The 57,367-nt window shown below is 73.6% G+C and carries 49 protein-coding genes and 1 pseudogene (1 of these 50 cut by a window edge); 25 read left to right on the forward strand and 25 right to left on the reverse strand.

What is annotated here, in order from left to right:
- Window positions 1-161: Rrf2 family transcriptional regulator (locus tag H505_RS52805; RefSeq protein WP_211238583.1), on the reverse strand; the 161-nt coding region annotated here is incomplete at its 3' end.
- A 254-nt stretch (window positions 162-415) separates the two neighbouring features.
- Between H505_RS52805 and H505_RS0129810 the strand changes: the two genes are divergently transcribed.
- Entirely contained in the window at window positions 416-1,012 is a 597-nt protein-coding gene (locus H505_RS0129810) for a hypothetical protein (RefSeq protein WP_157433184.1), read from the forward strand.
- A 248-nt stretch (window positions 1,013-1,260) separates the two neighbouring features.
- Here H505_RS0129810 and H505_RS0129820 read toward each other — a convergent pair whose 3' ends face one another.
- The 5 genes from H505_RS0129820 to H505_RS45165 all read right to left on the reverse strand — a co-directional run bounded on the left by H505_RS0129820 (window position 1,261) and on the right by H505_RS45165 (window position 9,305).
- On the reverse strand, window positions 1,261-1,791 hold the full coding sequence (locus H505_RS0129820; RefSeq protein WP_034520550.1) for a hypothetical protein: 531 nt from the start codon (window positions 1,789-1,791) through the stop codon (window positions 1,261-1,263).
- A 67-nt stretch (window positions 1,792-1,858) separates the two neighbouring features.
- Window positions 1,859-4,000 carry a serine/threonine-protein kinase gene (locus tag H505_RS48195; RefSeq protein WP_051301315.1) on the reverse strand — a complete coding sequence of 714 codons (2,142 nt, stop codon included), beginning with the start codon at window positions 3,998-4,000 and terminating at the stop codon, window positions 1,859-1,861.
- Window positions 3,997-6,066 (reverse strand): protein kinase domain-containing protein, encoded by a 2,070-nt coding sequence (locus tag H505_RS48200; RefSeq protein WP_169528875.1) that lies wholly within the window; start codon window positions 6,064-6,066, stop codon window positions 3,997-3,999. Before H505_RS48200 ends, H505_RS48195 begins: the two co-directional genes overlap by 4 nt.
- Window positions 6,067-6,190: 124 nt before the next feature.
- Complete coding sequence (locus tag H505_RS0129835; RefSeq protein WP_026404899.1) at window positions 6,191-7,678, reverse strand: hypothetical protein; 1,488 nt, start codon at window positions 7,676-7,678, stop codon at window positions 6,191-6,193.
- A gap of 142 nt (window positions 7,679-7,820) precedes the next feature.
- Complete coding sequence (locus H505_RS45165; protein WP_245592660.1) at window positions 7,821-9,305, reverse strand: MFS transporter; 1,485 nt, start codon at window positions 9,303-9,305, stop codon at window positions 7,821-7,823.
- Window positions 9,306-9,406: 101 nt separating this feature from the next.
- Here H505_RS45165 and H505_RS45170 point away from each other — a divergent pair, with 101 nt between their 5' ends.
- On the forward strand, window positions 9,407-10,258 hold the full coding sequence (locus H505_RS45170) for a helix-turn-helix transcriptional regulator (protein ID WP_034520531.1): 852 nt from the start codon (window positions 9,407-9,409) through the stop codon (window positions 10,256-10,258).
- Between the two features lie 149 nt (window positions 10,259-10,407).
- Entirely contained in the window at window positions 10,408-12,540 is a 2,133-nt protein-coding gene (locus H505_RS51230) for a substrate-binding domain-containing protein (protein WP_211238582.1), read from the forward strand.
- Here the strand turns inward: H505_RS51230 and H505_RS0129855 are convergent.
- Entirely contained in the window at window positions 12,500-12,931 is a 432-nt protein-coding gene (locus tag H505_RS0129855; RefSeq protein ID WP_245592661.1) for a VOC family protein, read from the reverse strand. The two genes, H505_RS51230 and H505_RS0129855, sit on opposite strands and share 41 nt — an antisense overlap.
- 156 nt (window positions 12,932-13,087) lie before the next feature.
- Window positions 13,088-13,675, reverse strand: a complete 588-nt coding sequence (locus H505_RS45180; RefSeq protein WP_034520534.1) for an LppU/SCO3897 family protein — start codon at window positions 13,673-13,675, stop codon at window positions 13,088-13,090.
- Window positions 13,676-14,549: 874 nt separating this feature from the next.
- On the opposite strand from H505_RS45180, the gene H505_RS0129865 reads away from it, so the two are divergent.
- Window positions 14,550-15,512 (forward strand): alpha/beta hydrolase, encoded by a 963-nt coding sequence (locus H505_RS0129865; protein ID WP_026404901.1) that lies wholly within the window; start codon window positions 14,550-14,552, stop codon window positions 15,510-15,512.
- Window positions 15,513-15,682: 170 nt separating this feature from the next.
- A pseudogene (locus tag H505_RS52080) lies at window positions 15,683-15,998 on the forward strand (IS5/IS1182 family transposase); the annotation flags it as partial.
- An 80-nt stretch (window positions 15,999-16,078) separates the two neighbouring features.
- Here the strand turns inward: H505_RS52080 and H505_RS50185 are convergent.
- Complete coding sequence (locus H505_RS50185) at window positions 16,079-16,678, reverse strand: hypothetical protein (RefSeq protein WP_157433185.1); 600 nt, start codon at window positions 16,676-16,678, stop codon at window positions 16,079-16,081.
- A gap of 303 nt (window positions 16,679-16,981) precedes the next feature.
- Window positions 16,982-17,368 (reverse strand): ATP-binding protein, encoded by a 387-nt coding sequence (locus tag H505_RS50190; RefSeq protein ID WP_051301317.1) that lies wholly within the window; start codon window positions 17,366-17,368, stop codon window positions 16,982-16,984.
- 141 nt (window positions 17,369-17,509) lie between these two features.
- On the opposite strand from H505_RS50190, the gene H505_RS45195 reads away from it, so the two are divergent.
- The 5 genes from H505_RS45195 (at window position 17,510) to H505_RS0129905 (ending at window position 20,712) form a co-directional block, all read left to right on the forward strand.
- A complete protein-coding gene (locus tag H505_RS45195) occupies window positions 17,510-18,310 on the forward strand; it encodes a helix-turn-helix domain-containing protein (protein ID WP_245592664.1) in 801 nt (266 codons plus the stop codon).
- Window positions 18,301-18,489 carry a DUF397 domain-containing protein gene (locus tag H505_RS0129890; protein ID WP_026404903.1) on the forward strand — a complete coding sequence of 63 codons (189 nt, stop codon included), beginning with the start codon at window positions 18,301-18,303 and terminating at the stop codon, window positions 18,487-18,489. The genes H505_RS45195 and H505_RS0129890 overlap by 10 nt, the downstream gene beginning before the upstream one ends.
- A 34-nt stretch (window positions 18,490-18,523) precedes the next feature.
- Window positions 18,524-18,691: a hypothetical protein gene (locus H505_RS50195; protein WP_157433186.1), complete on the forward strand. Its 168-nt coding sequence runs from the start codon at window positions 18,524-18,526 to the stop codon at window positions 18,689-18,691.
- Window positions 18,692-18,748: 57 nt separating this feature from the next.
- Entirely contained in the window at window positions 18,749-20,065 is a 1,317-nt protein-coding gene (hisS, locus tag H505_RS0129900; protein WP_026404904.1) for a histidine--tRNA ligase, read from the forward strand.
- A gap of 68 nt (window positions 20,066-20,133) precedes the next feature.
- Entirely contained in the window at window positions 20,134-20,712 is a 579-nt protein-coding gene (locus H505_RS0129905; RefSeq protein ID WP_199748222.1) for a hypothetical protein, read from the forward strand.
- A 269-nt stretch (window positions 20,713-20,981) separates the two neighbouring features.
- On the opposite strand, the gene H505_RS48210 is transcribed toward H505_RS0129905, so the two are convergent.
- The gene (locus H505_RS48210; protein ID WP_051301319.1) at window positions 20,982-22,685 is read right to left on the reverse strand and encodes a sialidase family protein; all 1,704 of its coding nucleotides are present in this window, start codon (window positions 22,683-22,685) and stop codon (window positions 20,982-20,984) included.
- 244 nt (window positions 22,686-22,929) lie between these two features.
- Here H505_RS48210 and H505_RS45205 point away from each other — a divergent pair, with 244 nt between their 5' ends.
- A complete protein-coding gene (locus H505_RS45205; RefSeq protein WP_064743735.1) occupies window positions 22,930-23,829 on the forward strand; it encodes a Rieske (2Fe-2S) protein in 900 nt (299 codons plus the stop codon).
- A gap of 51 nt (window positions 23,830-23,880) precedes the next feature.
- Here H505_RS45205 and H505_RS45210 read toward each other — a convergent pair whose 3' ends face one another.
- Window positions 23,881-24,612 carry a FadR/GntR family transcriptional regulator gene (locus H505_RS45210; RefSeq protein WP_034520537.1) on the reverse strand — a complete coding sequence of 244 codons (732 nt, stop codon included), beginning with the start codon at window positions 24,610-24,612 and terminating at the stop codon, window positions 23,881-23,883.
- A gap of 172 nt (window positions 24,613-24,784) precedes the next feature.
- Between H505_RS45210 and H505_RS0129925 the strand changes: the two genes are divergently transcribed.
- From H505_RS0129925 to H505_RS0129955, 7 genes are read left to right on the forward strand one after another with little or no spacing between them, the layout of a single operon-like run.
- Entirely contained in the window at window positions 24,785-26,371 is a 1,587-nt protein-coding gene (locus tag H505_RS0129925; RefSeq protein WP_026404906.1) for an ABC transporter substrate-binding protein, read from the forward strand.
- Window positions 26,372-26,404: 33 nt separating this feature from the next.
- A complete protein-coding gene (locus tag H505_RS0129930; RefSeq protein WP_026404907.1) occupies window positions 26,405-27,364 on the forward strand; it encodes an ABC transporter permease in 960 nt (319 codons plus the stop codon).
- A complete protein-coding gene (locus H505_RS45215) occupies window positions 27,361-29,373 on the forward strand; it encodes a dipeptide/oligopeptide/nickel ABC transporter permease/ATP-binding protein (RefSeq protein WP_051301320.1) in 2,013 nt (670 codons plus the stop codon). Before H505_RS0129930 ends, H505_RS45215 begins: the two co-directional genes overlap by 4 nt.
- The gene (locus tag H505_RS0129940; protein ID WP_026404908.1) at window positions 29,370-30,386 is read left to right on the forward strand and encodes an oligopeptide/dipeptide ABC transporter ATP-binding protein; all 1,017 of its coding nucleotides are present in this window, start codon (window positions 29,370-29,372) and stop codon (window positions 30,384-30,386) included. The genes H505_RS45215 and H505_RS0129940 overlap by 4 nt, the downstream gene beginning before the upstream one ends.
- Window positions 30,383-31,324, forward strand: coding sequence for a dihydrodipicolinate synthase family protein (locus H505_RS0129945; protein WP_026404909.1), 942 nt, complete (start codon window positions 30,383-30,385; stop codon window positions 31,322-31,324). The genes H505_RS0129940 and H505_RS0129945 overlap by 4 nt, the downstream gene beginning before the upstream one ends.
- Window positions 31,321-32,220, forward strand: coding sequence for an ROK family protein (locus H505_RS0129950; RefSeq protein WP_026404910.1), 900 nt, complete (start codon window positions 31,321-31,323; stop codon window positions 32,218-32,220). The genes H505_RS0129945 and H505_RS0129950 overlap by 4 nt, the downstream gene beginning before the upstream one ends.
- Window positions 32,217-32,906 carry a putative N-acetylmannosamine-6-phosphate 2-epimerase gene (locus H505_RS0129955; protein ID WP_026404911.1) on the forward strand — a complete coding sequence of 230 codons (690 nt, stop codon included), beginning with the start codon at window positions 32,217-32,219 and terminating at the stop codon, window positions 32,904-32,906. Before H505_RS0129950 ends, H505_RS0129955 begins: the two co-directional genes overlap by 4 nt.
- A gap of 46 nt (window positions 32,907-32,952) precedes the next feature.
- On the opposite strand, the gene H505_RS45220 is transcribed toward H505_RS0129955, so the two are convergent.
- Complete coding sequence (locus H505_RS45220; protein ID WP_051301321.1) at window positions 32,953-33,891, reverse strand: alpha/beta hydrolase; 939 nt, start codon at window positions 33,889-33,891, stop codon at window positions 32,953-32,955.
- A gap of 156 nt (window positions 33,892-34,047) precedes the next feature.
- Between H505_RS45220 and H505_RS0129970 the strand changes: the two genes are divergently transcribed.
- Window positions 34,048-34,302: a Txe/YoeB family addiction module toxin gene (locus H505_RS0129970; RefSeq protein WP_026404912.1), complete on the forward strand. Its 255-nt coding sequence runs from the start codon at window positions 34,048-34,050 to the stop codon at window positions 34,300-34,302.
- A gap of 92 nt (window positions 34,303-34,394) precedes the next feature.
- Here H505_RS0129970 and H505_RS0129975 read toward each other — a convergent pair whose 3' ends face one another.
- From H505_RS0129975 to H505_RS0129990, 4 genes are all read right to left on the reverse strand, one after another.
- On the reverse strand, window positions 34,395-35,747 hold the full coding sequence (locus H505_RS0129975) for a flotillin family protein (protein ID WP_026404913.1): 1,353 nt from the start codon (window positions 35,745-35,747) through the stop codon (window positions 34,395-34,397).
- Between the two features lie 167 nt (window positions 35,748-35,914).
- Complete coding sequence (locus H505_RS0129980) at window positions 35,915-36,115, reverse strand: hypothetical protein (protein WP_026404914.1); 201 nt, start codon at window positions 36,113-36,115, stop codon at window positions 35,915-35,917.
- A gap of 65 nt (window positions 36,116-36,180) precedes the next feature.
- Window positions 36,181-36,885 carry a hypothetical protein gene (locus tag H505_RS45225; RefSeq protein ID WP_034520541.1) on the reverse strand — a complete coding sequence of 235 codons (705 nt, stop codon included), beginning with the start codon at window positions 36,883-36,885 and terminating at the stop codon, window positions 36,181-36,183.
- A 93-nt stretch (window positions 36,886-36,978) separates the two neighbouring features.
- Window positions 36,979-37,653, reverse strand: coding sequence for a lysophospholipid acyltransferase family protein (locus H505_RS0129990; protein ID WP_026404915.1), 675 nt, complete (start codon window positions 37,651-37,653; stop codon window positions 36,979-36,981).
- 414 nt (window positions 37,654-38,067) lie between these two features.
- Between H505_RS0129990 and H505_RS0129995 the strand changes: the two genes are divergently transcribed.
- A complete protein-coding gene (locus H505_RS0129995) occupies window positions 38,068-38,421 on the forward strand; it encodes an STAS domain-containing protein (RefSeq protein ID WP_026404916.1) in 354 nt (117 codons plus the stop codon).
- Window positions 38,422-38,460: 39 nt separating this feature from the next.
- Here H505_RS0129995 and H505_RS0130000 read toward each other — a convergent pair whose 3' ends face one another.
- From H505_RS0130000 to H505_RS0130025, 6 genes are all read right to left on the reverse strand, one after another.
- Entirely contained in the window at window positions 38,461-39,297 is an 837-nt protein-coding gene (locus tag H505_RS0130000; RefSeq protein ID WP_026404917.1) for a glutamate ABC transporter substrate-binding protein, read from the reverse strand.
- Between the two features lie 28 nt (window positions 39,298-39,325).
- A complete protein-coding gene (locus tag H505_RS0130005) occupies window positions 39,326-40,855 on the reverse strand; it encodes a hypothetical protein (RefSeq protein WP_084550979.1) in 1,530 nt (509 codons plus the stop codon).
- Entirely contained in the window at window positions 40,852-41,526 is a 675-nt protein-coding gene (locus tag H505_RS0130010) for an FHA domain-containing protein (protein WP_026404919.1), read from the reverse strand. Before H505_RS0130010 ends, H505_RS0130005 begins: the two co-directional genes overlap by 4 nt.
- A 4-nt stretch (window positions 41,527-41,530) precedes the next feature.
- Window positions 41,531-42,922: a VWA domain-containing protein gene (locus H505_RS45230; protein ID WP_064743736.1), complete on the reverse strand. Its 1,392-nt coding sequence runs from the start codon at window positions 42,920-42,922 to the stop codon at window positions 41,531-41,533.
- Between the two features lie 84 nt (window positions 42,923-43,006).
- Window positions 43,007-45,301: a serine/threonine-protein kinase gene (locus H505_RS0130020; protein ID WP_026404920.1), complete on the reverse strand. Its 2,295-nt coding sequence runs from the start codon at window positions 45,299-45,301 to the stop codon at window positions 43,007-43,009.
- Window positions 45,298-46,533 carry a hypothetical protein gene (locus tag H505_RS0130025; RefSeq protein ID WP_026404921.1) on the reverse strand — a complete coding sequence of 412 codons (1,236 nt, stop codon included), beginning with the start codon at window positions 46,531-46,533 and terminating at the stop codon, window positions 45,298-45,300. Before H505_RS0130025 ends, H505_RS0130020 begins: the two co-directional genes overlap by 4 nt.
- Before the next feature lie 306 nt (window positions 46,534-46,839).
- Between H505_RS0130025 and H505_RS45235 the strand changes: the two genes are divergently transcribed.
- The 3 genes from H505_RS45235 to H505_RS0130040 all read left to right on the forward strand — a co-directional run bounded on the left by H505_RS45235 (window position 46,840) and on the right by H505_RS0130040 (window position 53,689).
- The gene (locus H505_RS45235; protein ID WP_051301322.1) at window positions 46,840-48,261 is read left to right on the forward strand and encodes a hemolysin family protein; all 1,422 of its coding nucleotides are present in this window, start codon (window positions 46,840-46,842) and stop codon (window positions 48,259-48,261) included.
- On the forward strand, window positions 48,249-49,259 hold the full coding sequence (locus H505_RS0130035) for a hemolysin family protein (protein WP_026404922.1): 1,011 nt from the start codon (window positions 48,249-48,251) through the stop codon (window positions 49,257-49,259). Before H505_RS45235 ends, H505_RS0130035 begins: the two co-directional genes overlap by 13 nt.
- Before the next feature lie 116 nt (window positions 49,260-49,375).
- Entirely contained in the window at window positions 49,376-53,689 is a 4,314-nt protein-coding gene (locus tag H505_RS0130040) for a hypothetical protein (RefSeq protein WP_157433187.1), read from the forward strand.
- A gap of 134 nt (window positions 53,690-53,823) precedes the next feature.
- Here the strand turns inward: H505_RS0130040 and H505_RS0130045 are convergent, their stop codons facing one another.
- Both H505_RS0130045 and H505_RS45240 read right to left on the reverse strand, forming a co-directional pair.
- Window positions 53,824-54,213, reverse strand: coding sequence for a phage holin family protein (locus H505_RS0130045; RefSeq protein ID WP_026404924.1), 390 nt, complete (start codon window positions 54,211-54,213; stop codon window positions 53,824-53,826).
- Between the two features lie 92 nt (window positions 54,214-54,305).
- On the reverse strand, window positions 54,306-54,779 hold the full coding sequence (locus H505_RS45240) for a hypothetical protein (protein ID WP_064743738.1): 474 nt from the start codon (window positions 54,777-54,779) through the stop codon (window positions 54,306-54,308).
- 240 nt (window positions 54,780-55,019) lie between these two features.
- On the opposite strand from H505_RS45240, the gene H505_RS0130055 reads away from it, so the two are divergent.
- Both H505_RS0130055 and recQ read left to right on the forward strand, forming a co-directional pair.
- Window positions 55,020-55,679: an HAD family hydrolase gene (locus tag H505_RS0130055; RefSeq protein WP_026404925.1), complete on the forward strand. Its 660-nt coding sequence runs from the start codon at window positions 55,020-55,022 to the stop codon at window positions 55,677-55,679.
- Window positions 55,680-55,714: 35 nt separating this feature from the next.
- A protein-coding gene (gene recQ / locus H505_RS0130060) for a DNA helicase RecQ (protein ID WP_026404926.1) crosses the window boundary here: on the forward strand, window positions 55,715-57,367 show its 5' portion. It continues 195 nt past the right edge of the window; the window shows 1,653 of its 1,848 coding nt (coding positions 1-1,653); the start codon lies at window positions 55,715-55,717; its stop codon lies off the right edge, out of view.

Here is a 57,367-nt window from a genome sequence, read left to right on the forward strand (position 1 = left end):
ATGCCCTTGGCGCGCAGCGACCCGAGGATCCGGCGCACGAGCACCGGATTGCTCTCCAGACTCTCCGCGATCTTGTTGGACGACTGGAGCCCGTCGTCCTCCCACCGCGCGAGGAACGTCAACGCGTGGATGGCCACCGCCGTCCTGCTGCTGACCTTCATACCCCCACTCCCACGAACCGCAACTGCAACTGCAACTGCAACTGCAACTGCAACTGCAACTGCAACTGCAACTGCAACTGCAACTGCAACTGCAACTGCAACTGCAACTGCAACGAGGTTAGTTACAGTTCGCCCGCGGAGTCAACGCGCGGCGGGAGGGGTCCCGGGCGGCTTGAGGCACAGTGAGTCCCGCGCGCCCGCGAGACGCGATGTTCGGCGCCGAGGCACTCCACCCGCCCGGGAAGGTGATCCGCATGCAAAAGAAGTCGCTGTTCAATAGATTCCGACGGGATCGACACAAGGTAGGCGCCAAATCGGGCACGTATCGCGTTTCCTGGCCTCCCGGATATGCGGACGGCCGGCCTATCCGCGAGGTCAACCAGCCTTCGGGCCGCTACCTCATCGAGAGTTTCGGCAGCAGAGCGGAAGCCCTCGACTTTCTGCGCGGTTGCGAGGTGCGGGACGAGAAGGTCTACGTCATCGCGGAGACGCCCGAAGGCAACCTCGGCAAAGACCTCATCATGATTTTCGAGGAGGACGACGGAGCGTTCGTCGAGCTCGCCGACCGGAAGGCGCTGCCCGATCCTGCCTTCTCCCGGGAGAACTGCGCCCGCTGCGGCTATTCGGTGATCCCCGCGGCGGCGTTCCCTTCCGTTGAAGGCGCCGATGTCTCCTACCATCTCAACCTCGAAGACATGGAGATGAACGGGACCGGTTTCCAGTGCTCGTCGTGCAAGGGGCTCGCCTGTGCGCGGTGCTATCGGGCGACACTGCACAATCCACGTACGCAGGCCCCTTTGGACCTGCGGTGCTGGCTGTGCAACAGGGAGACAGAACTTTTCGCCCAGTGACCCCTTCGCGCCCGCAGGACTCGACCCGGCCGGCGGCTCAGGTGAGGTGGAAGGTGCGGACCAGAGGCGCCTGCCGGTGCGAGCGGCAGCGGCAGCGGCTCCTCGACTCCATGCAAACGACGGGCGAAGCGCTCCTGCGCGTCCGCGCCATCCTCGTCCCGCGGCCTCAGTGACCGTTGGGCTCGTCGCTCGGGCGCCCGGCCGGTTCCAGTGGCGGTAGCGCGTCCAGCCGTGCGTGGACCAGGCCGTCAGGGCATTCCTGCCCTGAGCCCGAACCATGACGGCAGGGCGAGCCGCTCGGCCCGCCTCGCCATCATGTACAACCGGGCGTGCGTCCGCTGTTCCTCACGCACCAACGCGAACCCCTGCGTCCGGTTGTAGCGGGCCACCCGCTCGGAGTGGCAGTGGCGCCGAACCCACGGCACCTCCAGCCGAGCGGCCCTATCGACCGCCCACCATGCCATCAACGTGCCCGGCTTCCGCTCACGCAGTGCCGGATCGGTGATCGACCCCGACAGGTACAACGCCGGCTCGTCGCGCTCCTCGTCGGTCCACCCCCACGGCGGGCCTTGCTCCTGCACGAGCATCTGCCCGACGACACCGTGCTCACCGTCCTGCAAGATCCACACGTCCCCGACAGGGTTGTCGCACTGTGCGACCAGGTCGTCCAGCGCGCCCCGCCAGCTCGCCAGTCCCCGATGCTCCAGCCAGGCACAACGAGCCTCCACCATCCTGGCGACCTCAGGACGATCGGCGCTCACCGCTGGACGCATCTCCATCACCGGCCACATTGTGCAGCAGCCGAACGTCCGCCGCGCAGGCGACCGGCGGGTGACCTGCGGCGGCTCAGCCGTGGCGGAAGGTGAGCAGGGTGGTGCCGTGGGCGGCGGCGAGGGTGGAACCGTCGCTGTCGAGGGCCCATTGCTCGTGAGAGGCAGGGACGCTTACGGGGTGGTTCCAGACGAGTCGTCCTGTCTTGGCGTCCCAGGCGTAGAGGCCCGAGTTCGCGGTGCCCGCCACGCCGATGAAGACCAGGCCGCCGGCGACGGTCACCTGGAGGACCTCGGAGGCGGGGGTGTCGGCGGACCAGAGGCGCCTGCCGGTGCGGGCGTCGAGGACGACGAGTCGCGGCGCGTCGAGGAGGTAGACGCATCGCTCGTCGACCGAGTAGTTCCGCGTCCAGTCGTCAGAGGAGGCCGACGTGTGGCTCCACCGCTGCCGGCCGGTGGACGCGTCCAGGGCGTAGAGGGTCGACCCGTTCACGTAGACCAGCCCGTTGGCCACGGTCACGTTGAGCTTGAGGGCGTCCTCGAAGTCGGGGTCCGCCGCGGCGTCGGGGAGTTCGGCGCTCCAGACCTTCCGGCCGGTCCCGGACGACAGCGCGTCGAGAGTGGTGCGGGAGGAACTGCTGAAGATCAGGTTGCCTTGCCGCGGCATCAGGTTCAGCGTCTCGCGCAAACCGGACCACCGGACCGCGCCCGTCGCGGTGTCGAGCGCGAATTGGCGGACGCCGCCCGTCTCCTCGTCCACTCCGACGAGGAGGGTGCGGCCCTGGAGGCCGTGGAGGACGGGGGGCGACTCCTGCGGCCACTCTCGGGTCCAGAGCCGGCGGCCGGTGGCGGGGTCCAGGCCGGTGACCGTCCCGTCTCCGGTGAGGGGCAGCAGGCCGCCGGCCGGGGCGAAGAGCTCGGGGAACTTGGATTTCGCCGGTGGCCGGTAGGTCCACTTGACCGCCTCGGTCTCGTCCATGGCGGTGACCGAGCCGTCGGAGGCGGCCAGCGTGTAGAGGAGCGTCGGTCCTGTGACCAGTTGGCCCGCTTCGGCCCAGATCTGCCGCTTGGTGGCGAGCGAGTAGCAGCGGATGTCGTCCTGGAAGACCTTGTGGGCGAGCACGATGACCACTCCGGGGCGGACGATGAGTTCGGTCAGCTCCTCGTCTTTGATCGTGGTGCGCCACAGCGGCTTCGGCGGGGCGAGCCGGTGCTCGTCCCGGCTCTGCGTGGCGGCGAGGGCCGCGGCGGTGCCGCCGCCGATGGCGGCGAGTCCGGCGGCGGCGGCACCGCCGAGCAGGAGTCGGCGGCGGGTGCGGGCCGCGGCGGCCGTCCGCAGGTCCAGGACGAGGGTGTCCTCCCGCCGCCGCAGCTCCTCGCCCATGTCGCCGGGGAGCCAGCCGGGCGCGACCGGCTCGGCGGCCAGCAGCGACGGCAGCAGCTTCGCGGGCGGACGCCGGTCGGGGTCCCGGCCGAGGCAGGCGGCCACCATCTTCGCCAGGGGCTCCGGGACGCCCCGCAGGTCGGGCTGTTCGTGCAGGGTCCGGTGGACGATCGCGGGGACCTCGCCCCTGCCGAACGGCGGACGGCCGGTAGCGGCGAAGGCCAGCACGGCGCCGAAGGCGAACACGTCGGCGGCCGGGGTGAGGCCCGTCCCGCGGATCTGCTCGGGGGCCATGTAGCCGGGCGAGCCGATGAACTGGCCTTCCGCGGTGAGCGTGGCGGAGTCGGCGGCCTTGCTGATGCCGAAGTCGATGACCTTGGGGCCGTCCTTGGCGAGCAGAATGTTGGCCGGTTTGAGGTCGCGGTGCAGCAGGCCCGCTTCGTGGATCGCGATCAGGGCCTCGCCCAGCCCGGCGCCGAGGGTGCGCAGCAGCGGCTCGGGCATGGGCCCGTACCGCTCGACCGCGTCCCTCAGGTTGAGCCCGTTGACGTACGCGACCGCCAGCCACGGGACGGTCCCGTCGGGTTCGGCTTCGACGACGGGGCCGGTGAACGCGCCGCTGACCTTCTGCGCGGCCTCGACCTCGCCCCGGAACCGGGCGCGGAAGTCGGGGTCTCCGGCGAGTTCCGGCCGGACGACCTTGACGGCCACCGCCCGTCCCGCCGGGGACGCGCCGAGGTAGACGACCCCCATGCCGCCCTCGCCCAGGCGCCGCAGCAGGCGGTACCGCCCGATGCGTTCGGGATCGCCAGGCTTCAGGTCCGACGCCGTCATTGCACCGCCTCGAATCGGTAGAGCCGCTTGTGGTCGGTCGCGAAGACGGACGAGCCGGACACCGCGACTTCCCAACCGTCCTCCCCGCCCGACTGTCCCTGGTGCGCCCACAGTGCCCGGCCGTCCGTCCCGGCGACGTAGACGCCCTCGGCCGATCCCGCCGGCGCCTTGAACGTGGCCGCGATGAGAGCGTCGCTCGCCGCGAAGGGCCTCAGAGAGACGAACGGTTCCGGTGCGACCAGCGTTCGCCGGTGAGCACCGGTCGCCTGGTCGAAGACCTCGATGACCTCGTTCTTGAAGGCCACGTCGGGGCCCGCGGGGACGACGGCGACGTACTGCTCGGCGGTGTTCCGCGACCACACGGTCTTCCCGTCGGCGGCGTCGACCGCCTGGACGGTGTCGCCGAAGTTGCCGAACACCCGCCCGCTGGCGAGGGCGATGTCCAGACTCCCCCTGTCCGGGCGGTTCTCGGGCCAGGTGCGGACCCAACGTTCGCGGCCGGTGCGAGGGTCGAGGCAGGTGAGAGAGGGGTCTCTGCTGAGGTAGACCCCGGACCGGTCGACGGTTCCCGACACGGCCTCCTCCTTCGGGACGTGCCACCGGACGTCACCGCTGGTCAGGTCCAAGGCCCAGAGGTCCTCCAGCGAATACACGAAGAGCATGTCGTCGAGGACGCCGAGGGGGGACCTGGGGAAGACGTCGAGCGGCCAGGGGAACTCCGTGGCCCTGCCGGTCCGGGTGTCCAGCAAGGTGACCTTCTGGTCACCGAGATTACCGGCCACGCCGCCGACGACGACGAAACGCGACCCGCGGGCGGTACCGTCCGCGTATGCGGCGCTGGCCTCGGCCTTCGTCCACAGCCGCCGCCCGGAGCCGGTGTCCACCCCGTACATCTCGTTCGCGCCGCCCCACAGAACGATGCCGTCCGCGACCAGCAGCTTCGAGGTTTCACCGACGGGCCGGGGCGGGTCGAACGTCCACACGGGCGGCGGCGCCGAGGCGAGGGGCGTCGCGCTTGGGGCCGGCTCGGCGGACGCGGCGGGCGCGGGGTCCTCGCGGGTCATCGCCCATCCCGCGGTCCCCGCGCCGATGCCCGCGACGGCGACCGCGGCGGCCAGTCCCAGGACCCGCCGCCGTCCGACCCCGCCGTCGACCCGCGGCGTCGGCGGGGGCGGCGCGACCGGCCGCGACGCCACCCGGTTCGCCTCGGCCTCCCGGTCCGCCACCTCCTGCCGCAGCAGCGGCGAGTCCAGCGCCCGGGGATCGGCGGGGGTCAGCGCGGCGAGCACCGACTCCAGCGCGGGACGTCCGGACGGGTCCTTGGCGAGGCAGGCGGCCAGCAGGTCGCGCAGCGACGCGGGGACGCCGTCGAGGGACGGCTCCTCGTACATGACCTCGTAGACCACCGCGGCCGAGTCGCGCTCGCCGAACGGCTTGGCGCCCGTCGCCGCGTAGACCAGGACGCCCGCGAGGGAGAACACGTCCGCCGCGGCCCCGGCGTCCTTGCTCTCGGCGATCTGCTCGGGCGCCATGTAGGCCAGCGTGCCGATCATCGCGCCGGTGCGGGTGACGCGCGTGGCGTCGGCGGTCCTGGCGATCCCGAAGTCGATGATCTTGGGGCCGTCCTCGGCGAGCAGGATGTTGCCGGGCTTGAGGTCGCGGTGCACCAGGCCGGCCCCGTGGATCGCGCGCAGCGCCTCGGCCAGCCCCGCGCCCAGCGCCCGGACGGCGGGCTCGTCCAGCGGCCCTCCCCGCGCGACGGCCTCGCCCAGCGTGGGCGCGGGGACGTACGCCGCGGCGAACCACGGGTGCGCCGCGTCGCCGTCGGCGTCCAGGATCGGCGCCGTGTAGAGCCCGCTCACCTTGCGCGCCGCGGCGACCTCCCGCCGGAACCGCGCCCGGAAGGCCGCGTCGTCGGCGAACTCCTGCCGGACGACCTTCAGCGCGGCCAGCCGCGCACCCGGCGACCGCGCGAGGTACACCGTCCCCATCCCGCCCGCCCCGAGCCGCGCGAGGATCCGGTACGGTCCGACGCGCGCGGGATCCCCTGGTCGCAGCGGCCGCACGTCCACCTCCCGGGCAAATGAACAGGTGCGGCTATTCAATCAGGCGGCCACGGCGCAACGCCCTGCCCGACGTTCGTGCGAACTCGTGCGTGCGCCGGTTCGGTGACGGACGTCCGGCGGTGGGTCACTTCTTCGAGGTGAGCACGATCATCCGTGGCACGTCCCCGCCGCCGGCCTCGACCGGGCCCAGGGCGCCTCGGTCGACGAAGACGCCGCCGCCCTTGACGAGGGCGTCGGGGAGCACGGTTTCCGCGGGCAGGGTGGTGATGGCGCCGGTGGCGGCGGCCACGGAGATCGGCACGGCGGGCTCGTCCCGTTGTTCGGGGCCCGCCGTGCCGTAGGCGACGCCGTCGTCGCCCACCGCGAACAGGGTGATCTCCTTGGCGCCTTCCTCTTGGCCGAGGCAGTGGCCTTTGCCCTGGCCGAGGTCGAACAGGGTGGCGGCCGAGGAGAGGTACGCGCCGTTGGGTGACAGGGCCGGCAGCCGCGGCAGCCGCCGATCGGGGTTGGGGATGTCCGCTTCGTAGTCGTGGGGCTCGGTGGCGCAAGGCGCGGTGGCCCGTACCTTGCCGTCCGCCGACTCGTGCACGGCCGTCAGCAGCTCCCGCCCGCCGGAGTGGGCGGCTTCGTCTCCCTTGGTCCACGTCGCGATCAGGTTCGTGCCCGCGGAGCCGACGAGAAGCCCGTTCGGCTTGCGGTCCGAGCCGCTGCTGACACTGGTCCAGGTCAGGACCGGGGCGGCGCCGGGCGGGGCGACCTGCGTGCTGTGCCACCCTCCGGCGGCACCGAATCCGCCGCCCTCGTAGGGGTCGTTCTGCTCCTCGGCGTTGGTGATCAGACCGCTCCGGCCCGCGTACGCGAAGGCGGGGTCGGGGTCGACCGCCTGGTTCCCGATCCGCACCTTGGCCGTCTCGCCGGAGACGGACACCTTTCCGTCCGGCGAGATCAGGTGGGTGTCACCGATCTCGTGCGAGACGACGATGCCGGCGCTCCCGGGGAAGACGTAAACGCGATCGTGTTCGACGCCGACGTCGGCGGTACCGGACGGAGCGACGTTCTCCCCGGACGCGTCGACCGGGTAGAAGGCGACGGAAACGACGGACCGCGCCTCGTGCAGTTCGTCTTCGGCTTTCTTACCGGCCATCCATACCGCGAAGTACTCGCGGGCGCCGCCGCTCACCAGGGTGATGACGGGCACGGCGGGAAAGGAGCCGGGCTTGCTCGCGATCTGGTCCTCCGTGACCTGCGGCGACTTCCACGGCCGGGCGGACGCCAGCAGTTCGCCCGCGGCGTCGCGCACCTTCAACGTGAAATCGTCCCGCCCCTTCTCCAGGTAGGCGATCCTTCCGCTCTTCGGCGAGACCGCGTACGGGAAGGGCTGCTCGGGCGCCAGCCAGCGGGCCTGGATCTCCCACCCGGCGGTGGCGTCGAACGCCGCGGGCGGCCGGATCCTGCTCTTCAGCGCCGGCTTGTCACCGCCGGCGCCGCCACCGCTTCCGCCGCTGCTCGCGCCCGCCGCCGCTTCCTCTCCGTCGCCCGGCGAGCACCCCGCCGATCCCGCGGCGAGCACCCCCGCGAGCGCGAGGACGGCGACGGCCTTGCTGGCTGCCATTCTTCTCCTTCGGCGACAGGGACGGCCCGAGGACCGGGCCGTGGAGGCAGGCGGCTGCCCCAAGATCGTTACCGGCACCAGGAAACCAGAGTGAGGCACCCGCCCGACACACCCGATCCCGACGCGCACCGGAACGATCCGGTCACCTCTTGGGCAGGGCGAGTGCGCAGAGGGCGAAGGCGATGGCGAACGCGGCCTGGACGAGCATGCAGACGGCGAGAGCCGTCGCGTAGACCTGCCCCACCGCGACCGCGCCCGATCCGGCGACGGCCGAACCGAGGAGTCCTCCGGCGACGGCGACGCCCAGCCCCATGGCCGCCTGCTGCACGGTCTGGATGACGCCGGACGCCGCCCCCGCGGAGGCCGCCGGGACATCGGCGATCATGGCTCCGACCAGCGGTCCGAACATGAGGGCCTGGCCGACGCCGACACCGACCAGCAGCGCGGCCAGCGTCCACGCGTCCAGGTCGTCGCTCTGCACGAGGACCGACCATGCGGTGACCGCCAGCATCACGGCCTGGACGATCCCGCCGATCGTGAGCAGGCGGCGGAACCCGAAGCGGGGCGCGAGCCTCCCCGACCAGATCGACGCGGCGAAGAAGCACAGCGCGAACGGCAGGAGCACGAGGGCGGCGTTCATCGGCGACCAGCCCAACCCGGTCTGCGTGGTCAGCGCATAGAGGAAGGTGAACGCGCCGAAGGCCGACTGGAGCATCAGCGCCATCACCAGCCCGAGCCGGTAGGGCTTCAGCCGCAGCAGCGGAGGCGGCACGAGGGGGGCGAGGTCGCGGCGGTGCAGCCGGTGCTGGCGCGTCCAGAACGCCGCGAACAGCACCGGGACGGCCGCCAGCAGGACCCGGCTCCACACCGGCCAGCCGAGCGCACCGCCCTGGGACAGCGGGACCAGCAGCGCGAGCAGCCCCGAGCCGAGCAGCGCGGTGCCGATCAGATCGAGGGAGCGGCGCCCCGGGGCGTCGGTGCCGGGCATCCAGCGCAGGGCGGCGAGGAACGCGACGACGCCCATGAGGACGCTCATCGCGAAGACGGTGCGCCAGGGCGCGCCGACCATCGGCACGGACAGCAGCACACCGCCGAGGACCTGGCCCACGGCCGTCGCGCCGCCCGCGGTGGCCCCGAACAGCGCGACGGCGCGGGCGCGCTCGCGCCCCTGCGTCGAGGCCGTGATCGTGGCCAGCACCTGCGGCACCATGGCCGCCGCGGACACCCCGGCGAGGGCGCGGGCGACGATCAGGACGGTGATGGTCGGCGCGAGCATCGAGGCGAGCGAGGCCGCCGTGAACCCGGCCATGCCGAGCAGGAAGAGCCGCCTCCTGCCGTACAGGTCGCCCAGCCGCCCGCCGACGACCATCGGCGCGGCGAACCCGAGGGTGTAGACCGACACCACCAGCGACTGCTCGGCCGCGGTCGCCCGCAGCGAGGCGCCGATGTCCGGCACGGCGATCCCGGTGGCGGCGAAGCTCACCACCGACAGGAGCAGCGCCGACAGCGCCGTCAGCAGGCCCGCCATGCCGAGCGTCGGGGAGGGCGCCTCGCCAGCGGTGGCCTTGTGGCGGTCTCGGATGTTCGGTGGAAGCGCATCGTTCTGCGCCGTCGGTCTCGAAGGCATGCTCCGACCCTGACGGCGCTCTTATCCAGGTACCAGGAGCCTGTTTATGGGGGTACTGGACGAACCTGGATGAGCTCATGCGGGTCCTGCAGGATGGGAGCATGACCGGCGTGCGACCTCCTGAGACCCGACGAGAGCTCGGTGCGTTCCTGCGCTCCCGGCGCGAACGGCTGACCCCGGACCGGGTCGGTCTCCCCGCGACCGGTCGCCGCCGCACGCCGGGTCTGCGGCGGGAAGAGGTCGCCGTGCTCGCCGGCGTGGGAGTCACCTGGTACACGTGGCTCGAACAGGGGCGGCCGATCAACGTCAGCACGCAGGTCCTGGCCGCGGTCGGCCGAGCACTGCGCCTGGACGACGCGGAGAAGCGGCACCTGGAGCGCCTCGCCGGCGTCCGGTCCGAGCCGAGCAGGCCGCCGGCGCTGGACGCTGCCCTGTCGGCGGCCTACCAGCCGGTGCTGGACAAACTCGACCCGTTCCCCGCGTGCCTGCAGACCAGTGCGTTCGACATCGTCGCCTACAACCGCGCCTACCGCTTCCTGTTCACCGACATGGACCGGATACCACCGCCCGAACGCAACTGCGCGCTCCAGTTCTTCACCGACGCCGAATGGCGGAGCCGCTACGTCGATGACGACGTCGTCGCTTCGCGGATGGTCGCCCACCTGCGCGCGGTCGTCGGCAGCACCGCCGGTTCCGGCGCGGTGGAGACCATCGAGAAGCTGCGGGGGCGCTCCGAGGAGTTCTCGGAGCTGTGGGACCGCCACGACGTCCTGCTCCAGCACCTGGAGACCAAGCGCCTGGACAGCCCTCTCGTCGGCATGCTCCGGCTCAACTTCGTCTCCACCAACGTCGCGGAGACCGGTCACCGACTCACCGTGATGACCCCGGCCGACGAGCCCACCTCGGAAAGGCTCGCTAAGCTGCCCGACCTGATCGCCGACACCGCACCCTGACGCCGTCCGGTCGGCATGGGCCGATCGCCCGGCCGGGGCGGCCTGTCAAGTAGACATCCGTGTCTCTTAGGACGATCATGTGGGCGGGACTCCGGCTTCGAAGCAGCGCCGCCCCGGACGTCCGTCACGGCGAGTGGCTGGGGGGACGCATGCCCGAGTGGACGCCTCTGCTGCCCACGGATCCGGCCGAGGTGGGGCCCTACCGCATCGAGGGTCGGCTGGGCACCGGCGGCCAGGGCGCCGTCTACGTCGGCCGTACCGCTTCGGGCGAGCGTGTGGCGGTGAAGCTGCTCCATCCGCATCTGGTGATCGACGAGCGGGCTCGGGCGCGCTTCCTCAGAGAGGTGGAGATCGCCAAACGCGTCGTGCCCTTCTCCACGGCACAGGTGCTCGACAGCGGCGTGGTGAACGGACAGCCCTACATCGTCAGCGAATTCGTGGACGGGCCGTCGCTGCACGAGTCCGTGCGCGGGACGGGGCCGCGCGGCGCAGCCGCGCTGGAACGGCTCGCGCTCAACACCGCGACGGCTCTGGCGGCGATCCACCAGTCCGGCATCGTCCACCGGGATTTCAAGCCGGGCAACGTCCTGCTCGGCCCGGACGGCCCGGTGGTGATCGACTTCGGGATCGCCCGAGCGCTGGACGTCAGCCGGTCGCTGACCGCGGGCCAGATCGTCGGCACCCCGGGCTACATGGCGCCCGAGCAGTTCTCCGATCACGAGGTCGGGCCCGCCGCCGACCTGTTCGCGTGGGGGGCGACCATGGTCTTCGCCGCCACCGGCGAGCCGGCGTTCGGCGGCGACTCGCTCCCCGCGGTGATGCGGTCGATCCTCGAGGACGAGCCGCACCTGGACGGACTGGACGGCCGGCTCGCGCCCCTCGTCCGCGCCTGCCTGGCCAAGGACCCGGCCGACCGTCCCACGTCCGCGGAGGTCGTGGACAGCCTGCGTGCCCTGCCGGGCCAGGCCCGGCAGCCCATTGGCCCACCGCCGACCAGGCAGGACACGGCCGCACTGTCCCCCGAACCCGCCGAGCCCGCCGAACGGCCCGGGCACAGTGACGCGCCCACCGTGGCGGACGAGCCTGGCGGGCGGCGCGGGGACGCTCCCTCGGACGCCGAACCGGACCGGGACGCCACGACGACTCGGCCGTCCGGTAACGCCGGGGTCCACCGCCGGGTCTGGGCGGGCCGCGGCCTCCTCGCCCTCGCCCTGCTCGCCGTGCTCGGCCTCGGCTACGTCGTCTTCCCCGGTCTCGGAGGCGACGACGGGGCGGAGGCGGCCCCGCTCGTCGGCGTCACCTTGCCGCACCCCTTCTCGGAACGCTGGACCAACGACGGCGACCGCCTGAAGTCGAAGCTGGAGCAGCTCGGTTACCGGGTCGACCTCCAGTACACCGACGACGCTGCCGCCCAGGCGGACGAGATCGACGACCAGATCGGCGAAGGCGCCCGGCTGCTGATCGTCGCCTCGGCCGGCGACCCGGCGATCGCGGAGCGGCTGCGGGCGGCGGCCGGCAAGAACATCCCGGTCATCGCCTACGATCTGCTCGTCCGCGACTCTCCGGACATCGACTACTACACGTCCTTCGACCAGCGCGAAGTCGGGCGGCAGCAGGCGACGTCCCTGCTGGTGGGGCTCGGGCTCAGAAAGCCGGACGGTTCGGGGGGCCCGGCACGAGGCTCCTTCGCCATCGAACTGTTCGCCGGTTCGCCGGAGGACCCCAGCGCACGGAGTTTCTTCGACGGCGCGATGGACGTCCTGAAGCGGTACATCGACTCGGAACGGCTCGTCGTCGAGAGCGGCCAGACGGACTTCGGCACCGTCGCGACAATGCGCTGGGACGCGACGACGGCGGGCAAGCGGATGGACGACCTCATCACCCGCCACTACGGCGGCGGGACGACGGTCCAGGGTGTGCTGTCGCCGTACGACGGCCTGTCGAGGAGCATCCTGTCGGCGCTGGAATCCCGCGGCTACGGGACGCGCGAACGGCCGTACCCGGTCATCACCGGGCAGGGCGCCGAGGCGGAGTCCGTCAGATCGATCATCGCCGGGGAGCAGTACTCGACGGTCCTCAACGACACGCGGCGGCTCGCCGACACCACGGCGAAGCTCGCCGACACCCTCCTGAAGGGGGACGAACCGCAGGTCACCGGCACCCAGGACAACGGGGCGAAGACCGTCCCCGCCTACCTGCTCGAACCGGTCACCGTGGACAAGGGCAACTACGAGCAGCAGCTCATCGCCACGGGCTACTACACCGAAAGCCAAGTGCGGTAAACCCCGTGTCGGGCCCGTCCGTGATCCGCAGCACGGTGGCACCGGCTTTGACCAGCCGTTCCACCGTGGCCTTGACCCGCTGTACGCGGACGTCCAGTGGGACGTCAGGTCCCCCGCCGACCTTCAGGTCGAAGTGCCAGCGGTTCTTGGCGACCTTCGGCTCCGGAACCTGCTGGAACCACACCCTCGGGCCGCGCCCCGCGGGATCGATGATCGACTCCGGCGTGTCCCCGGCACCGGGCGGCAGCTCTGCCTCGGGCACTCCCGCCGCCGCCCAGTGGGCACGCCACGTGGCGTGCCCGCCCGGCGGAGGCTCGGGCACGTAGTTCAGCGCCTCGGCCCAGAAAGTCACCATTTTCTGCGGATCGGAGCAGTCGATCGTCAGCTGCACTGTCATCTCCATGCTCGAAGCATCCCAGGCAGCTCTGACAGACAATCCGCTTTCGCGACAAGCCTCAAAAGACGCCGCTCGCGTCCGGGCGTCTATCAAGCCGCACTGAAACAGCCGCACTGGTCGCGGGGTAGAGGTTTCAATGCGCGGCCAGACTTATCGTTCCACGCAGACCGTGTGGGGTGGTTCGGGGTAGGCGAAAGCGACCGGTTGTGTCGGGTCGGCCGGACGGGCGGCGCCCTGAGCGCACGCGTCCTTGTCGGCCCTGCCCGGCACCACCGCCACGACCCGGTAGCTCGCCGACGGCCCGCACGCCACCTTGGTGACCGTTCCGGTGGGAAACCCGATCTCCTGGTGGAAGCAGTCTCCGACCTTCGCGTTCAGCATGAGGCACAGTCGCCAGCCATCGCCTCTGCTCGGCGAGTTCCTGACGTATCCGTAGGTGTTGTCGCCGCAGTGCTCGTTGCCGTCCAGCCGCATGGCCACCTTGTAGGCGGCGTCCGGCGCGGTGCAGGAAACGATGCGGGCCTCCTGCGGCGAGCCCAGCTTGCCGCCCTGCTCTTCCGCCGCCACGCAGTCTCCCGGCGCGGCGCGGCTGAGGGCGTCTTCAGCCGCGCAACCGGCCAGGACGGCCGCGACCGGCAGGGCGGCGACGGCCGCGCGGGCCGTCAAGCCACCGGTCCGCCGGAGCCGAGCCCGGATCGCGCCGAACATTCGCACCTGCTGAAGGTGGGCCTGCGACATCGCTGCATTACCGCTTTCGTTGAACTTTCACGGACCGATCGTCGACCATACCGCGACCGGATTGGCCGGTCGACACATCGGGCTGCGTCTTCTCCGCCGCCGATCCCCCTTACGTGGAAGGGGTCACTCCCCTTGCGCGGGAAAGTGCGTGGCTACACTTGTCCTAGGGCTCGCCGATATGACGAGACAAGCGGCGCGCAGCCTGGATCAGGGGCCTCTCCCAGACCCACTACGTGATGACCGGATACCGGATCGAGCCCCGGCGGCCGACCGCTGCGGGCGCCGCGCCGCAGCCGGTGGCGGGCCTGGTCGGCGGGCTCGTGGCCGCGATGCCCCGCCGCCGCAGATCGCGGCGGATCGCGCGGGACGAGAATCGCCTTGTCGGCCCGCACCCGTCCGGGCCGCGTGCGCGGGTGCCCGCCGCCGCTCCGGACGACCCGGATCCCGGCCATGACCGCCTCGACCTGCGGTGCGTCGCCACGCCGCCCGGCGGCGACCACCAGCGACAAGGGTTCGTGTCCCTGCTCGCAGGCCGGGTGCAGCTTGGCCGACAACCCGCCCCGCGACCGTCCAGGGCGTGGTTCCGCCGGGCGGTTCGGCCTGCTCGTCGCCGTGGCGGCGGGCTCCGGCGACGTGCTGGTGGGCGTGCAGGACGGTGGAATCAAGGCCGATCCGCCAGCCGATCAGCCCAGCGGCGTCGGCCCCGGCCTGCGGCCCGGCCAGGACGTTCGCCCAGGCCCCGCCGCGTTGCCGGCAGGGCGGGCCACTTCAAAACAGGCTTTAGGCGCGTCCTCCCGGATAGGGCGTGGGCGGCTCGGGCTTCGGTCGGGGGCTCCGGTAGCGTGGCGGCCTAACGCTTGCTCGGGAGGCGGCCATGGGACAGGTGGTGGAGGAGCGGCTCGGGGTGGGGGTGCCCACCCGGGTGTTCACCTTCTTCTTGCGGTTCTGGTTGCGGCCGCTGATGCGGTATGTGCTGTTCACTCCGTTCGGGATGCGGTTGTGGAAGGTGCTCGACCCGCTGTGCGTGGTGATGGTGACGCCGCCGGGGACACGGCGGGCCGCGGTGCCCTTCGACGGGTTCGCCGCGGAGTGGGTGCTGGGGCCCGGGGTGAGCGCGGCCCGCGGGCGAGGACGGGTGATCCTCTACCTGCACGGGGGCGGGTTCGTGGTCGGCAGTCTGCGGACGCACCGGCGGATGGTGGCGCGGTTGTCGGCGGCGTCGGGGGCGCCCGCGCTGTCGGTGGCCTACCGGCAGTTGCCCGGCACGTCGCTGCTCGGGTCGATCGCCGACTGCGTGGCGGCGTACGAGTTCCTGTTGGACGAGGGGTACCGGGCGGACGAGATCGTGATCGCCGGGGACTCGGCGGGCGGGTTCCTGACGTTCGCGACCGCGCTCCAGGCCGTCCTGGACGGGCTGCCCGCGCCCGGCGGCCTGGTCGCGATGTCGCCGCTGACCAACCTCGACCACGCCGACAAGCTCGCGCACGCCAACCTGCCGCTCGACCCTTACATCCCCGGCGCGCTGCTGCCGGAGCTCACCCCGGTGCTGCTCGGCGGCCTCGCGCTGGAACCGCTGCACTCGCCCGTCAACGGCGCCCTCGCCGCGATGCCGCCGACCCTGATCCACGTGGGGTCGACCGAGGTGCTGCTGGTGGACGCCGAGCTGATGGCCCGACGCCTGTCGGACGCCGGGGTGCCCGTCACCCTCGTCGTCTGGGACCGCCAGCCCCACGTCTTCCAGATCTTCGCCGACTTCTGCCGCGAGGGCCTGCGCTCCATCGAGGAGATGGGCGCCTTCGTCCGCGACCTGCCCGCCGCCGGCGAGAAGGCCGCCTGAGCCCACCGGCAACGCATGCCGACCGGCCGACCGGTCGCTTTCCCGGGATGGACCGAGGTGTCCTGGGCCCGGTCGAGGCCGGCGGCGGGACGCGCCACGCGCGCGCCCCCCGGCAACGCCACGTGGGACAGACCGCGCGCAGGCACCCGGGCCGGACGGACCCGATCGACATCCTGGCCGCCCCGGCACCGACGCACGCCCAGGCGGCCCGGACGGCGTCGCTGATGGCGTTCGTCCTGCTCGGCGGCACGCTGCTGCCGATCGACCGGGTCACCACGGACCGCCCTCCCGCTCGGGGAAGCCGACGAAACGCGAGGTGAACGGGCGGGTCCTCGCCGATCCGGCCGGGGGGCTGCTGCGGGCTTCCCCGGCCCCCTGCCCCCGGCTGTCCACGACGTCCGCGCGGCCCGAGAACCCGGCGTGATCGACGCCCGGGCCGACAACGGCGTCCCCTGCTGGGCCGACCATGCCTGCCAGGGCGCCGGGCGCCGAGGGCCGTCAGCTCTCCGTTTGCTCGGCGGGCGGGAGCGCGGCGCGCGTCGTGAGGCTGGGCCGGGCGGGTGGGGTCAGCGGGCGGGGGCCGGGAGGTGGAGTAGGGCTCGGAGGCGGGTGAGGAAGCCTGCGGGACGGCGGTGGGTGGCGGCGTGGCGGTGGTGGTCGGTGGGGCGGCGGCTCGGTCGGCGTGAGGTCGGGGACGTCCCGGCGTGTGGGACCGGACGGGGTCGGGGACGGACGGGCGGGCGGGGTTCGAGGCGGGGGCGCAGCTCCGGCGGTGGCACCGGACGGGACGGTTGCGCCGGACCGACCGGGACCGGGACGGCGACCGGGCTCGCCAGCGGCGCCGGGGACTCGGGCGGGGCCGGGGCCCTGGACGGGAGCGGGGTCGCCGCCGGAACCGGGCGCGGGGGCGGGGGTGCTGGCGGGGCCGGGCGCGAAGGTGGTGGGCGGGTGGCGGACAGGGCCGTCTGGATCATGTCGGCGAGGGTGGCGGGGCAGGCGGCCTCCAGGAGGCGGTCGCCGACCATCGACCACCAGGACCCCGTCCACTCCCCGTGCCAGGACGGGACGCCGGGGAAGCGGCGGGCCAGGGCCGCCTGGACCTGCTCGGGATCGTGGTCCAGCCAGGCCGGGAAGGGGCCTGCGGCTGCGTTGTGCTCGTCGTGCATGGATCGGACCTCCGTTTTCCGATCGGGCCCCCGGCCCGGCGCCGTCCTCGTCGACGGCACTCGCGGACATGCATGCGCGGGGGGCTCACACCTGCGCCACCACCTCGAACCGGCCCGGACGGGCGGACGTGCGGCGGCGGGACGCCTCGGCAGACGTGCCCGGACGGGCTGGGCCCGGCGGCGGCGAACGCCTTTCCGGCACCCGGGGATGACGCCAGGGCACCGGTCACGCCGGTCGAAGCTGCGGGCGAGGAAGCGGAGGGACGGTGCGGACGTGAGGGGGCCGTCCCCCCGCTCACGACCTCACGGGTTCAGAACCGCGAAGACGACCTTGCCGGTGTTGCCGGACAGGGGACGCACGCCCCAGTAACGCGTGTACTGCTCGACGACGAACAGGCCGCGCCCGGACTCGCCGTCCAGGTCGGCCCGCTGCACGCGCGGCTCCTCCCAGTGGGAGTCCTGGACCTCCATCCAGAGCGAGCCGTCCTCGTTGTGCCCGAGCCGGAACGTGACGTCGTCCGGCCCGGTCGTGTGCCGGATCGCGTTCGTGACCAGCTCACTCGCGACCAGGCACGGGACGAAGTCGTCCACCCCGGACGGCGCCAGCGTGAGCCGTATGAACCCCCGAACCTCCGCGACCGACCCGAGGTGGCGCTTGACCACCATCTCCGCATGCGTCGCCTCGATCATGCGCCCAGCTCCCATCACTGTGTGTGGTGAACACCACACATTCAGCCACTTTCGGAGCTACGATCGGCATGCCACAGCAAAGTGGCGACCAAGAGCACGGCCCCCGCCGTAGGTGCAAATTACCGGGAGAGGTAAGTGATCATGGCGGTACGGCGTCAGCGTCCCCAGGAATCCCCCGCCCTCGTCGCGCTCGGACGTCAGATGCGGCGGCTCCGCGAGGCCAAGACCATCAAGCAGGAGACGATCGCCAACCTGACGAAGGTCAGCCCCGCCCAGGTAAGCCGGATCGAGGCCGGTAAGAAGCGCGCGACCCGCTCCTACGTCGAGCTAGTGGACGACTACCTCGAAGCGGGCGGGGCGCTCATCAGCCTGTGGGCGGACCTGAACAAGGACGGCCATCCGGTTCCGATCTGGTTCGACTGGCCACAGGTCGAAGCCGACGCCATCGAGCTGGTCACATGGCAGCACACAATCGTCCCCGGCCTCTTGCAGACCGTCGACTACGCTCGCGCCTTTCTGAGCAATGACGAAGCCGTAGAAGCCCGCATCGCACGTCAAAGCATCCTCACCAGGGAAGAACCGGCCCCCACCATCCTCACTGCCCTCTTGAGTGAGGCCGTGCTCCACTACGCCATCGGCTCAGCCAAGGTGATGCAAGAGCAGGTTGCACACCTCATCGCCCAGAGCGAACTCCCGAACGTCGTCATCCAGGTCGTACGAAATAACTGGCGTCCAGCCGGAACGGGCGGCGCCTTCGTGGTGGCTACCATGGAGGACCGCAGCGAGGTGGCATATATGGAGACGGTCGTCCGCGGTATCACGACCGACAACCCGGCCGACCTGACGCCAATCTCAGCCGCACTGAGAGAGTTGCGAGCGAAGGCGCTCCCAGAGGACATGTCACGCGATGTGATGAGAGAGGCGCTTGAGAGATGGACCTAAGCAAAGCGACCTGGCGCAAGGCAAGCCGGAGCGGCGAGAACGGCGGCGACTGCGTCGAACTTGCCGCGCTTCCCGGCACGGTAGCCGTCCGGGACAGCAAGGACCCGGACGGGCCGGTTCTCTTGGCCCGCCCGTCCGTGCTGCGCGAGGCCGTCCGGGCCGCCTCGGACGCGCGCTGAGCAGAACTCCCCCTCACTCCCCTCGGCCGCCGGTGTGGACGACGGCGCCGACCACGAGCTTGCCGATGCCGTCGCGGTCGGCGTCGCGGCGCAACCGTTGACCATCGATGCACGGGGCGGTGGTTACGGTGCGAACGTAGTCGGCGTGGACGTGGATGCGGCGGCGCCGCACGTCGGGGTCGAGTTGCCCGTGTGGCGGTGACGGCTCCATTACGTTGGTGGACGTCTCGCAAGCACAGCGGCAAACGAAGGGACCTCCATGGCGTCGCAGCAGTTCGAACCGCCGTCGGGGACGCGGGACTTTCTCGCGACCGACCTCTATCAGCGTGAACGGGTCTTCGAGGCGGCACGGTCGGTGTTCACCCGGTACGGGTTCGAGCCGCTGCAGACCCCGGCGTTCGAGCGCCTGGAGACCCTGACCGGCAAGTACGGGGACGAGGGCGACAAGCTCATCTTCAAGATCCTCAAGCGTGGTGCGCACGAGGCGAGCGGCGAGGCGGACATGGCGCTGCGCTACGACCTGACCGTCCCGCTGGCACGGGTGGTCGCCGCGCACGGCAGCCGCCTCCCCACCCCGTACAAGCGGTACGCGATCGGGCCGGTCTGGCGGGCCGACCGCCCCGGCAAGGGCCGGTTCCGCGAGTTCACCCAGTGCGACATCGACATCGTCGGGTCGTCGTCGCCCCTGGTGGAGGCCGAAGTGGTGTGCGCGGGGGCGGACGCGCTCGACGCGATGGGCGTCCGGGACTTCACGATCCTCGTCAACAGCCGGCGGGCGCTGTCCGGCCTGATGCAGGTGTACGGCGTCGCCGCGGACCGGGCGGCGGGCGCGCTGATCACCCTGGACAAGCTGGACAAGCAGGAGCCGGCGTCCGTGGTCGCCGAGCTGGTGGAGGCGCGCGGCCTGGACCGGGGCATCGCCGGGGAGCTGGTCCGGGACGTCACCGCCGACGACGCCGTGGAGCGGATGCGCGCGGCGCTGAAGGACAACGCGGACGGCCGCGAAGGACTCGCCGAGGTGGACCGGCTGCTGGAGCTGGCGGGGCCGCACGTCGGCGCGGCACGCATCCGGTTCGCGCCGAACCTCGTGCGCGGGCTGGACTACTACACCGGGGCGATCTGGGAGGTGGTGTCGCCGGGGATGCCGGGCTCGATCGCGAGCGGGGGCCGGTACGACCACCTGATCCGGACTCTCGGCGGCCCGGACGTGACCGCGTGCGGGTTCTCGATCGGGGTCGAGCGCATCATCGGCGCACTGGGAGACGCCGACGATGGGACGGACCGTATCGACATTGCGGTCACGATCATGAACGACGACTACGCCACGGACGCCCTCGGTTTCGCGCAGGGGTTCCGGCGTGCGGGGTGGCGGGCGGAAGTCTTCCTCGGCACCAGCAAGAAGCTGGGCAAGCAGCTCAAATGGGCGGCCGACCGTCGCGCCCGGTTCGCCTTGCTGCAAGGCGACAGCGAGCACGCCGAGGAAGCGGTCACGATCAGAAACATGGAGACCGGCGACCAGCAACGGGTTCCGGTCACCGACCTCTTCACAGCCCTCGATTCCGAACTCAGGATGTAGGTGCACCTCGCACCGTCCGAGCATCGGAGGCAGGCATGGGAGCGCAAGGAGATCGAATCTTCGCCGCCGTGGCTGAGAGGGGGTTCCCTGACCCCTGGAACGCCTTCGGCGAACACCTGTCGTGGGAGGCCGCCTACGCCGTCCACCTCAAGGCGGCCATCGATGCGGCCCGCAAGGAGCCTGCTGGTCCGGCGGTCGAGGAGGCGCTGGCGCTGTTCGACCGCAAGGCCGCGAACCTTGAGGCGGCCTCGAAGCTGCTTGCAGAGGTCACCGCCGAGTACGATGCCTCCGGCATGTGGGCCGTCCTGGACGAGCGTGCGACCCGCCTCGACGTCGCGGACGTGTCCGAACGCTGGGCACAGGGACTGGTCACGCACCCGTTCCCGATCGCACTGCGGTCCCTGGAGTTCAACTGGGGCTACATGCGGGAACACGGCGTCAGGTCGTTCTACGAGATGACCGCCCGCTACGTCGCCGACCTCACCGAGAACACGGTGCGGTGGCGTGCGGCCTTCGAGGCCGAGCGCGAGAGCGGTGTCATCGACCGCATCACCACCGTCGAGGCCGATCTCGCGAGCGAGGAGGCCCCCATGCACTGCGACATCTGCAAGAAGACCATCACGGCGCTGTTGTACCTGGACGGGTAGGGCAAGGCCGGAGGCGCCCCTTGTGCGGCCCCTCCCGGAGGAACGAGCGGGCGGATGGCACCGGGCGCGACGGGCGGGGAGCCTTCGGCGGTTGGCCGGGGTGCGCCCGAGTGTCCATCACGGGGCGGGGGTGGTGAGGGGGCGGGTGCGGTCAGCGGGCCCCACGGCACTTCCTCGCCACACCACCTCCCCGGCCGGGCCCTGGGCCCCTGAAGGTGGGCGAGGCCCGGCCGGGCGGAACCGGGCGGGCCTCGCGCGTGGACGGCGGGTCAGTTCTCCACCCAGGGGAGGGTGAAGCGGGTGAAGACGATGCCGCCGGTGTCGCCGATCTCGTGGAGGGCGCCCACGGAGCCGTCGGCGAGGACGGCCATGGTGGAGTAGCCGGACGCGCCGGGCTTGATGAGGGCGTGGCGCGGCCAGCTCACGCCGTCGTCCCGGCTGAGGCGGACGGTCAGGTCCGTGCGGGACGTGTCGGCGGTGTTGCTGTGCAGGGCGGTGCCCGTCAGAGCCGGGGTCCCCGGGACGGGCCGCAGGTACGAGATCTCGTCGCCGTTGTTGCCCGGGTCGATGAGGCCGCTCTTCCAGGCCGTCCCCCACGGGGCGGTGACGTCGTCGGCCATCGCGTACCAGCGGTCGCCGCCGGCGTCGTGGCGCAGGTTCTGCGCGACGCGGCCGGTGGCGCGCTGGATCACCTTGCTCTCGTTGACGCCGGCGGCGGCGGTGGTGCCGTTGTGCCAGGTGGCGCCGTGGTCGTCGGAGTAGATGTTCGCGGCGTGAGACCGGTTGTTCAGGCGGTAGACGATCGGCTGGACGAGGCGGCCGGAGTCGAGCTGGACGCCGTGCCCGGACGACGCGAACATGCCGCCCCACGCGGGGTCGCGGACGACCGGGTTGAGGTCGACGGGGTCGCTCCAGGTGGCGCCGCCGTCGGTCGAGGTGATGTAGGTGATGTGGGTGTTGGTGGTGGAGTTCTCGGAGGTGTCGCCGGGCTGGGAGCCCCAGAAGCCGACGCCGGGCGCCGGGGCGTAGGTGAAGAAGCAGAAGATCTTGCCGGTCTCGCGGTCGACGAGGAGGCTCGGGTCGCCGTAGCCCTGGGAGGTCCTGGCGGGCTTCGCGATGATCTTCGGGCGGGTCCAGGTCGTGCCGCCGTCGGTGCTGCGGGTCATCGCGATCTGGATGTTGTTCGTGCCGCCGCCGAGGTCGTAGCTGCCGTCGACGCGGGCGTCCATGACGGCGACGACCGTCCCGTCGTTGGCGACGGCGAGGCCGGGGATGCGGACCGACTTCGGCGCCTTGCCGAGGCCGTCGATGACGGTCGAGGTGGTGAGGACCTTCTGCGCGTTCATGCCGGGCTCGCCGGAGTCGAGGCCGCAGCCGGACGTGCCGGACACGGACTTCGACCAGGAGCCGGACGACACGTTGAACGTGTACGGGGTCCCGTCGGGGACCGTCCAGTAGAGGCTGTCGTCGCCGGAGCGGGCGGGGACGTCGACCGTCCAGGGGGAGCCGGAGCGGCCGGGCCAGGCGACGGTGAACCGCTTGGCGGTCTCCGAGCGGTTGTCGAGGACCAGGCGGAGGCGGTGCGGGGCGGCGCAGTCCATGGCGGCGCGGACGCTGAGCGCGCCGGAGCAGTCGAGGACGCCGGAGTCGGTCTGGTCGAAGCCCTGCGGGGTCGTCGTGCGGAACGTGTAGGCGGTGCCGGACGGCTTGGTGAAGTGGAAGTGGGCGCGGTCGCCGGGGGCGACGCGGGCGGTCCAGGTGCCCTGGCCGGGCCAGGTCAGGGTGAAGGTCGTGGCGGACGGCGTGTCGTTGACGACCGTCTCCTGGATGCGGCCGGACGTGCAGTCCTGGGAGACGACGGCGGACTGCCCGGTGGCGGCGCGGGCGGGCGGGGCGGCGAGGGCGAGGGCGGTGACGGCGGCGGCGCCGGCCGCCGCGGCTCTGCGGGCTGTGGCGCGGGGGCGCGGGGGCATGTCTTACCTCCGATATGGGACATGGGATGTCCTCTCGCGGGGTGAAGTTAGGCGCGGACGGCGCCCGCGTCAACCCTCGCGCCGCGGCCGTCCCCCGGGCCCCGTGGACGCGCTTCGGGGTTTTCCTGGGCGTCCGCCGGATAGGGAGGCGATGTAACGAGTCGGACGACCACCGAGCGTGACCACGGTGAACGGGGAGGGCCACATGAGCATGCCGCATCGGGCAGCGCGTCGACTGGGGGAGATGGAGTCGCTCGACCGCGTCGCCGAGCCCGCGACCAAGGCGGCCGGACGGGTGGTGCGGCCGAAGGCGGTCCGCAACCTGCTCAGCGGGACGAGCCTGGGGCATGCCCTGCACCCGGCGCTCACCGACGTCACGATCGGCGCGTGGAACATGGCCGCGCTGCTGGACGCCATCGGGGGGCGCGCCGCCGAGCCCGCGGCGGACCTGCTGGTGAAGGTCGGGATCGCCAGTTCGGTGCCGACGGTGCTGACCGGGGTGAACGACTGGTCCGACACCATCGGCCCGGAGCGGCGGGTGGGGCTGGTGCACGCGCTGGTCAACGACACGGCGCTGGGCCTGTTCGTCGCCTCGATGATCATGCGCAAGCGCGGGAACCGCCGCGCGGGACGGGCGCTCGGCTGGGCCGGGGCCGGGGTGCTGGGGGTCGGCGGCTACCTGGGTGGGCACATGTCGTTCGTCCAGGGCGTCAACGTCAACCGCACCGCGTGGCAGCAGGAGCCGGAGGCGTGGACGCCGCTGCTGGACGACGCCGAACTGGCCGAGGGCGCGCCCCACCGGGTCGAGGTGAACGGGACGCCGATCCTGCTCTACCGGGACGGCGGGCGGATCTTCGCGCTGGGCGCCACCTGCACCCACATGGGCGGCCCGCTGGAGGAGGGGACCTTCGAGGACGGGTGCGTCACCTGCCCCTGGCACAGCAGCACGTTCCGGTTGGAGGACGGCGGCATCGTGCGCGGACCGGCGAGCACGCCGGAGCCGCACTACCAGACGCGGGTGCGGGACGGGCGCATCGAGGTCCGCGTCCCGCCGCGGGGCGTCCCGGCGGAAGGCGCCGAGGAGGCCGTGGAGCGGCCGCGGCGGAAGGTCCGCGGGGGCCTGGCGCGGGCGTCCGCCACCTGACCCGCGAGCCGCCCGGCCCGCGGGCCCCCGCCGGCCCGCGGGCGGCGGGCGTCAGTGCCCGGCGGCGCGGAGTTCGAGGCGGTCGCGGATGCCGCGGAAGTGGGCGGCCATCGCGGCGGCGGCCGCCGACCGGTCGCCCGCCCGCAGCGCCTCGTAGATGTCGCGGTGGCGCGCGGCCACGTCGTGCGACTCCTGGACGACCGGGGCGAGGTCGTGCTGCAGGGTGCGGTAGACGTCCCAGAACGCGCCGAGGAGCTGGTTGACGATCGGGTTCGCGAGGGGCCGGTAGAGCAGCTCGTGGAACAGCCGGTCGGTCTCGGGGGTGACCTGCCCCGCGTCGGCCTCGACCTCCATCCGGCGCATCACCTCGTCGAGGTCCGGGGTGCCGGAGTTCAGGCCGCGGTCGATGACCTGATCGATCAGGCCGCGTTCGAGGATCTCCCGGACGTCGACGAGGTGCGCGAGGTCGTCGCGGCCCTGCCGCTTGGAGATGCGGGCGTGGAAGGTCAGCTCGTCGACCAGCGCGCCGAGCGACATGCTGCCGACGTACATGCCGAAGCCGTGCCGGATCTCCACGATCCCGACGGCCTGGAGGGCCTTGAGGGCCTCGCGGAGCGAGTTGCGGCTGACGTCGAGTTCCTCGACGAGCTCGAACTCGGTGGGCATCGGGTCGCCGACGGCGAGGCCGCGCTCGAGGATGAGCTGCTTGACCCGCTGCTGCACCTCCTCGGTGCGGCTGTTGCGGCTGCTCGTGGTGCGTCCACGCGTGCGACCGACGGTCATCGCGTCCCGTTCCCCCTTCGCGTCCGGTGCGTCCGGGTTGCTCCCGGGCGCCGCGGCCGGCTCGACACTTGACCGGGCCGTTGCCGACGCCTACGGTACACCGACGAGCGACGTTGGATGTCCTACATCCTCCCTCCGTCGCCCTCCCACCCCTCCGACCCCTGGAGACGTCGTGACCGATCTCCCGCGCGGCGCCGGCCTCAACCGCCGCGACTTCCTGCGCTACACCGGCATGCTCGGCGCCGCCGCGGCCATCACCGCAAGCCTGTCGGCCTGCAGCGGCCCGTCCTCCACCGGCGGCTCCGGGAGCGGGACCGGCATCCAGGCCGCCCTCTCCTACGCGCTGTCCGGCGGCTTCGACCCGATGACGTCCTCCAGCGCGGTCGCCACCGCCGCGAACCAGCACGTCCTCGAACCGCTCGTCGACCTCGACCCGGTCACCCGCAAGCCGTTCAACGCGCTCGCCAAGGCCGACCCCGAGCAGGTCGACGACACCACCTACCGGGTCGCGATCCGCGACGGCGCCACCTTCCACGACGGCTCCAAGGTGACCGCCGACGACGTCGTGTTCAGCTTCGAGCGGGTGCTCGACCCCGACAACGAGTCGCTGTTCGCCCAGTTCCTGCCGTTCCTCGACGGCGTGAAGAAGGTCGACGAGCAGACCGTCGAGTTCACGCTCAAGTACGCGTTCGCGCTGTTCGGCGAGCGGCTGTCGGTCGTCCGGATCGTCCCCAAGAAGATCGTCGAGGCGGACCAGAAGAAGTTCGACGCGCTGCCCACCGGGTCCGGCCCGTTCAAGCTGACGGCCGCGAACGCCGGCAGCGGCCTGAAGTTCGAGAAGTTCGACGCGTACAACGGGCCGCGGCCCGCGAAGGCTCCGACGATGACGTGGCTGCTCATCACCGACCCGTCCGCGCGCGTCACCGCCCTGCAGTCCAAGCGCGTCCAGGTGATCGAGGCCGTCCCGTACCTGAACGTCGAGGAGCTGTCGAAGAGCATGGACGTCGAGTCCGTGCAGAGCTTCGGGCTGCTGTTCCTCATGTTCAACTGCAAGAAGAAGCCGTTCGACGACGTCCGCGTGCGGCAGGCGCTGCAGTACGCGATCGACACCGGGAAGATGATCGACACGGCGCTGCTCGGCAACGCCGCCGCCGCGACCGGGTTCCTGCCCGAGGGCCACCCCGACTACGTCCGGGCGTCCACCGTCTACGGGCACGAACCGGCGAAGGCGAAGAAGCTGCTGCAGGAAGCGGGCGTGAACGGCCTGGAGGTCGAGCTCGTCACCACCGACACCGACTTCGTGAAGGACTGCGTCCCGCTGATCAAGCAGAGCTGGGACGCCATCGGGGTGCGGACGACGCTGAACGTCGGGCAGTCCGGCGGCCAGTACGCCAACAAGATCGACAACGGCAAGTACCAGGTGATGGCCGCGCCCGGCGACCCGTCGGTGTTCGGCAACGACGTCGACCTGCTGATGCGCTGGTTCTACGTCGGGACCTGGCCGGAGACCCGCAGCTACAACTCCGGCACCGCCGAGGCGAAGAAGGTCGTCGAGCTGCTCGACGACGCCGCCCGCGAGACCGACGAGGCCGCGCGCAAGCGGATGTGGGCCGAGGCGATGAACATCGTCGCCGAGCAGGCCGCGCTGTACCCGATCTTCCACCGCAAGCTGCCGACCGCATGGAACGGCGACGCGCTGAGCGGCTTCAAGCCGCTCGCCACGACCGGCCTGTCGTTCCTCGACGTCGGCCGCGCGTGACCGCCTGACCGCAGACGAAACGGACATCGATCCATGGCCACGATCCTGCGGATGGCGCTGGGCCGGCTGCTGCTCCTGGTACCGATGGTGCTGGGCGTCACGCTGCTCGTCTTCGTCGTCCTGAGGTTCTCTCCGAGCGACCCCGCCTACAACGCCCTCGGAGAGGGCTCGACACCCGAGGCGCGCGCCGCGTACGCGGAGGAGAACGGGCTGAACGACCCGCTCCCCCTCCGGTACGCCCGCTTTCTCGGCGACCTGCTGCAAGGCGACCTCGGGGTGACGGCGGCGCCGAGCCGCCCCGTCACCGAGGCGGTCTCGACCGCGTTCCCGCTGACGCTCCAGCTCGCGGTGCTGTCGGTGCTGCTCGGCGTGCTCGTCGCGCTCGCGCTCGGCGTCACGGCGGCGCTGTTCCGGGACCGCTGGCCCGACCAGGTCATCCGCGCCGTGTCCATGGCCGGTGTCGCGATGCCGTCGTTCTGGCTCGGCATCCTGCTGATCCAGTGGTTCGCGCTGCGCCTCGGCTGGTTCCCGACCGGCGGCTACGTCAACCCCGCCGACTCGGTCGGCGAATGGCTGCGCAGCCTCGCGCTGCCCGCCGTCGCGGTGGCGCTGCCGGTCGGCTCCCAGCTCGCCCGCGTCGTGCGCACCGCGATGGTCGAGGAACTCGACCGCGACTACGTCCGGACGGCGGTCGGCGGCGGGCTGCCGCGGTCGGTCGTCGTCGGGCGCAACGTGCTGCGCAACGCGCTGATCACCCCGCTGACCGTGCTCGGCCTGCAGATCGGCTACCTGCTCAGCGGCACGGTCGTCATCGAGGCGATCTTCGGGCTGCCCGGCCTCGGCACGCTCATCATGCAGGCCGTCACCGCCGGGGACCTCGCCCTCGTGCAGGGCGTCGTGCTCTGCGTCGCGGTGAGCTTCCTGCTGGTGAACCTGCTGGTGGACGTCCTGTACCTGTTCGCGAACCCGCGGCTGAAGGGAGCGACGCGATGAGCGGTCCGCTCGGTGCGGCGACCGGCGCGGCGTCCCGCGCGGTGCGCCGGCTGCGGCCGGCGTCCCGGGCGGCGCTGGCGCTACTCCTGCTGATCGTGCTGGCGGCGCTGTGCGCGCCGCTGGTCAGCGGGCACGACCCGCTCACCACGGGCGTCGCCGGGCAGGCGCCGTCCGCCGACCACTGGTTCGGCACCGACCGCGTCGGCCGGGACGTCTTCGCCCGCGTCATGTACGGGGCGCGCTGGTCCCTCGCCATCGGCCTCGGCGCCGCCCTGCTCGCGCTGGTCGTCGGGGCGCTGCTCGGCTCGCTCGCGGCGACGTCGCACCGCGCGGTGGACGAGCTGGTCATGCGGTGCCTCGACGTCGTGATGGCGTTCCCGGCCGTCGCGCTCGCCGCGGTGATCGTCACCGTGTTCGGCAAGAGCCTGCCGGTGCTGATCTGCACGATCGCGTTCCTGTACGTGCCGCAGGTCGCGCGGGTCGTCCGCGCCAACGTGATGTCGCAGTACGGCGAGGACTACGTCGCCGCCGAGCAGATCATCGGCGCCGGGCGCGCGCACATCCTGAGCCGCCACGTGCTGATCAACTGCGCGGCGCCCGTCCTGGTCTTCGTCACGATCATCGTCGCGAACGCGATCGTGTTCGAGGCGAGCCTGTCGTTCATCGGCGCGGGCGTGCAGGACCCCGACCCGTCCTGGGGCAGCGTCATCGCCTACGGCAAGGCGCTGGTCCTGTCCGGCGGCTGGTGGGCGACGTTCTTCCCCGGCCTGTTCATCCTCGTGACGGTGCTGGTGCTGAACATCCTGTCCGAGGGCATCTCGGACGCCTGGGCCGCGCCCGCCGACCGCTCCGCAGCGGCGAAGGACGGCGGCAAGGACGGCAAGGGCGGCGACGCCCGCACGGCGGCCCCGTCCGCCGAGCGGGCGGCCGAGCCCGCGCGGGTGCTCAGCGACGGCCTGCACGAGGCCGGGCGGCGCCTCGCCGCACGCGCCCGCCCCCTCCCCGACGGCGAGCCGCTGCTGCGCGTCGAGGACCTCACCATCGCGTTCCCCGACCGCTACGGCGACGTCGACGTCGTCGACGGGGTGTCGCTGGACGTGCGTCCCGGCGAGGTCGTCGGGCTCGTCGGCGAGAGCGGCTGCGGCAAGAGCCTCACCAGCCTCGCGATCATGGGCCTGGAGCCGCGCGCCGCGAAGCTCGGCGGACGGCTGCTGTTCGACGGCCGCGACCTGCGGACGATGCCCGCCCGCGAGCGGCGCGGACTGCTCGGCCACGACATGGCGATGATCTACCAGGACGCGCTGTCGTCGCTGAACCCGGCGATGACGATCCGGGCGCAGCTCCGGCAGCTCACCCGCCGCGGCGGCACCCGCACCCCCGAGGAGCTGCTGACCCTCGTCGGCCTCGACCCGCACCGGACGCTGCGCAGCTACCCGCACGAGCTGTCCGGCGGCCAGCGGCAGCGGGTGCTGATCGCGATGGCGCTGTCGCGCGACCCGCGCCTCGTCGTCGCCGACGAGCCGACCACCGCCCTCGACGTCACCGTCCAGGCCGAGGTCATGCGGCTGCTGCTGCGGCTCCGCGAGGAGCTCGGCTTCGCGCTGATCCTCGTCTCGCACGACCTCGCGCTCGTCGCCGACGTCACCGACCGCGTCGTCGTCATGTACGGCGGGCAGGTCGCCGAGGCCGGCGCCACCTCCCGGGTCGTCGCCGCGCCCCGGCACCACTACGCGCGCGGCCTGCTCGGCGCGGTGCTGTCGCTGGAGACCCCGGACGCGCGGCCCGTGCAGATCCCGGGCGTCGTGCCGTCGCCGTCCGGCTTCCCGCCGGGCTGCCGGTTCGCCGACCGGTGCGCCGCGGCGACCGCCGCGTGCGCCGAGCGGCCCGAGCCGTCCGGCACCCCGGACGGGCACGCGTTCGCCTGCCACCACCCGGCCGGCGCACCCGCCGACGCACCCGCCGACGACGCGGCCGGGCATGTTCCGGCCGAGACGGGAGAGCAGCGATGACCACCCCCGTGATGGAACTCCGCGACGTGCACGTCCGGCTGCCCGCACGCGGCGGCTCCCCGTTCCGGCGGGACGTCGTGCACGCGCTGACCGGCGCCGACCTCGCCGTCGCGCCCGGCGAGACGGTCGGGATCGTCGGCGAGTCCGGGTGCGGCAAGTCGACGCTCGCGAAGGTGCTCGTCGGGCTGCTGCGCCCGACGTCCGGCACCGTCCTGTTCGAGGGGGACGACCTCGGCGGGCTCCGCCGCGCCGAGCGGGCCGCCCGGATCGGCGCGTCCGTCGGGATGGTCTTCCAGGACCCCGCCACCGCCCTCAACCGGCGGCTGCCCGTCCGCACGATCCTCCGCGACCCCCTCGACGTGCACAAGCGCGGCACGCCCGCCGAACGGGACGAGCGCGTCCGGGAACTGATGTCGCTGGTCGGGCTGCCGCCGTCGACCGCCGCCGCGCTGCCCGCGCAGCTGTCCGGCGGGCAGCGGCAGCGCGTCGCGATCGCCCGCGCGCTGATGCTCGACCCGTCACTGCTCGTCGCCGACGAACCCACGTCGGCGCTCGACGTGTCCGTCCGGGCGCAGATCCTCAACCTGCTGCTCGACCTCAAGGACCGGCTCGGGCTGTCGATGGTGTTCGTGTCCCACGACATCCAGACCGTCCGCCGCATGTCCGACCGCATCGTGACGATGTACCTCGGCCGGATCGTCGAGGAGGCGCCCGCCGGGACGGTCGCCGCCGACGGCACCCGCCACCCGTACACCCGCGCGCTGCTGTCCGCGACGCCGAGCCTGCTCGACCCGATGGAGCCGATCCGGCTCGACGGGCCCGTCCCCTCGGCCGTCCGGCCCCCGTCCGGCTGCCCGTTCCGCACCCGCTGCCCGCGCGCCGCCGCCGACTGCGCCGAGGCGATGCCCGCCTTCGAGTCCGCGGCCGACCCGCTGCACCGGTACCGGTGCCTGCACCCCGTCACCGACCCGTCCGACCTCGCCGTCCCGACCGCCTCCCTGGAGAAACCGTGACCACCGCTCCCGCTCCCACCCGCCTCGGCGGCGTCGTGCCGCCCGTCTGCACGCCGCTCACCCCCGGCCTCGACGTGGACGTCCCGTCCCTGGAACGGCTCATCGACCACCTCGTCGGCGCCGGGGTGGACGGCCTGTTCGTCCTGGGCTCGACGAGCGAGGTCGCGTTCCTGCCCGACGGGCACCGGCGGACCGTGCTGGAGACCGCCGTGAAGCACGCCGCCGGGCGGGTGCCCGTCCTCGGCGGCGTCATCGACATGACCACCCCCCGGGTGATCGAGCACGCCCGCGCCGCCGCCGAGGCCGGCTGCGCCGGGGTCGTCGTGACCGCCCCGTTCTACACGCGCACCCACCCGGCCGAGATCGAGGACCACCTGCGCCGCGTCGCCGCCGCCGTGCCCGTCCCCGTCTACGCCTACGACCTGCCGGTGTCCGTCCACACCAAGCTGGACGGCGCGATGCTGCTGCGGCTCGCCGCCGACGGCGTCCTCGCGGGCGTCAAGGACTCCAGCGGCGACGACGGCGCCCTGCGCACCCTCCTGCTCGCGCAGCGCGACGCCGGGATCGACGGGTTCAGCGTGCTCACCGGCGCCGAACTGACCGTCGACACGGCCGTCGCGATGGGCGTCCACGGGGTCGTCCCGGGCCTCGGCAACGTCGACCCCGCCGGGTACGTGCGGCTGTACCGGCACTGCGCCGAGGGCCGGTGGGACGACGCCCGCGCCGAGCAGGAGCGGCTGCTGCGGCTGTTCGACATCGTCAACGCGGGCGCGACCGACCGGATGGGCCGCGGCTCGTCGGCGCTCGGCGCGTTCAAGGCCGCGCTGCACCTCCTCGGCGTCATCGACCACCCGGTCACCGCGCCGCCGCAGGTGCAGCTCGACGCCGCCGAGACCGGACGGGTACGGGAGCGGCTCGCCGCCGCGGGCCTGCTGTGACCGCCGTCCGGTACGCCGCGCTCGACATCGGCGGCACCAAGGTCGCGGCCGCGCTGGCGGACGCCGAGGGAACGGTCCTGCACCGCGGCCGCGTCCCAACTCCCGAGGGCGGCGGGCAGGCCGTCCTCGCCGCCGCCGCCCGGCTGCTGGACGGCCTCGCCGAGGACGCCCGCGACGGGAGCCGCCCCCCGGGCGGCGGCACCGGCGACCGGCTGCGGGCAGCCGGCGTCCGCGCGCTGGGCGTCGGGGCGCCGGGGGTCGTCGACCCGGCGACCGGGCGCGTCGTGTCCGCGACGGACGTGCTGCCCGGCTGGTCCGGGACGCCGGTGCGGGACGTCCTCGCGGACCTGACCGGCCTGCCCGTCGCGGTCGCCAACGACGTCCGCGCGATGGGCCTCGGCGAGGCCCGGCGGGGCGCGGGCGCCGGGTACCACCGCGTCCTGCACGTGTCCGTCGGGACCGGCGTCGGCGGCGCGCTGACCACCGGCGGACGGCTCGACGGCGGAGCGCACGGCACCGCCGGGGAACTCGCGCACCTGCTCGTCCCCGAACGGGGGCCGGTGCCGTGCGGCTGCGGGCGGCGCGACCACCTGGAGGCCGCGGTGTCCGGCCCGGCCATCGCGGCCACCGGCGACCCCGGCCGCGCCGGGGCGCTGCTCGGCCGCGCGCTCGCCGGGCTCCTCGCCGTCCTCGACCCGGACGCCGTCGTGGTCGGCGGCGGCGTCGCCCAGGTCGGCGCGCCGTTCCTCGACGCGGTCACCGCCGCGTTCCGTGCGGAGGCGCTGCCGCCGCTGCGCGCCACACCGATCCTGCCCGCCGCGCTCGGCACCGACGCGCCGCTCACCGGCGCCGCGCTGCTCGCCCGAGCCGCCACCGACCACGAGGGGGATGCATGACGTCCGAGGAGTTCGCCGCGCTCGTCCGGAACCGGCTGATCGTGTCCTGCCAGGCGGGGCACGGGCACCCGCTGCGCGACACCGCCGCCCTCACCCGGTCGGCGCGGGCCGCCGAGGCGGGCGGCGCGGCGGCGATCCGCTGCGGCGGCGTCGGCGGCGTCCCGGACGTCGCCGCCATCGCGGACGCGGTCGCCGTGCCCGTCATCGGCCTCACCAAGGACGGGACGGACGGCGTGTTCATCACCCCGACCGTCGAGGCGGCCCGCGCGGTCGTCGCCGCGGGCGCCGCGGTCGTCGCGGCCGACGCCACGTTCCGCCCCCGCCCCGACGGGCGCCCGGTGGCCGAGTCGATCGCGGCCGTCCACGACGCGGGCGCCCTGTTCATGGCGGACGTCGCGACGCTGGAGGAGGGCGTCGCGGCGGCCGAGGCGGGCGCCGACATGGTCGCCACCACCCTCGCCGGCTACACCGGCCCCGGCCCGGTCCCGGACGGCCCGGACATCGGCCTCGTCCGCGCGCTGCGCGCCGCGCTCCCGGGCGCCCTGCTCATCGCCGAGGGCCGCTACCACTCGCCCGACGCCGCCGCGGCGGCGATCGAGGCGGGCGCGACGTCGGTCGTCGTGGGCACCGCCATCACCGACCCGCGGTGGATCACCGCCCGCTTCGCGGCGGCCGTGTCGTCCTAGCGGAGAGCGGAGAGGCCCGGCCCCCGCGGGGACCGGGCCTCTCCGCCTACCCGTCGAGGAGGTCGCGCAGGTCGGCGGTGGCTTGGGCCGCGGCGGCCTCGGCCGTCGCGGAGACCCCGCCGAGGCCGAAGAACCCGTGGTTCAGCGTGGGCCACGTCCGGTGCACGACCGGCACCCCGGCGTCCCGCAGCGCCGCCGCGTACGCGTCGCCCTCGTCGCACAGCGGGTCGTACCCGGCGGTGTGGACGACCGCGGGCGCGACGCCCGCCAGGTCGGCGGCCCGCAGCGGCGAGACCCGCCAGTCGCCGCCGGGCCCCGCGTACAGGCCGGCGAACGAGCGCATGCCGTCCAGCGTCAGCCCGTACCCCTCCGCCCGCTTCGCCCGGGACGGGTACCGCGCGTTCACGGCCGGGTCGGCGTAGCCGCCCGCGACGTCCGTCACCGGCACGACCAGCAGCTGGCCCGCGAGCGGCACCCCGGCGTCCCGACACGCGATCGCGACGGACGCCGCGAGCTGCCCGCCCGCACTGTCCCCGGCCACGGCCACCCGCCTGTCCCGGGCCATGTGCAGGGCGGCGGCGAGGCAGTCGTCGAACGCGGCCGGGTACGGGTGCTCGGGGGCGAGCCGGTAGTCGACGCCGACGACCGTCCGTCCGGTCCCGGCGGCGAGGCGGCGCATGTGCTGGAGGTGGGTCCGCAGGTCCCCGGCGATCCAGCCGCCGCCGTGGAAGAACAGGATCGCGGTCTCGTCGACCCGCTTCACGGGCTCGATCACCCGCACCGGCACGGCCCCGTCCGGGGCGCCGATCCGCTCGTCGCGCTCGTCCGCCGGGGCGAACGGGTCCGCGAGCAGCGCCCGCGAGCGCTCGTTCACCGCGACCGCGTGCCGCCGCGCCCCCTCGACCGACGCGTCCGCGGCCGTGGGATCCAGCGCCCGCGCCCGCAGCCACGCGGCGACGTCCGCATCGAACTCGACTTCCGCCATACACCCCTCCCTAGGACATGGGACATCCTACATTGCAGATCACATCGCGCACCTGCTGCGCTCCCCGGCCAACATGCGCCGCCTCATGTCGGCCTACCAGCACGCCCTTGAGGGCCGCCACGAGATCCGTGAGCCGATCGACCCCGACGGGGATCAGTGAAACCGTCCTTCACCCCCGAAGGGTGGGAGGACTGCACCTCCTGGCTCTCCAGCGATCGGCAGGTCCTGGAACGGATCAACCGCCTCATCGACGACGCCCTGCGCGACCCGTACGAGGGCATCGGGAAACCCGAACCGCTGAAGCATGCGCTGCAGGGTGCCTGGTCCAGGCGAATTACGGAGGAGCACCGTCTCGTCTATCTCCCGCGAGACGACGAACTCATCATCCTGCAAGCCCGCTACCACTACTGACCAAGGGCGAGCCGCCTCTCGACCGGCGCGGTCCCGGCGCGCGAAGGCCCGGCCGGACGCCGTCGTCCGGCCGGGCCTCGGCGCAGGGGCGGTCAGTCTTCCTTGGGGGATGCGGTCTTGGCGATCTCGGCGGGGAGGGGCGTGTCGGGGGCGTGGCCGTTGGCCGCGGGCTGCGCGGCGGGGGTCGCGTTGAGGTTGCCGAGGAGCTGGCGGGCGACGCCGAGCCCGGTGCCGCCGAGGGTGAGGGCCTTGGCGAGCATGTCCTCGACGCCCTGGGCGCCGTTGAGGACGACCATGTTGTCGACGTTGCCGAACACCTCGGCGCCCGCCTCGACGATCTCCGGCCACTTCTCCGCGAGCTGCTGCGCGATGACCGCGTCGGTGTTCTCGGCGAGGGCCTCGGCCCGCGCCTTGATGGCCTCGGCCTCCGCGAGGCCCTTCTGGCGGATGGCGTCCGCCTCGGCCTGGCCGAGGATGCGGGTGGCCTCCGCCTCCCGCTCGGCCTTCAGCTGCACCTCGGTCGCGGCGGCCTGCGCGTAGGCGATGCGCTCCTCGCGCTCGGCCTCGGCCAGCTTGACCTGCTCGTACGCGCGGGCGTCGGCGGGCTTGCGGACCTCCGACTCGAGCCGCTTCTCGGTGCGCTCCGCCTCCAGCTCGGCGTTGCGGGTCTCGCGGAGGATGACCTCCTGGCGGGCCTGCTGCTCCGCCTGCTGGACCTCACCGTTGTACTCGGCCTTCTTGATCTCCGTGTCGCGGATGACCGCGGCGTTCTCCCGCTCGGTCTCCTGCTCGCGGCGGGTCGCCTCCTGGTTGCGCTCCGCCTCGGCGATGCGGGCCGCGGACGAGACGCGGGCGGCGTGCGGGCGGCCCAGGTTGACGATGTAGCCGGTCTCGTCGTCGATCTCCTGGATCTGGAGGGAGTCGACGATCAGGCCGAGCTTGCTCATCTCGTCGGCGGCCGACATGCGGGTCTCGCTGGTCAGCCGCTCCCGGTTGAGGATGAGGTCCTCGACGGTGAGGTTGCCGATGATCGAGCGCAGGTGGCCGGTGAACAGCTCGTGGATGGCGCCGTCCATGGACGCCTGCTGCTCCAGGAACCGGCGGGCCGCGTTCGCGATCGACACGAGGTCGTCGCCGACCTTGTAGATGACGACGCCGCGGACGTGCACCGGGATTCCCTGCTGGGTGACGCACTGCACCTCGAGGTTCCCGGCGCGGCTGTCGAGGCGCAGCCGGCGGGCGGTCTGGAAGCCGGGGAGCACCGCGGTGCCCTTCCCGGTGACGATCTTGAAGCCGAGGCTGTCGAGCCCCGTCTCGCTCTTCGAGCGCGCACCGAGACCCGAGATGATCAGCGCCTCGTTCGGCTCGGCCACCTTCCAGATGAGCTTGAACAGGATGATCAGAACGATGAGTCCGACGACGACCGCACCGATGATGATGGCCATCCGGCCCCCTTCCGTGCTCGGGCGGCGGGCCCGATACGGGAGGGCTCGTCCGCGTTACCGATGGGACGCGGCGGAAGCGCGAACGGTTTCGCCGACACGGAAGTTCCCGGCGAACGGGACGAACGTTCACTCGCGCGCGGTCGTCCGTTCCCGGTGCGTTCCGTGCGTCAGCCGAAGGCGGGAGCCACGTAGACGGTCCGCGGGGGCTGGTGCTCGACGACGATGACGAGCGTGCCGACCGAGATCTCGTCGCGGGGGTCGACCGGGTGCGCGTAGAACGCCTCGACGCCGCCGCGAATCGGGATCATGACCTCGCCGACGAGCCCGGGGCCGATCTTGCCGGTGACCCGGCCCTGCTTGCCGATCAACAGTTCTCCCGCCCGTCTTCCGCACTGCCGCTTAGGGGCAGATTATCCGGTGCGCGCCGCGGGTGTCAGGGGAGGAACCGCCCGGCGTGCTCGCGGGCCTCGGCGGCGATGCGCTCGGCCTCGTCCCGGGACGCGTTCGGCCCGACGACGGAGATCGTCGCGAGGTAGTCGCGGCCGCGGAAGACGACGTACCACGCCTTCGTGTGGGCGGTGCCGGCGATCGTCGTGACGCCGACGGTGCGGGAGCCCTGGCCGATGGCGCCGCGCGGCGACTCGGTGACGCGGTGCTCGGCCCACTTCGACCCGAGCCGCGTCCGGAAGGTGAGGCAGCCGGACGGGACGCGCGCGTTGACCTGCTCCTCGGCCTCGTCCGCGGGCATCGCCATGAGGGTCTGGGTCGCGGTCTGGCCGTTGCCCTTGGCGAACGTGACGAGCGCGGCCGGGACGTTCGCGGGGATCCGGCCGCCGGGGCCGCCCGCGCCGTTCCCGCAGCGGGGCTTGTCCAGCTCCACGCCGTCCTGGAGGCGGGCGGCGTTGCGGATGGCGCGGAGCGTCCCGTACTCGCCGAGGTCGGGGTCGCCGCCGCGCTGGTAGCCGGTCAGCTCGGTGAGCAGCGCCTGGGCGAGCTGGTCGGAGGTGTAGCCGATGCCCGCGACCGCGACGCTCCCGCCGCCGCCGGACGTCCGGGCGGGTTCGTCGCCGCCGCACGCGGACGCCGCCGCGGCGGTCAGGGCCGCCGCGAGGACGAGCGGGAGGAGCCGGTGCGCCATGCCCGCGACCTTACGGGCAGGGCGGGCGAAACCGGCCCGGCGACACGCCCGGCGCGGACACCCGGCGGGCGCGGAGACCCCGGCGGGCGGGCGTCAGGTCTGGTGGTCGGCGCGCTCGTTGTAGCAGCCGGCGTAGTCCTGCCCGGAGAGCTTCTGGATGGTCTCGACGATCTCGTCGGTGATGGCGCGGCGGGCCTTGGCCGGGGGCAGGTCGGCGTAGTGGGAGAAGTCCATCGGGGGGCCGATGCGGACGGTCGGGCGCGGGCCGAAGAACCGCGGCCAGGAGGCGCCGATCGGCTGGATCTTCTCGGTGCCCTCCAGGCCGACGGGCAGGACGCGCGCGCCGGACTCCAGGACGAGCCAGCCGATGCCGGTGCGGCCGCGGTAGAGGCGGCCGTCCTGGGAGCGGGTGCCCTCCGGGTAGACGGCGAACGCGCCGCTGTTGTCGAGCACCTCGGCGGCCTGCTCCAGGGCGCCCATGGCGGCGCGGCGGGCGCCGCGCCGGACCGGGACGTGCCCGAGGTTGGTGAGGAACCAGCGGACGAAGCCCTTCTTCAGCCCGCCGCCCTCGAAGTAGTCGGCCTTGGCGATGTAGGTCACCGGGCGCGGCACGGCGAGCGGGATGATGAAGCTGTCGATGAACGACAGGTGGTTGCTGGCGACGATGAGGGGCCCGTAGCTCGGCACGTTCTCCCCGCCCTCCACCTTGGGGCGGAAAAGCAGCCAGAGGATCGGACGCACCACGCGCGTCATGAACGTGTAGAACATCCAGCCTCCCGATTTCGCCAACGCCACTGTAACGCCCGGGTCGATCCCCGCCCGTGCGTCCGCCCCGATTTTCTCACCACGGAGTGAGGGGGAATGGTCGCGGCCCTGGTCAGGGGTCGCGCGGAAGCGAGTTCCCGGGTAGCGGCACCGGTTCTGTGAGATCTATCCCATTGGACGCGGCGCCCATCCGGCCGGCCATTCATTACTGCAAGGTAAGTTTCTGTTGAGTAAGTTTTTGCCCGCGCGGGCGCGCGGCGCCCCCCTCCCGGCGTGTTACGGTCCCGGGGACAAGCTCGGGCGACCTGGCCCTTTCACCGGCAAGCCTTGGATTGCGGGCGCCGAGTAGGTAATGCTGAGGAGTCACCTGAGAGGCCCTGGGGGGACCTCGATGAGCAGGGGCGCGTGGAGGTGACCATGGACTTCGACATCAACCTCATGCGGGACGACCGCTGCACCCTCGTCCGCGTCAAGGGCGACATCGACGTGGTGTCGCGCGAACGCTTCGAGGAGACGCTGCTCGAGGTGGTGGGCGCGGGCGGACCGGTCGTCGTCGACATGCGCGAGGTCACGTTCTGCGACTCCACCGGCCTCAACGTCATCGTCGTCGCGAACCGGCGGGCCCTGGAGCGCGACATCTACCTGGCGCTCGTCGCGCTCCCGCAGCGGGTGCAGCGGGTCTTCAGCATCACCGGCGTCGACAAGTACGTCCCGGTCCACGACACGCTCCGCGAGGCCCTCGCCGCCATGCCGTCCGCCACCCGCGGCTGACCCGGGCCCTTTCCCCGGACCGTCCGTCCGGGACGGGCGTCACGAGCAGCCCTCGAACTGGGGGACGCTCGTCGTCAGGTCGAGCCCCGACTCGCCGAACCACTTGCGCAGCAGCCGCTCCGCCGTCCCGTCCTGGTACATCCGGGTGATCGCCCGGTTCACGGCCGCGCACCCCTCCAGATCGCCCTTGCGCACCCCGACGCCGTACTTCTCGTCCGTGAACGGGTCGTTGAGGATCCGGCCCGGCCCGTCCCCCGCGAACCCCGCGAGGATGAGGTCGTCGGTCGAGACGGCGTCGAGGTCGCCGCGCGCGAGCGCCTCCATGCACGCCCCGTACGTCGGGTACCGGACGGGCACGGCCGCGACCTCGCGCTCCTCGATCACGCGGCGCCACGAGTTCGACCCCGTCACCGCGCAGATCTCCCGCCCCGCGAGGTCCCGGACGTCCTCGACGCCCGGCAGCCCGGGGCGGACGAGCGTGTCCTGGTGGGCCACGTAGTACGGCCCGGCGAACGCCACCTTCCGCTTGCGCGCCGCGGTGATCGAGTACGTCGCGACGATCATGTCGACGCGGCCCGCGGCGAGCGCCTCCTCCCGGACGGACGAGTTCGTGGTGGTGAACGTGATCCGCTCGGGCGGCACGCCGAGCCGTCCCGCGATGTAGGTGGCGACGTCGACGTCGAACCCCGCGTACGTCCCGTCGGCGCGCTTGACGCCGAGGCCCGGCTGGTCCTCCTTCACCCCGACGACCAGCCGGGCGTTGTCGGCGATGGTGCGCCGCTGCGGGCCGCCGATGCCGCAGCCGGCGGCCGGCAGGACGGCGAGGACGGCGAGGGCGGCGGCGAGGGCCGGGGCGGCGGGTCGGGTCGCGCGCACGGGGTCCTCCTGGGTCCTGGTGGCTCGGTCAGCGGAACTCGGCGAGCCGGGGCCGGACGCCGGCGACGGCGAGCAGCGCGGTCGCGGCGACGGCGGCGGCCGGGACGGCGGTCCAGCCGCGCAGCCCGCCGTCGGCGGCGGTGACCGCGTCGTCGAGCGCGTCGCGGTGCACCGACGTCAGCGCGTCCAGCGCGGCGTCGTAGGCGGCGAAATCGTGCAGGGCGCCGGCGGTGCGGTTCATCCGCAGCCCGATGGCGGCGGCCCGGTCGCCCTCGGCCGCGCGCCGCCGGATCTCCTCGTCGGTCCGCTGGACGGCGAGGTAGGCGGTCAGGGTCCGCTTCAGCGCGTCGGCCTCGCGGCCCCGCCGGGCGGCGCTCGCCGCGTCCCCGAAGAAGCCGAGGAACGGGGCGTCCCGCCCGGTGCCCGGCTCGTACGCCGCGAGCGCGCCCTGGAGCGCCGCGTAGTAGTTCTCCAGGTTCAGCGGCCGGTCGCCCATGTCGGGGTAGACGACCGACAGCGACTTGTCGAGGTACACCTGGTCGTAGGTGTCGGCGCGGCCGGGGTCGAGCAGGAAGCGGCTCTCGTCGGCGAACGCGTTGTGGCTGATCGCGCGGGCCCGCGACAGCGCGAGGATCGAGTCGAACCCGTCCTCCTTCGCCCGCTCGATATGCCCGGCGTGCGCGGTCAGCAGCGCGGCGGCCACGGCCGTGAGCACGACCGTCCCGGCCGTCGCCAGGACGAGCGCGGGGTTCAGCAGGCGCCGGAACGTGCGCGCCAGGTACACCTGGAGCGCCAGCAGGAGGCCCAGGGACACCGCGCCCAGCAGCAGCAGCCACGCCCTCCCGGCCAGGACGTCCGAACGCTCGGTCTCGTACGCCTGCTCGACGCGCGCGCCGCTGTCGAGCGTGATGTTGTACGCCTTCGGGAGGATCTCCAGCTTCATCAGGTCGGTCGCCTGCCGGTACGCGTCGACGACGTCCGGCGGGAGCTCCCCCGGCGGGTGCCCCGCCTGCTCGCTGAGCTGGAGCGCCCGGCCGACGAGCCGCTCGTACCGGCCGAGGCCGTCCAGGACGTCCCGGACGGTGCGGCGCAGCGCGGGGTCGCCGCCGGCGAGCTGCGCGGCCTGCACCGCCGCCGCGTCCGCCTGCGCCCGGCGCTCCTCGTAGATCCGCAGGCTCTCCGCCCGCCCGATGCCGAGCCCGTGGTCGGCGCCGATCAGCAGGACGTTCGACACCTGCGCGTCCATGTCGCTGAGCGCGAAGTACAGGGTGCCGGTGGCGACGACCTGCGGCCCCTCCTCGTGCCCGATCATCCGGACGGAGTCGCGGGCGTCGTCGACCGCGACGGCGAGCACCGCGAGCAGCCCCGCCTGGGCGAGCAGGACGAGCGCGAGCTGCAGGCGGATCCGGCCGGGGATCGTGCTCGGCGTCCGCCGCGTCCAGCCCGTCCGGGCCGGCTCGGACGGGCCGGACGGCGCGGGCCGCGCGGGGGGTTCGGGCGGTTCGGGGGGTTCGGGCGGCTCGTCGGGCGCGGAGTCGCGCGGGGGAGTGGCGGTCATGGCCCGCCCCGCCTGGTCAGGGTGATCGTCGTCCAGGCGCCCACGTGGATGCGGTCGCCGTCCCCGACCGGCACCGGCACCATCGCCTTCAGCGGCTCGACCTCGCCGTTCATGGTGGTGCCGTTGCGGGCGCCGTGGTCGGTGAGCGTCCAGGTGCCGTCCGCGTGCGCGTTGAGGACGGCGTGCAGGTGCGACACGCCGGGATCGGCGGGCGGCTCGCCGAGGTCGATCGCGGGGGCGATGCCGCGGGACGCGCTGCGCCGCCCGATCCACACCTCGCCGTCGCGCAGCGGGATCCGGCGCTCGGGGCAGTACGGCGGGAAGTCCAGGTCGGGCGCGTCCGGGCCCAGTTCGGCGATCACGGAGTTGTAGTAGGCGCGGTCGGCGCCGACCACGGCGACCCAGCCCTGCGGCGCGCTGACCGGCGGCCGCGGGCCGGGGATGCGCGGGAGGCCCCGGCCGCCGGCGGACGCGCCGTGCTCGGGGGGCCGCGGCTCCTCGAACCGCGTGCCGCAGTTCTCGCAGAAGCGGGCGTCCGGTGTCCGCGGCGTGCCGCAGTGGCGGCAGAACCCGGCGATCGTGCTCGCGGGGATCGTCGCGTCCATCGGACGGCCGCACACGTCGCAGTACTCCGCGTCGTCGGACCGGTGACCGATCGGGCATACCGGCATGGCCTCAGCTCCCCGCCTCTCCCGGCGGCCCCGCCTGCTCGGCCCGGCGCGCCTCGTCCGATTCGCCGGAATGTTCCGGTTCACTGCCATGATCCCCCGCCGGACCCGGCCGTGTCCGCACCGTCCGCACCGTCCGCACCGACCGGGTGTCGAGCGCCATCTCGTCCGCCTTCGCCACGCCCGACCGCAGCCGCACCGTCCCCGACTCGCCGTCCACCACCTCCACCACCCGGTCCAGCAGCCCCGCGATCTGCTCGTTCCCCACCTCGCGCGCCAGCACCACCGCCCGGCCGAGCCGCCGCGTCGCGGTCTCCTCGTCCCCCGCCCGGCGCGCCTCCAACCCCTCCCGCACCGCCTCCGCCAGCTCCGACTGCCCCGTGTGGTGCGCGACCCGCCGGTTGATCCGGGTGGACCGCGCCTCGTCGTCCGTCCACTCGGCCAGCACGTTCCCCGACGCCAGCACCGCGCCGCCCGGCGCCACCAGCTTCACCCACGCCGCCCGCATCCGCTGCCCGATCGCGCCCGCCGGGACCCGCACGCACAGGTGGTACTCGCGCGCCTCGCTGCCCCACGCGCCCACCGGGTAGTCGCCCGTCCGCTCCCCGGACGCCACGCGGCGCGCCGTCAGGTCCTCGACCGCCGGGACCATCTGCTTCACGAACCGCAGCTCCGCGGCCTGCGGCGTCCACACGCGCAGCGCCACGTCCGCGACCCGCTTGCCCATCGCGGTGCGCGCCATCGCCCGGAAGTCCGCCTCCAGGTCGGCCGGGTCGGGGACGTCCAGGAACCCGCCCAGCAGCGCCGACGCGATCTTGCGCAGCTCCGCGACCTCCCAGTCCGTGCCGACGCCGCGCGCGTCGCACACGAACCGGCCCGCGCACCGCCGCAGCACCGCGTCCAGCTCCGCCGCCGACTCGTGCTGGTTCTTGCCGTCCGTCAGCAGGATCGCGTGCCGCACCGCGCCGTCGTGCCCCGCCAGCAGCCGGTCCGCGAGCCGCAGCCACGACCCGATCGCCGTCCCGCCCGCCGCGTCCAGCCGCCGGACGGCGCGCACCGCGCTCTGCCGCGTCCGCGCGTCCGCGCGCACCAGCCGCTCCCCCTGCGGGAAGACCATCCGGGGCCGGTTGGCGCCCGCGACGACCGCGAAGTGCACGCCGTCGCGCAGCACGTCGACCGCCGTGGCCGCCGCGCGCTTCGCCGCGGCCATCTTGCCGCCGAACGACATCGACCCGGACGTGTCGATGACGATCACCTCGGCCGCCGCTGCGTCCGTCCCGGCGCCGCCCCCGCCGGGCGCCCGCGCCTCCACGGACACGATCGCGTGCATGTCCCGCCCGCCGTCCGGCAGGTACGGGTTCTGGTCGACGCTGATCCGGAACTCGGGAAGGTCGCTCATCGGGCGGGCTCCCTGGTCGGGGACGGGGGGCGGGGCGGCGGCGGGGGGCGCGTGAGGCGTGGGGGGCGTGGGGGGCGTCATCGGCTACAGCAGCGTTCTCGGGCGGACGGCGTTGGCCCGCCGGACCATCGCGTGGCGGACGTCCCGGGTGTCGGCGAGCTTGGCCAGCAGCCGGTACGTCTCCTCCAGGCGCGCGCGCAGAGCGGGCTCCCGCAGCGGCGTGCCGAGCAGCCTCCGGCCGGACCGGAACCGCGCCGCGGCCGACCCGCCCGCGTCCCCGCCCGCGCCCGCCCGCACCCACGCCAGCGCCGCCTCCAGCACCTCGGCCGTGAACGCGGCGCGCCGCTCGGTGTCCAGCCGCAGCGACTCCAGCCGCCGCCCCGCCGCCAGCAGCGCCGCCGCCGACAGCGCGCCCGGCTCCCGGCCCCGCACCGTCGCCGCGACCGCCGCGAGCTGCGCCGCCAGGTAGTCGCTGGAGATGCGCGGCACCGCGTCCAGCACCCGCTCCGCGCCCGCCCGGTCCGCCGCCGCGAGCCGGACGCGCGCCAGCCCGAACGCCGCGCTCACGTGCGTCGGGTCGGTCCGCCACACCGTCTCGTAGTAGGGCCCGGCGGACGCCGCGTCGCCCCGGCACTCGTGGCAGAACGCCAGCGCCAGCTTCGGCGCCTGCTCCCCCGGCATCAGGTCGTACAGGCCGTTGAACGCGCGCGCCGCCGCCGCCGCGTCGCCGCCCGCCAGCGCCCGCACCCCCCGGTACCAGTCGACCCGCCAGTCGCCCGGCCGCTCCGCCTCGATCTCGTCGAGCAGCGCCGCCGCGCCGTCCGGGTCGCCCAGCCCGATCCGCGCGCGCGCCAGCGCCAGCCTCACCTCGGGAGACGCGACCGGCGCGGTGCTCAGCGCGGCCGCCAGGTCGCCCGGGTCGCGGGCCGTCAGGCCCGCGAGGAACGCCGACGCCGGATCCGCCGCCGGGACCAGCGGGGCGGGCAGCGCCGCCGCCGCCGCGGCCGGCTCCGGCACCCGCAGCACCCGCGCGGGCGCCGCACCGCCCGGCCGCGCCGCCTCGACCTCCGCGCCCGCCGTGTACTGCTCGGGCCCGAACATCGACGACGGCGCCGGGCGCGGCCGTCCGTCCTCCGCCGACAGCACCTCCCGGAGCACCCCGGTCAGCTGGTCCGCCATCTCCGCCGCGCTCCGGAACCGGCGGGACGGGTCCGGGTGCGTCGCGCGCCGCAGCACCCGGTGGTACGAGTCGTACCGCTCGAACAGCGGCACCTCGCGGCGCGGCGGCAGGCTCCGCAGGTGCCGCGCCGTGTACCCGCGGAACGGGAAGCTCAGCACCGCCAGCGTCCGGCCCACCGTGTAGAGGTCCGACGCGACCGACGGGCCCCGCGACGCCACCTCCGGCGCCTGGTAGCCCGGCGTGCCGAACACCGGCCCGTCCGCGTCCGACATCCGCCGCACCCCGCCGAGGTCGATCAGCTTCAGCTGCTCCTCCGACTGGATCGCGTTGTCGGGCTTGAAGTCGCAGTACAGCAGCCCCACCCCGTGCAGGTAGCCGAGCGCGCTCAGCACCTCCAGCCCGTACGCGATCACCTGCCCGAGCGGCAGCGCCGCGTCCTCGCCCTCCGCGTCGCGGCGGCTCAGCAGGATGTCCTTCAGCGACCGGCCCCCCACGTACTCCATCACGATGTAGCCGGAGTCGCCGTGCCGCACGAAGTTGTAAATCTTGACGATGTTGGGGTGCTCGACCTCCGCGAGGAACGCCCGCTCGGCCGCCGCCGCCGCGAGCGAATCCGCGTCCCCGGCGTCCAGCAGGCCCTTCAGCACCACCCACCGGCCGCTCACGTTGTGGTCGCGCGCCAGATACACCCAGCCGAGCCCGCCGTGCGCCAGGCAGCCCAGCACCTCGTACTGCCCGCCGAGCAGATCCCCGGGGCGCAGCTTCGGCGTGAACGAGAACGCGTGCCCGCAGCGCGCGCAGAACCCCTCCGTGCGCCCCGGGCGCCCGTCGCGGCTCCGCCCCACCTGCTCCCCGCACCGGCTGCAGAACCGCCGGCTCTCCGGCACCACCGGGTTCCGCATGACCGCCGACGCCGGATCGCGCGCCGGGACCGGCGGCACCTCCACCAGCCCGGCGCCCAGCATCCCGCGCCGCCCCGACCCGCTCCCGCCCGACCCGCTCCCGCCCGACGGCGCCTCCGGGCCCCGCGCCCCGCCCGGCCCGTGCGCCCCGCCCGGCATCGTCGCGGCCGAGCCGAGGGACGCACCGGACCCCGACGGGTCCGGCGGCGGCTCGTCCGGGGGCGCCATGCCGCAGACGTCGCAGAAGCCGTCCTCGTCCACGACGCCCGCGCAGCCGGGCTGGGCGCACCGGATCATCGGGCGGCCTCACCCGCCCGGACCGTCCGCTGGTACTCCGCCAGCAGCGCCGTCGCCCGGCGCAGATCGCACGGCGCCGTCCACAGCACGTCCCGCGCCTCCTCGTACAGGGCGCTCAACCGCTCGTCCTCCGCCAGCCCCAGCCGCGCCGCCTTCGCCCGGTACGCGTCGAGCCGCCCCCGCAGCTCCGCCCGCCGGTCCAGCAGGCCCGTGCTCAGCCGCAGATCGCTGCGCGCCCGCTCCAGCGCGTCCTCCGCCGTCCGCTCCAGCTCCGCCACCCGCCCCGCCAGCTCCACCCAGCGGCCCGCCTCCCGCAGCCGCTCCAGCGCCGCCAGCCGGTCCCGCAGGCCCGCCGCCAGGCCCCGCGCCGGCTCCGGCACCGTCGACGACCCGATCTTCACCCGCACCGTCGCGTACGCCTCGGCCGCCTCCGCCTCGACGCCCGCGACCTCCTCGACCGACTCCGCCAGCCGCGCCGCCACCCCCGCGTAGCCGTCCCGCATCCGCGTCACGCCCGCCAGCTCGTCGCCCAGCGCCCGCAGCGTCCCGCACAGCCGGTCGAGCCGCGACGTGTCCGCGCGTCCGTCCCGCACCAGCGACAGCGGATCGGTGCGCACCACCCGGCCCAGCGCCGTCAGCTCCCGGCCCAGCCGGTCGAGCTCCGGATGCCGCGTGCCGTCCAGCGCGTGCGCCAGCTTCGCCGCGTCCCGCCACTGCGCCTCCGCCTCCTCCAGCGGCAGCAGCAGCGCCGACCACGCCGCGTCCGCCGCCGCGACCTCCCGCGCCACGAACTCGAACGCCTCCGACATCAGCGCCACCGCCTCGTCCAGCGGGACGCTCCGCTCCCGCGGCCCCAGCAGCGTCCGGTCCGCCAGCGGCACCTCGCCGCCCGGCAGCGGCACCGACGCCCCCGACAGCAGCCCCGACAGCTCCGCCAGCGTCGCCACGTCCGGGCGGGACGACCGGTCGCGCAGCCCCGACGCCTCGTCCAGCACCCCCCGGTACGCCTCGAACAGCCGCCACAGCAGCTCCAGCCGCGCCCGCGCCGCCTCCCAGCGCCGGAACGTCTCCCCCGTCAGGCGGGCGCCCTTCAGCAGCCGCAGCCCCTCGTGCCCCTCCAGCTCCACCAGCGACGCCGAGATGCGGTCGCGTTCCGCTTCGAGCCCGCGCAGGGCATGGTCGACCCCCTCCCGGCTCATGGGCGCGGCGGCCCCGGCCCCGCTCTCGTCCACGTCAGCCCCGCGTCTTCTCTAGGTCCCCGTGGGGGCGCGTCGCCCGACCGTGCGTCTGGGAGCACGGATCGCACCAGGATCGGGCAGACACTCCCCATCAAGTGTGATCCGTGACACTAGGCGAGACAAGCTTCTTTCTCCACAGGCACCCTCCCCGCCGCCCCACGGCTTCCGGCGTTCGAAAGCCGTGGCCGTACTCTTTCCACCGGGAACGTCATGGCGCAAGATGGCGTTACCCAGATGAGCCTCAGCTGAAAGGAGCAGTGAGTCCGCAGTGTCGGACCCCAGTCATAGACCCGGTGCATCGTGGTAACCGCTGTACTGGGTGTGCTCGCGGTGATCGTCCTCACCGCCGCCACCGGCTATTTCGTCGCACAGGAATTCGCCTTCGTCGCCGCCGACCGCGCGGCGCTCGAACAGGCCGCCGCACGCGGCGACACCTCCGCCAAACGGGCCGTGAAGGTCATCGGCCGCGTGTCGTTCATGCTCTCCGGCGCCCAGCTGGGCATCACGATGACGACCCTCGTGGTCGGCTTCATCGCCAAGCCCGCCCTCGCCGAACTGATCGAACCGCTCCTCGCCGTCACCGGAATCCCCGAAGGCGCCACCGGAGCGATCGCCCTCGCCACCGGATTCGTCCTCGCGACGCTCATCCAGATGCTCCTCGGCGAACTGTTCCCGAAGAACCTCGCGCTCGCCCGCGCCGAATCCCTGGCGCGCGCTCTCGCCGCGTCCACCCTCGTCTACCTGACGGTCTTCGGGCCGCTGATCCGGCTGTTCGACCGTTCCGCCGAACGGCTCCTCCGCGCCGTCGGCGTCGAACCCGTCGAAGAACTCCACAGCGGCGCGACCCTCGAGGAACTCGGGGACATCATCGGCAAGTCGCACAGCTCCGGGCACCTGCCCGCCGACCTGTCCGGCCTGCTCGAACGCGCCCTCTCCTTCGGCGACCGCACCGCCGACGAGGTCATGGTCCCCCGCCCCCAGGTCCGCTCCATGCCCGCCGACGCCACCGCCGGCGACCTCATCGCCCTCATCCGCGACACCGGGCACAGCACCTACCCCGTCTACGGCACCGAGGTCGACGACATCGTCGGCGTCGCGGGCGCCCGCGAAGTCGCCGACGACTCCCTCGACCCCGCGACCCCCCTCGCCCGCATCGCCCGTCCCGCCCTGCTCGTCCCCGGCAGCCAGCCGCTGTACGGCGTCATCGAGCAGATGCGCGAGACCGGCGAGGAGTTCGCGTGCGTCGTCGACGAGTACGGCGGCCTCGCCGGCATCCTCACCTTCGAGGACGTCGCCGAAGAACTCGTCGGCGAGATCGCCGACGAGACCGACGCCCACGAGGACGCCCCCACGTCCGCGCCCGACGGCTCCTGGCTCGTCGACGCCGGCCTGCGCGTCGACGAGGTCTCCCGGCTCATCGGCCTCACCCTCCCCGAAGGCGACTCCTACGACACCCTCGGCGGGCTCGTCATGGCCGAACTGCGCCGCCTCCCCGCCCCCGGCGACCGCCACCCCCTCGACCTCGGCCTGCCCGTGTCGCCCCGCGCCCCCGGCGGCCGCGTCGAACTCGAAGTCGTCTCGATCGCGCGGCGGGTCGCGCAGAAAGTGAAGATCAGCGTGGCGGGTGACGAGGCCGCCGCCGACGCCGCCGACGCGGACGCGGACCGTCCGGAGCCGGCCCGCCGGGAGGCCGTCGACCAGGAGGCCGCATGGACCCGCTGACCACCCTCCTGATCACCGTCCTGCTCCTCGCCGGCAACGGCTTCTTCGTCGCCGCCGAGTTCGCGCTCGTCGCCGCGGGCCGCCCCCAGCTCGAACGGGCCGCCGCGTCCGGCAGCCGCCCCGCCGTCGCCGCCCTCGCGGGCGTCCGCGAACTGTCCCTGATGCTCGCCGGCGCCCAGTTCGGCATCACGATGTGCTCGCTCGGCCTCGCCATCGTCACCGAACCCGCCTTCGAGCACTTCCTCGAACCGCCCCTGCACGCCCTCGGCGTGCCCGAAGCCGGCTCGAAGGCGATCGCCCTCGCGTGCGCCCTCGCCGTCGTCACGTTCCTGCACATGGTCATCGGCGAGATGGCCCCCAAGTCCTGGGCGATCACCCACCCCGAGCGGGCCGCGCTCCTCCTCGCGCTCCCGTTCCGCGCGTTCGCGAAGGTCTCCCGTCCCGTCCTGGCCTCGCTCAACGCGACGACGAACGCCCTGCTGCGCCTCTTCCGCGTCACACCGAAGGACGAACTCGACGAGCACACCGACCCCGCCCGGCTCAGCCACCTCCTCGGCGAATCCCGACGCCTCGGACTCATCGGCCGGCACGACCACGAACTCCTGCGCCGCGCCATCTCCGCGCGCGAAGTCACCGTGGGCCGCCTCGTCGTCCCCGCGACCGCCGTCACCACGATCGCCCCGGACGCGACCGCCGCGCAGATCCGGCGCGTCGCCACCGCGAGCGGACACAGCCGCCTCCTCGTCCGCGGGCCCGACGTCCCCGGCATCGTGCACGTCCGAGCGGCGATCACCGAACCGAACGGCGACCGCCGCGCCGCCGACCTCGCACACCCCGCGCCCGTCCTCACCGCCGAGACCACCGTCCTCGACGCCGTCAGCCGCCTCCGCCGCACCCGCGCGCCGCTCGCCGTCGTCCACGACGCCGAGGGCGAGTTCACGGGCATCGTCACCCTCGACGACCTGCTCGCCGAACTCCTCGCGACCAACCCGCACTGACCCGTCCGCCCGTGAAGATCATCACGCGCCCGCACTTTCGGCGGATGTGAGACGTTAGACAGGAGCAGAAGAGGAGAGAAACGGCCGCGAGGTCGATCGGGACGGGGATGGCGTCGGTGAACAAGTCAACGAGCGGACCGGGGGACGAGCCCGTCCCCACGTACGTCCCCGAGTCCGAGATCCCCACGGCCGTCCTCCCCCTCCCCACCCCCGCGGCCGACGAGGCGGCGGAGGCGGAGGAGCCGTCCAGCACCCCGGCGAACGACGACCCCGCAGGCGACGCGGAGCCCGCCGACGAGGACTGGACGACCACCGCCACGGACGCGCCCCCGGCCGCCAACACACAGGACGCCCCCGAAGCCCCCACAAGCAAGTCCGCACCGCCCGGCGCGTCCGGCATCACCCCGGCCCCTCAGCGTGCGACCGAGCCCCAAGAGGCCAGCAGCGACGCACAGGACGTACCTGCAACGGCGCCACCGACCGGCGGCGGCATTCGCGCGCAAGACGACCCTGAAGACGCGCAGGCGCCCCACCACAAGACGTCCGGCCAACGAACCGCCGAAGAAGCCAGCGCGGCCATCGACGCGGACGTCGACCCTCGGGACGACGCCAACTCCGACGACTCCCAAGCGGTACCAGGCGAATTTCCGGCGCCCGGCAGCCAGGCGGAAGACGTCTCCGCGAGCGAGCCCGCGCCACCCTCCGCGTCCGGCATCACCCCGGCCACGGAACATGCGACCGAGCCCGAAGAGACCACCGGCGACGGCCAGACGTCCGGCACCACGAGCACGGACGACAACACACCCCTCCCCGAACCGACAGCGGACGAGCCCACCGCCGCAACCACCAGCCAGACGGAAGACGTCTCCGCGAGCGAGCCCGCACCGCCCGCCGCGTCCAGCATCACCCCGGCCCCGGAACGCCCGAACGAGCCCCAAGAGGCCGGCGCCGACCACCTCCCCCCGACCGGCTCGGAAACCGACGACACCGGCGACAGCCCGACGTCCGGCATCATGACCACGGACCACGACACGGCCCTCCCTGAACCGGCAGCGGACGAGACCACGGCAACCGCCAGCCAGACGGAAGACGTCTCCGCGAGCGAGCCCGCACCGCCCGCCGCGTCCGGCGCCACCCCGGCCCCGGAACGTCCGAGCGAGCCCGAAAAGGGCGCCGACGACGACCTCCCCCCGACCGGCGGCGGCATTCGCGCGCAGGACGACTCCGAAGACGCGCAGGTGCTCCACCACGAGACGTCCGGCCCACCAGCCGCCGAAGAAGAAGGCGGCGCGGCCATCGACTCGGACTTCGAGCCTCGGGACGACACCGCCGAAGCGGTACCGGACGAGCTCGCGGCAACCGGCAGCCAGGCGGAAGACGAATCCGCAGGTGAGCCGTCCCCGCCCGGCGCGTCCGGCTTCACCCCGGCCCCGGAGCGTCCGAGCGAGGCCGAAGAGGGCGCCGGCGACGACCTCCCCCCGACCGGCTCGGGGAGCGGCGACACCGGCGGCCATGGCGACGCGCGGGCGCTCCGCCACGAGACGTCCGGCCTGCCAGCCGCCGAAGAAGAAGCCGGCGCGGCCATCGACTCGGACTTCGAGCCTCGGGACGACGCCGCCGAGGCGGTAGCGGACGAACCCGCGGCAACCGGCGGCCAGGCGGAGGGGGCCGCGCCGCCTGGGGCGTCCGGCAGCGCCTCCGCCTCGGGGAGCGACAGCGGGCGGGCGCAGCCCGACGACGCCGCCGGGTCCGGGCGGACGTTCGACGGCCACGGCAGTGGGGACGGGGGCTCGGACGGCTCGGGGGACGGGGCCGGGGGGTTCGATGAGGGCGTCGAGCGGGTGTGCGCGGCGCTGATCGACGTGTACGAGAGGCTCGAGGAGGCGCCGCGCGGCGAGGGGACGGTCGGCTGGGCGGGTCAGCTCGCGGCCCTGCGGGCGTTCCGCGAGCGGCGGGTCGCGGGGGATTGGGACACCCTCGCCCGGTTCGTCATGGATGCGCGGGACGGGACGGACGGGGTCCGCATCGTGCCCGTGTCCGAGGAGGCGCACGTGGCGGCGGCCGTCCGGGAGGTCGTGGACGGCATGCTCGCGGCGGGCGAGCGGGCCCTCGTGCTGGCGCCGACGGCGCTGCAGGCGGCCGCGGTGCTGCGCGGGTTCGAGGACGACGCCGGGGTGTTCGCGCTGGCCGTGGACACCGAGCCGGGGGACGCGCCGCCCGAGCCGCCCCGGAAGCCGCCGGCGCGGCCGAAGCCGCCGCACGGGACCGTCGAGTTCAAGCGGGCGCCGGACGTCACGCGGGCGCAGGAGCTGCCGGTTCCGCCCGCGCCGGAGACGTGGGTGCGCGGCGCGGTGCTGCGGGCGAGCGGGGCGGCGTGGCGGCAGTCGTGGGACACGGAGCTGCGGATGCTCCGGCGCGGGCTGCTGTGGCTGGAGCAGTGGCCGCGCGACCACGCGACGCTGGAGTCGGTGCGGGCCGAGAACGTGCGGCGGCGCGAGGCGTTCGAGGCGGAGCGGGCGGCGCTGGCCACGGCGATCGAGGAGGCGCGGGCCGCGGCGGAGGCCGCGGAGGGCGCGGCCGCCGAGGCGGCGGCGGAGGCCGAGCGGCTGGACGTCGAGCAGCGTGCGGCCGAGGCGGAGCTGGCGGGCCCGCAGGCGGAGGCGGAGCGGCTGCAGGCCGCCGCGGACACGGCGTCCGCGCAGGCCGGGGAGCTGACGCGCGTCGCCGACGCGGCCCACGCGCGGTGCATGGAACTCGGCCAGCGGGCGCAGGCCGCGCAGGGCGAGATGCAGGCGGCGCGGCAGACGGAGGAGTCGCTGGCGGACGAGTTGCAGCGGGCGCAGGAGGCGCTGCCGGCGGCGGTCCACGAGGCCGAGCGGGCGGTGGCGGCGGACGCGGACGCGGCGGCGGAGGGCCACGCGAGCTACTACCGGCTGGTGTCGGCGGAGTCGGCCCTGTCGGCGATGCAGAAGAAGATGTCGCTCGGTCAGCGGCTGCACGTGGCGTCGCCGCCGTCAGGGCTGCGGAGCATGCGCGCCGAGGTGAAGGCGCGGCGGCGGGAGGCGGACGAGGCGGCGAAGCGGGCGGCGGAGGCCCGGCACGCGGCGGAGGAGGCCGACCGGCTGCGGCGCGGGCTCGACCAGTTCGTCACCGACGGCAGCGCCCGGATCGGGGCGGCGCGGGAGGCGCAGCAGCGGCTCGGCGAGGAGCTCGCCTGGCTCGCGACGGAGCGGGAGCGGGCGGACGCCGAGCACCGCGAGCAGGCGCGGCTCGCGGCGGAGGCGGTGCATCGCGCGACGGAGGCGGGCCTGGAGGCCCGGATGGCGAAGCAGGCCGCGCGGAAGATCGAGGAGCGCGTCGAGGCGGCGCGGGCCGCGCGGGAGGAGGCCCTCGCCGTGGCCGAGCGGGAGGGCGCGGCCGGCGAGGAGGCGGCCCGGCGCGCGGCGGACGCGGCGGCCGAACTGGAGCGCCGTTCCACGGAGGGGCAAGACGAGTTCGCCGCACGTGACGCCGAACTGCAAGCGGCCGAGGACGCGGAGGCGCGCGCGCGAGAGCACGTGGAGGAGATCTGCGGTTCCGACCCGTCGGTCGAACCCGACGCGATCGCCGCGCACCAGTCCCGGGCGATGGCCCGCATCGAGGAGCTCACCGCGTATCTGGACGGCCGCGCGCCCGACGGCGACGTCCTCCTGCGCACCGCCGACGTGGTCGTCGGGACGCCCGTCGCCGCGGGCCTCGCGCTGGACGACGCCGAGTTCGACGCGCTGATCACCGCGGGGGACGTCCGGGACGCGGACTTCCTCGTCGGCGCCGTCCGCACCCACCGCTGGGTCCTGGTCGGCCCGCCCGGCGCGACGCCGCCCGCCCACCGCGAGTACGCCGGCGAGGAGCCCGCCGACCGCCTGACCCGCGGCCCGCTCAACCGCGCCGCCGTCGCACCCCGAACCCCGCACCCCGAGGACGGCCCCGGCTCGTCGCCCGACGCCACCTCGACCGTGGACGCGCCACCCCGCACCGCCGCACCCGAGGACGCAACCCACGCGGACACCACGCTCAACGAACCGCCCGCGTCCAGCGAACCGGACGTCGCAGACGAAACGCGCCTCGACAACACGACCGACGAACCGGACGGGACGCGCGTGGAGTCCATGCCCGACGAACCGGCCGTCCAGGACGTGACCCGCGCCGACAACACGACCGCCGACGGGCCACCAGCCGCGCGCGACCAACCAGACGAAACCCGCCTGGACCACACGACCGCCGAACCGTCCGCACCCGACGAACCGGACGGGACGCGCGTGGAGTCCGCACCCGACGAACCGGACGTCGAAGACGCGACCCGCGTGGACCTCAGAACCGCCGAACCTGTCGCCGAGGACGAGACGCGCGTCGACCACGCGCCCGGCGGGTCGTCCTCCGCGTCCGACTGATCGGACGAGCAGGCCGCCCCGGCCACTGGCGCCACCGGCGCCGGCCGCCGGTGGCGAGGGAGCATGGGGGAGTCGGGAATGCGGGGTGCCCGAGGAGCGGGCGGGCGTCCTCGGGCGGTTCGGGGGCGGGCGGGTCAGTCGTCGTCGTCCACGAACAGGTTCAGCACCCAGCCGACGACACCGACGACGATCGCGCCCCAGAAGGCGGGCCAGAAGCCGTCGACGTGGAAGGGGAGTTCGAGGCGCGCGGCGACCTCGCTGGTGAGCCAGAGCAGCAGCGCGTTGACGACGAGGCCGATGAGGCCGAGGGTGAGGACGTAGAAGGCGCAGCCCAACGTCTTGACGATCGGCTTGATGATCGCGTTGACGATGCCGAAGACGACGGCGACGCCGAGGAGGGTGAGCGCTCGTCCGCCGGCCGTGTCGCCGACGCTCGAGACGCCCTGGACGGTGATGCCGTGGATCAGCGCGGTGGCGGCCCACAGGGCGACCGCGGTGATGCCCACCTTGAGAAGAATGCGCACATCACCAGGGTGCGCGGTCGACCCCGGGGCCGCCATCAGTCCCTGCGGCGATTCTGCGGGGTGCGTCGATCACCGTCAGGTAGGAGACGGCCTCATTCGCTCCGGTCGAAGAAGGGCGACGTGACGGACGGTCCGCGCCCTGCGGGGGCGGGGGCGGGGGCGGGGGCGGGCTCGGGGCGCGGCGGCCACACCTGGGGGCCGGGGCGTCCGGGCTGCCGCTCGGCGGGCGGCGTCCCGCCCTTGCCCTGGCGGGCGCGCGCGAGTTCGCGCTCGAGCCGCCGCTTCTCCATCTCGAGGGTGGTGAGCGACTCCTCGTGCTCCTCGCGCAGGTCGCGCAGGTCGCGGCGGGCGCGCAGGATGCGTCCGGCGCCCATGAACGTGAACATCATGCCGATGACGAAGACGGCCGCGACGGCGGCCCCGGCGACGAACACCTGCCATTCGTTGCCGACGACGGGCACGTCCTGGCCGAAGACGACCAGTCCGGCGGGGTCGTTGTTGGCGAGCAGGACGCCCGCCCCGACCGTGATCGCCGCCGCTACCAGGAGGAATCCGACGAAAACCATGTGCAGAGCTCCTCTGCTGTGACTCCGGAGGGGGTACGGAGGAAACCCACCATGCCAGACACCCCCTACCGAGAACCGAAAAATCAGCATTCGTCCGAATCGGGTTCCGCTCCCCTCGCCCCGGGTACCCATCGAGGACGCCGAGGCCGCGCGGGCCGTCCGCGCGGTCCCGCGAGAACGGCCGCGGCTTTCGAGACATCCGACACACCAGACGCACCCGCGAAGATCCGGAGGACGACCATGCCCCTGGAGGCCATCGTGTTCGACCTGGACGGGGTCCTGATCGACTCCGAGCCCGTCTGGGAGGACGTCCGGCGGGCCTACGTCGCCGAGCTCGGCGGGCGCTGGCTGCCGGACACGCAGGAGCGGCTGATGGGGATGAGCACCGACGAGTGGGCCGCGTACATCGCGTCCGACCTGGTCGACGGGGTGTCCGCGGAGGACGTCGCGTACGCGGTGATCGACCGGATGTCGCAGCGGTACGCTGCGCACCTGCCCGTCCTGCCGGGCGCGCGCGACGCCGTCCGCCGGATGGCCGCGATCCGCCGCCTGGGGCTCGCCAGCTCGTCCCCGCGCGCGCTGATCGACATCGTCCTCGGCCGGCTCGGCGTCGACGCGCTGTTCCCGGCGACCGTCTCCACCGAGGAGGTCGACCGGGGCAAACCGGCACCGGACGGCTACCTCATGGTCGCCGCGCAGCTCGGGGTGCCCGCGGACGCGTGCGTCGCGATCGAGGACTCGTCCAACGGCCTGCGCTCCGCGCACGCCGCGGGGATGCGGGTGGTCGCGATCCCGCGCCCCGCGCACCCGCCCGCGCCGGACGCCCTGGAGCTCGCCGCCCACGTCGCGGACGATCTCGACGGCCTGACGGAGGAGGTTATCCACAAGGTGGCGAAGTGACGCACCGTGTCGGCGGCGGCTCCTAGTATGGGCGGATGTCCTCCCCCGAGACTCCCGAGTCCTTCGTGACGGACGAGATCGACGAGACGCTGCGGCGCGTGTTCGGCTACGACACGTTCCGGGACGGCCAGCGCGACATCGTCCAGCACGTGGTCTCCGGCGGGGACGCGCTGGTCCTGATGCCGACGGGCGGCGGGAAGTCGCTCTGCTACCAGATCCCGGCGCTGGTCCGGAAGGGCACCGGCATCGTGATCTCCCCGCTGATCGCCCTCATGCAGGACCAGGTGGACGCCCTGCGGGCCCTCGGCGTCCGCGCGGGCTTCCTCAACTCCACCCAGGACCTGGACGAGCGCCGCATCGTCGAGGCGCAGTTCGCGCAGGGCGAGCTCGACCTGCTCTACCTCGCGCCCGAGCGGCTGCGGCTGCCCGCGACCGTCGAGCTGCTCGACCGCGGCGACGTGTCGCTGTTCGCGATCGACGAGGCGCACTGCGTGTCGCAGTGGGGGCACGACTTCCGGCCCGACTACCTGATGCTGTCCGGGCTGCACGAGCGCTGGCCGGACGTCCCGCGCATCGCCCTCACCGCGACGGCGACCGAGGCGACGCGCGCCGAGATCGCCTCCCGGCTCGGCCTCGACCGGGCCCGGCACTTCGTCGCGAGCTTCGACCGCCCGAACATCCAGTACCGCATCGAGCCGAAGACCGACGCGAAACGCCAGCTCCTGCGGCTGCTGCAGACCGAGCACCAGGGCGACGCGGGCATCGTCTACTGCCTGTCGCGCAACTCGGTGGAGAAGCACGCGCAGTTCCTCACCGAGAACGGCATCGAGGCCGTCCCGTACCACGCGGGGCTGGACGCGGAGACGCGCGCGACGAACCAGTCGCGGTTCCTGCGGGAGGACGGGCTCGTCGTCGTCGCGACGATCGCGTTCGGCATGGGCATCGACAAACCGGACGTCCGGTTCGTCGCCCACCTCGACCTGCCCAAGTCGGTCGAGGGCTACTACCAGGAGACCGGCCGCGCGGGACGCGACGGGCTCCCGTCCACGGCCTGGCTCGCCTACGGCCTGCAGGACGTCGTCAACCTGCGCAAGATGATCGACTCCGGGGAGGGCGACGCGGCGTTCCGGCGCCGCCAGGCGACCCACCTCGACGCGATGCTCGCGCTGTGCGAGACGCCCGGGTGCCGCCGCGTCCAGCTGCTGAACTACTTCGGGCAGGACGCCGAGCCGTGCGGCAACTGCGACACCTGCATCACGCCGCCCGAGACGTGGGACGCGACCGTCCCGGCCCAGAAGGTCCTGTCGACGGTCGTGCGGCTGGAGCGGGAGCGGCGGCAGAAGTTCGGCGCCGGGCACATCATCGACATCCTGCTCGGGAAGAAGAACGCGAAGATCATCCAGTTCGACCACGACTCGCTGAAGACGTTCGGCATCGGCCCCGAACTCCGCGACGTCGAGTGGCGCGGCGTCGTCCGGCAGCTCCTCGCCCAGGGGCTGATCGCCGTCGAGAGCAACTACGGCGCGCTCGTCCTCACGGACGCGAGCGGCGAGGTGCTGCGCGGCGCCCGCCAGGTGATGATGCGCCGCGAACCCGAACGGACCGCCGCGAAGGCCGCCAAGTCCGCGAAGGACCGCAAGGCGCCCGTCGAGCTGCCCGCCGAGGCCGCGCCGCTGTTCGAGCGGCTC

Origin of the sequence: Actinomadura rifamycini DSM 43936 (genome assembly GCF_000425065.1) — a bacterium.
Classification (GTDB): Bacteria; Actinomycetota; Actinomycetes; order Streptosporangiales; family Streptosporangiaceae; genus Spirillospora; species Spirillospora rifamycini.

What these genes read in the sequence shown, in the direction of transcription:
- H505_RS45210 (WP_034520537.1), bottom strand. Translation starts at nt 24,612, where the DNA reads ATGACCGTCGGTCGCACGCGTGGACGCACCACGAGCAGCCGCAACAGC.
- H505_RS0129995 (WP_026404916.1), top strand. Translation starts at nt 38,068, where the DNA reads ATGGACTTCGACATCAACCTCATGCGGGACGACCGCTGCACCCTCGTC.
- H505_RS51230 (WP_211238582.1), top strand. Translation starts at nt 10,408, where the DNA reads ATGCCCGAGTGGACGCCTCTGCTGCCCACGGATCCGGCCGAGGTGGGG.
- H505_RS45220 (WP_051301321.1), bottom strand. Translation starts at nt 33,891, where the DNA reads ATGGCGGAAGTCGAGTTCGATGCGGACGTCGCCGCGTGGCTGCGGGCG.
- H505_RS45180 (WP_034520534.1), bottom strand. Translation starts at nt 13,675, where the DNA reads ATGTCGCAGGCCCACCTTCAGCAGGTGCGAATGTTCGGCGCGATCCGG.
- H505_RS50185 (WP_157433185.1), bottom strand. Translation starts at nt 16,678, where the DNA reads ATGCACGACGAGCACAACGCAGCCGCAGGCCCCTTCCCGGCCTGGCTG.
- H505_RS45230 (WP_064743736.1), bottom strand. Translation starts at nt 42,922, where the DNA reads ATGAGCGACCTTCCCGAGTTCCGGATCAGCGTCGACCAGAACCCGTAC.
- H505_RS0130035 (WP_026404922.1), top strand. Translation starts at nt 48,249, where the DNA reads ATGGACCCGCTGACCACCCTCCTGATCACCGTCCTGCTCCTCGCCGGC.
- H505_RS48210 (WP_051301319.1), bottom strand. Translation starts at nt 22,685, where the DNA reads ATGCCCCCGCGCCCCCGCGCCACAGCCCGCAGAGCCGCGGCGGCCGGC.
- H505_RS50190 (WP_051301317.1), bottom strand. Translation starts at nt 17,368, where the DNA reads ATGATCGAGGCGACGCATGCGGAGATGGTGGTCAAGCGCCACCTCGGG.
- H505_RS45170 (WP_034520531.1), top strand. Translation starts at nt 9,407, where the DNA reads ATGACCGGCGTGCGACCTCCTGAGACCCGACGAGAGCTCGGTGCGTTC.
- H505_RS0129975 (WP_026404913.1), bottom strand. Translation starts at nt 35,747, where the DNA reads ATGGCCATCATCATCGGTGCGGTCGTCGTCGGACTCATCGTTCTGATC.
- H505_RS0129990 (WP_026404915.1), bottom strand. Translation starts at nt 37,653, where the DNA reads ATGTTCTACACGTTCATGACGCGCGTGGTGCGTCCGATCCTCTGGCTG.
- H505_RS45205 (WP_064743735.1), top strand. Translation starts at nt 22,930, where the DNA reads ATGGAGTCGCTCGACCGCGTCGCCGAGCCCGCGACCAAGGCGGCCGGA.
- H505_RS0130055 (WP_026404925.1), top strand. Translation starts at nt 55,020, where the DNA reads ATGCCCCTGGAGGCCATCGTGTTCGACCTGGACGGGGTCCTGATCGAC.
- H505_RS0129930 (WP_026404907.1), top strand. Translation starts at nt 26,405, where the DNA reads ATGGCCACGATCCTGCGGATGGCGCTGGGCCGGCTGCTGCTCCTGGTA.
- H505_RS0129940 (WP_026404908.1), top strand. Translation starts at nt 29,370, where the DNA reads ATGACCACCCCCGTGATGGAACTCCGCGACGTGCACGTCCGGCTGCCC.
- H505_RS45225 (WP_034520541.1), bottom strand. Translation starts at nt 36,885, where the DNA reads ATGGCGCACCGGCTCCTCCCGCTCGTCCTCGCGGCGGCCCTGACCGCC.
- hisS (WP_026404904.1), top strand. Translation starts at nt 18,749, where the DNA reads ATGGCGTCGCAGCAGTTCGAACCGCCGTCGGGGACGCGGGACTTTCTC.
- H505_RS45165 (WP_245592660.1), bottom strand. Translation starts at nt 9,305, where the DNA reads ATGCCTTCGAGACCGACGGCGCAGAACGATGCGCTTCCACCGAACATC.
- H505_RS0130010 (WP_026404919.1), bottom strand. Translation starts at nt 41,526, where the DNA reads ATGCCGGTATGCCCGATCGGTCACCGGTCCGACGACGCGGAGTACTGC.
- H505_RS0130020 (WP_026404920.1), bottom strand. Translation starts at nt 45,301, where the DNA reads ATGATCCGGTGCGCCCAGCCCGGCTGCGCGGGCGTCGTGGACGAGGAC.
- H505_RS45215 (WP_051301320.1), top strand. Translation starts at nt 27,361, where the DNA reads ATGAGCGGTCCGCTCGGTGCGGCGACCGGCGCGGCGTCCCGCGCGGTG.
- H505_RS45240 (WP_064743738.1), bottom strand. Translation starts at nt 54,779, where the DNA reads ATGGTTTTCGTCGGATTCCTCCTGGTAGCGGCGGCGATCACGGTCGGG.
- H505_RS0129955 (WP_026404911.1), top strand. Translation starts at nt 32,217, where the DNA reads ATGACGTCCGAGGAGTTCGCCGCGCTCGTCCGGAACCGGCTGATCGTG.
- H505_RS0129890 (WP_026404903.1), top strand. Translation starts at nt 18,301, where the DNA reads ATGGACCTAAGCAAAGCGACCTGGCGCAAGGCAAGCCGGAGCGGCGAG.
- H505_RS48195 (WP_051301315.1), bottom strand. Translation starts at nt 4,000, where the DNA reads ATGACGGCGTCGGACCTGAAGCCTGGCGATCCCGAACGCATCGGGCGG.
- H505_RS0129810 (WP_157433184.1), top strand. Translation starts at nt 416, where the DNA reads ATGCAAAAGAAGTCGCTGTTCAATAGATTCCGACGGGATCGACACAAG.
- H505_RS0130005 (WP_084550979.1), bottom strand. Translation starts at nt 40,855, where the DNA reads ATGACCGCCACTCCCCCGCGCGACTCCGCGCCCGACGAGCCGCCCGAA.
- H505_RS0129835 (WP_026404899.1), bottom strand. Translation starts at nt 7,678, where the DNA reads ATGGCAGCCAGCAAGGCCGTCGCCGTCCTCGCGCTCGCGGGGGTGCTC.
- H505_RS45195 (WP_245592664.1), top strand. Translation starts at nt 17,510, where the DNA reads ATGGCGGTACGGCGTCAGCGTCCCCAGGAATCCCCCGCCCTCGTCGCG.
- H505_RS0129865 (WP_026404901.1), top strand. Translation starts at nt 14,550, where the DNA reads ATGGGACAGGTGGTGGAGGAGCGGCTCGGGGTGGGGGTGCCCACCCGG.
- H505_RS0129820 (WP_034520550.1), bottom strand. Translation starts at nt 1,791, where the DNA reads ATGGAGATGCGTCCAGCGGTGAGCGCCGATCGTCCTGAGGTCGCCAGG.